Annotated in this window: 61 protein-coding genes (2 of these 61 running past the window's edge); 7 read left to right on the top strand and 54 right to left on the bottom strand. The window is 61.3% G+C overall.

All coding sequences use genetic code 11. The features are described from left to right. The 3 genes from ACMGF8_RS13805 to ACMGF8_RS13795 form a co-directional block, all read left to right on the top strand. A protein-coding gene (locus ACMGF8_RS13805) for an urea transporter (RefSeq protein ID WP_207167267.1) crosses the window boundary here: on the top strand, nt 1–761 show its 3' portion. 160 nt of this gene lie to the left of the window's left edge; the window shows 761 of its 921 coding nt (coding positions 161–921); the start codon falls outside the window, past its left edge; the stop codon is at nt 759–761. 21 nt (nt 762–782) lie between these two features. Continuing rightward, a complete protein-coding gene (locus ACMGF8_RS13800) occupies nt 783–1,607 on the top strand; it encodes an ion transporter (RefSeq protein WP_102863987.1) in 825 nt (274 codons plus the stop codon). Nucleotides 1,608–1,697: 90 nt separating this feature from the next. Then, entirely contained in the window at nt 1,698–2,699 is a 1,002-nt protein-coding gene (locus ACMGF8_RS13795) for a sulfate ABC transporter substrate-binding protein (protein ID WP_058433729.1), read from the top strand. A gap of 64 nt (nt 2,700–2,763) precedes the next feature. Here ACMGF8_RS13795 and ACMGF8_RS13790 read toward each other — a convergent pair whose 3' ends face one another. Continuing rightward, complete coding sequence (locus ACMGF8_RS13790) at nt 2,764–3,213, bottom strand: RidA family protein (protein WP_102863988.1); 450 nt, start codon at nt 3,211–3,213, stop codon at nt 2,764–2,766. Nucleotides 3,214–3,559: 346 nt separating this feature from the next. On the opposite strand from ACMGF8_RS13790, the gene ACMGF8_RS13785 reads away from it, so the two are divergent. Continuing rightward, nucleotides 3,560–4,768 carry an MFS transporter gene (locus tag ACMGF8_RS13785; RefSeq protein ID WP_102863989.1) on the top strand — a complete coding sequence of 403 codons (1,209 nt, stop codon included), beginning with the start codon at nt 3,560–3,562 and terminating at the stop codon, nt 4,766–4,768. A gap of 78 nt (nt 4,769–4,846) precedes the next feature. After that, nucleotides 4,847–5,731 carry a LysR family transcriptional regulator gene (locus tag ACMGF8_RS13780; RefSeq protein ID WP_102863990.1) on the top strand — a complete coding sequence of 295 codons (885 nt, stop codon included), beginning with the start codon at nt 4,847–4,849 and terminating at the stop codon, nt 5,729–5,731. A gap of 10 nt (nt 5,732–5,741) precedes the next feature. On the opposite strand, the gene ACMGF8_RS13775 is transcribed toward ACMGF8_RS13780, so the two are convergent. From ACMGF8_RS13775 to ccmA, 11 genes are all read right to left on the bottom strand, one after another. Then, nucleotides 5,742–6,884: a hypothetical protein gene (locus ACMGF8_RS13775; RefSeq protein WP_115581870.1), complete on the bottom strand. Its 1,143-nt coding sequence runs from the start codon at nt 6,882–6,884 to the stop codon at nt 5,742–5,744. A gap of 138 nt (nt 6,885–7,022) precedes the next feature. Continuing rightward, nucleotides 7,023–7,430, bottom strand: coding sequence for a hypothetical protein (locus ACMGF8_RS13770; RefSeq protein ID WP_115581869.1), 408 nt, complete (start codon nt 7,428–7,430; stop codon nt 7,023–7,025). A gap of 14 nt (nt 7,431–7,444) precedes the next feature. Beyond that, on the bottom strand, nt 7,445–8,650 hold the full coding sequence (gene ccmI, locus ACMGF8_RS13765; RefSeq protein ID WP_102863993.1) for a c-type cytochrome biogenesis protein CcmI: 1,206 nt from the start codon (nt 8,648–8,650) through the stop codon (nt 7,445–7,447). Next, entirely contained in the window at nt 8,643–9,116 is a 474-nt protein-coding gene (locus tag ACMGF8_RS13760; protein WP_102863994.1) for a cytochrome c-type biogenesis protein, read from the bottom strand. The genes ccmI and ACMGF8_RS13760 overlap by 8 nt, the downstream gene beginning before the upstream one ends. After that, a complete protein-coding gene (locus ACMGF8_RS13755) occupies nt 9,113–9,649 on the bottom strand; it encodes a DsbE family thiol:disulfide interchange protein (protein WP_416759932.1) in 537 nt (178 codons plus the stop codon). The genes ACMGF8_RS13760 and ACMGF8_RS13755 overlap by 4 nt, the downstream gene beginning before the upstream one ends. After that, the gene (locus ACMGF8_RS13750) at nt 9,646–11,634 is read right to left on the bottom strand and encodes a heme lyase CcmF/NrfE family subunit (RefSeq protein ID WP_110595165.1); all 1,989 of its coding nucleotides are present in this window, start codon (nt 11,632–11,634) and stop codon (nt 9,646–9,648) included. Before ACMGF8_RS13750 ends, ACMGF8_RS13755 begins: the two co-directional genes overlap by 4 nt. 3 nt (nt 11,635–11,637) lie before the next feature. After that, complete coding sequence (ccmE, locus tag ACMGF8_RS13745; RefSeq protein WP_115581868.1) at nt 11,638–12,093, bottom strand: cytochrome c maturation protein CcmE; 456 nt, start codon at nt 12,091–12,093, stop codon at nt 11,638–11,640. Then, nucleotides 12,090–12,266 (bottom strand): heme exporter protein CcmD, encoded by a 177-nt coding sequence (gene ccmD / locus ACMGF8_RS13740; protein ID WP_011060018.1) that lies wholly within the window; start codon nt 12,264–12,266, stop codon nt 12,090–12,092. Before ccmD ends, ccmE begins: the two co-directional genes overlap by 4 nt. After that, nucleotides 12,263–13,018 carry a heme ABC transporter permease gene (locus tag ACMGF8_RS13735; protein WP_102863997.1) on the bottom strand — a complete coding sequence of 252 codons (756 nt, stop codon included), beginning with the start codon at nt 13,016–13,018 and terminating at the stop codon, nt 12,263–12,265. Before ACMGF8_RS13735 ends, ccmD begins: the two co-directional genes overlap by 4 nt. Before the next feature lie 78 nt (nt 13,019–13,096). Further along, the gene (ccmB, locus tag ACMGF8_RS13730) at nt 13,097–13,765 is read right to left on the bottom strand and encodes a heme exporter protein CcmB (RefSeq protein ID WP_102864110.1); all 669 of its coding nucleotides are present in this window, start codon (nt 13,763–13,765) and stop codon (nt 13,097–13,099) included. Then, on the bottom strand, nt 13,762–14,397 hold the full coding sequence (gene ccmA, locus ACMGF8_RS13725; protein WP_115581867.1) for a cytochrome c biogenesis heme-transporting ATPase CcmA: 636 nt from the start codon (nt 14,395–14,397) through the stop codon (nt 13,762–13,764). The genes ccmB and ccmA overlap by 4 nt, the downstream gene beginning before the upstream one ends. Nucleotides 14,398–14,593: 196 nt before the next feature. On the opposite strand from ccmA, the gene ACMGF8_RS13720 reads away from it, so the two are divergent. Together ACMGF8_RS13720 and ACMGF8_RS13715 are read left to right on the top strand one after the other, a co-directional pair. Further along, nucleotides 14,594–16,177 (top strand): flagellar hook-length control protein FliK, encoded by a 1,584-nt coding sequence (locus ACMGF8_RS13720; protein ID WP_416759928.1) that lies wholly within the window; start codon nt 14,594–14,596, stop codon nt 16,175–16,177. After that, on the top strand, nt 16,174–16,503 hold the full coding sequence (locus ACMGF8_RS13715; RefSeq protein WP_102878869.1) for an EscU/YscU/HrcU family type III secretion system export apparatus switch protein: 330 nt from the start codon (nt 16,174–16,176) through the stop codon (nt 16,501–16,503). The genes ACMGF8_RS13720 and ACMGF8_RS13715 overlap by 4 nt, the downstream gene beginning before the upstream one ends. 59 nt (nt 16,504–16,562) lie before the next feature. Here ACMGF8_RS13715 and ACMGF8_RS13710 read toward each other — a convergent pair whose 3' ends face one another. From ACMGF8_RS13710 to ACMGF8_RS13505, 42 genes are all read right to left on the bottom strand, one after another. Then, nucleotides 16,563–16,955 carry a DUF2802 domain-containing protein gene (locus tag ACMGF8_RS13710; RefSeq protein WP_102864001.1) on the bottom strand — a complete coding sequence of 131 codons (393 nt, stop codon included), beginning with the start codon at nt 16,953–16,955 and terminating at the stop codon, nt 16,563–16,565. Then, entirely contained in the window at nt 16,956–17,438 is a 483-nt protein-coding gene (locus ACMGF8_RS13705) for a chemotaxis protein CheW (RefSeq protein ID WP_011060011.1), read from the bottom strand. A gap of 79 nt (nt 17,439–17,517) precedes the next feature. Further along, nucleotides 17,518–18,402 carry a CheW domain-containing protein gene (locus tag ACMGF8_RS13700; protein ID WP_102864002.1) on the bottom strand — a complete coding sequence of 295 codons (885 nt, stop codon included), beginning with the start codon at nt 18,400–18,402 and terminating at the stop codon, nt 17,518–17,520. 84 nt (nt 18,403–18,486) lie between these two features. Next, the gene (locus ACMGF8_RS13695) at nt 18,487–19,275 is read right to left on the bottom strand and encodes a ParA family protein (RefSeq protein WP_102864003.1); all 789 of its coding nucleotides are present in this window, start codon (nt 19,273–19,275) and stop codon (nt 18,487–18,489) included. A gap of 50 nt (nt 19,276–19,325) precedes the next feature. After that, entirely contained in the window at nt 19,326–20,213 is an 888-nt protein-coding gene (motD, locus tag ACMGF8_RS13690; protein WP_371826159.1) for a flagellar motor protein MotD, read from the bottom strand. Continuing rightward, complete coding sequence (locus tag ACMGF8_RS13685; protein ID WP_102864005.1) at nt 20,213–20,953, bottom strand: flagellar motor protein; 741 nt, start codon at nt 20,951–20,953, stop codon at nt 20,213–20,215. The genes motD and ACMGF8_RS13685 overlap by 1 nt, the downstream gene beginning before the upstream one ends. Next, nucleotides 20,953–22,068, bottom strand: a complete 1,116-nt coding sequence (locus tag ACMGF8_RS13680) for a protein-glutamate methylesterase/protein-glutamine glutaminase (protein WP_102864006.1) — start codon at nt 22,066–22,068, stop codon at nt 20,953–20,955. The genes ACMGF8_RS13685 and ACMGF8_RS13680 overlap by 1 nt, the downstream gene beginning before the upstream one ends. A 47-nt stretch (nt 22,069–22,115) precedes the next feature. Further along, nucleotides 22,116–24,389, bottom strand: a complete 2,274-nt coding sequence (locus ACMGF8_RS13675; protein ID WP_250329308.1) for a chemotaxis protein CheA — start codon at nt 24,387–24,389, stop codon at nt 22,116–22,118. Between the two features lie 12 nt (nt 24,390–24,401). Beyond that, nucleotides 24,402–25,190, bottom strand: coding sequence for a protein phosphatase CheZ (locus ACMGF8_RS13670; protein WP_102864008.1), 789 nt, complete (start codon nt 25,188–25,190; stop codon nt 24,402–24,404). Nucleotides 25,191–25,220: 30 nt separating this feature from the next. Next, a complete protein-coding gene (locus ACMGF8_RS13665) occupies nt 25,221–25,592 on the bottom strand; it encodes a chemotaxis response regulator CheY (RefSeq protein ID WP_003183998.1) in 372 nt (123 codons plus the stop codon). Between the two features lie 165 nt (nt 25,593–25,757). Beyond that, a complete protein-coding gene (gene fliA, locus ACMGF8_RS13660) occupies nt 25,758–26,498 on the bottom strand; it encodes an RNA polymerase sigma factor FliA (RefSeq protein WP_011060003.1) in 741 nt (246 codons plus the stop codon). Continuing rightward, nucleotides 26,495–27,325 (bottom strand): flagellar synthesis regulator FleN, encoded by an 831-nt coding sequence (gene fleN / locus ACMGF8_RS13655; protein ID WP_016963180.1) that lies wholly within the window; start codon nt 27,323–27,325, stop codon nt 26,495–26,497. The genes fliA and fleN overlap by 4 nt, the downstream gene beginning before the upstream one ends. A gap of 118 nt (nt 27,326–27,443) precedes the next feature. Then, the gene (gene flhF, locus ACMGF8_RS13650; RefSeq protein ID WP_102864009.1) at nt 27,444–28,766 is read right to left on the bottom strand and encodes a flagellar biosynthesis protein FlhF; all 1,323 of its coding nucleotides are present in this window, start codon (nt 28,764–28,766) and stop codon (nt 27,444–27,446) included. An 11-nt stretch (nt 28,767–28,777) separates the two neighbouring features. Continuing rightward, the gene (gene flhA, locus ACMGF8_RS13645) at nt 28,778–30,907 is read right to left on the bottom strand and encodes a flagellar biosynthesis protein FlhA (RefSeq protein WP_102864010.1); all 2,130 of its coding nucleotides are present in this window, start codon (nt 30,905–30,907) and stop codon (nt 28,778–28,780) included. 282 nt (nt 30,908–31,189) lie between these two features. Next, on the bottom strand, nt 31,190–32,365 hold the full coding sequence (gene flhB, locus ACMGF8_RS13640) for a flagellar biosynthesis protein FlhB (RefSeq protein WP_102864011.1): 1,176 nt from the start codon (nt 32,363–32,365) through the stop codon (nt 31,190–31,192). Nucleotides 32,366–32,368: 3 nt separating this feature from the next. Beyond that, entirely contained in the window at nt 32,369–33,151 is a 783-nt protein-coding gene (gene fliR, locus ACMGF8_RS13635; protein WP_102878865.1) for a flagellar biosynthetic protein FliR, read from the bottom strand. 4 nt (nt 33,152–33,155) lie between these two features. Further along, nucleotides 33,156–33,425 (bottom strand): flagellar biosynthesis protein FliQ, encoded by a 270-nt coding sequence (gene fliQ / locus ACMGF8_RS13630; protein ID WP_102864013.1) that lies wholly within the window; start codon nt 33,423–33,425, stop codon nt 33,156–33,158. 24 nt (nt 33,426–33,449) lie between these two features. Continuing rightward, nucleotides 33,450–34,199 (bottom strand): flagellar type III secretion system pore protein FliP, encoded by a 750-nt coding sequence (fliP, locus tag ACMGF8_RS13625; protein ID WP_102864014.1) that lies wholly within the window; start codon nt 34,197–34,199, stop codon nt 33,450–33,452. Further along, a complete protein-coding gene (gene fliO / locus ACMGF8_RS13620; RefSeq protein WP_102878864.1) occupies nt 34,199–34,639 on the bottom strand; it encodes a flagellar biosynthetic protein FliO in 441 nt (146 codons plus the stop codon). The genes fliP and fliO overlap by 1 nt, the downstream gene beginning before the upstream one ends. Beyond that, entirely contained in the window at nt 34,640–35,101 is a 462-nt protein-coding gene (gene fliN, locus ACMGF8_RS13615; RefSeq protein ID WP_102864016.1) for a flagellar motor switch protein FliN, read from the bottom strand. It abuts the gene before it with no gap. 55 nt (nt 35,102–35,156) lie between these two features. Continuing rightward, a complete protein-coding gene (gene fliM / locus ACMGF8_RS13610; protein ID WP_011059984.1) occupies nt 35,157–36,125 on the bottom strand; it encodes a flagellar motor switch protein FliM in 969 nt (322 codons plus the stop codon). Between the two features lie 9 nt (nt 36,126–36,134). Further along, nucleotides 36,135–36,635, bottom strand: a complete 501-nt coding sequence (gene fliL, locus ACMGF8_RS13605) for a flagellar basal body-associated protein FliL (protein WP_102864017.1) — start codon at nt 36,633–36,635, stop codon at nt 36,135–36,137. Nucleotides 36,636–36,790: 155 nt separating this feature from the next. Further along, on the bottom strand, nt 36,791–38,194 hold the full coding sequence (locus ACMGF8_RS13600) for a flagellar hook-length control protein FliK (RefSeq protein ID WP_416759918.1): 1,404 nt from the start codon (nt 38,192–38,194) through the stop codon (nt 36,791–36,793). 98 nt (nt 38,195–38,292) lie between these two features. Further along, nucleotides 38,293–38,637 carry an Hpt domain-containing protein gene (locus tag ACMGF8_RS13595; RefSeq protein ID WP_102864019.1) on the bottom strand — a complete coding sequence of 115 codons (345 nt, stop codon included), beginning with the start codon at nt 38,635–38,637 and terminating at the stop codon, nt 38,293–38,295. Nucleotides 38,638–38,667: 30 nt separating this feature from the next. After that, nucleotides 38,668–40,374, bottom strand: a complete 1,707-nt coding sequence (locus ACMGF8_RS13590) for an ATP-binding SpoIIE family protein phosphatase (protein ID WP_207815745.1) — start codon at nt 40,372–40,374, stop codon at nt 38,668–38,670. Nucleotides 40,375–40,379: 5 nt separating this feature from the next. After that, on the bottom strand, nt 40,380–40,685 hold the full coding sequence (locus ACMGF8_RS13585; protein WP_011059979.1) for an STAS domain-containing protein: 306 nt from the start codon (nt 40,683–40,685) through the stop codon (nt 40,380–40,382). Nucleotides 40,686–40,772: 87 nt separating this feature from the next. After that, entirely contained in the window at nt 40,773–41,222 is a 450-nt protein-coding gene (fliJ, locus tag ACMGF8_RS13580) for a flagellar export protein FliJ (protein WP_102864021.1), read from the bottom strand. Nucleotides 41,223–41,228: 6 nt separating this feature from the next. Beyond that, complete coding sequence (fliI, locus tag ACMGF8_RS13575) at nt 41,229–42,587, bottom strand: flagellar protein export ATPase FliI (protein WP_102864022.1); 1,359 nt, start codon at nt 42,585–42,587, stop codon at nt 41,229–41,231. Next, nucleotides 42,577–43,413: a flagellar assembly protein FliH gene (gene fliH, locus ACMGF8_RS13570; protein ID WP_102864023.1), complete on the bottom strand. Its 837-nt coding sequence runs from the start codon at nt 43,411–43,413 to the stop codon at nt 42,577–42,579. Before fliH ends, fliI begins: the two co-directional genes overlap by 11 nt. A gap of 9 nt (nt 43,414–43,422) precedes the next feature. Beyond that, on the bottom strand, nt 43,423–44,442 hold the full coding sequence (gene fliG, locus ACMGF8_RS13565) for a flagellar motor switch protein FliG (protein ID WP_011059975.1): 1,020 nt from the start codon (nt 44,440–44,442) through the stop codon (nt 43,423–43,425). Further along, the gene (gene fliF / locus ACMGF8_RS13560; RefSeq protein ID WP_102864024.1) at nt 44,435–46,222 is read right to left on the bottom strand and encodes a flagellar basal-body MS-ring/collar protein FliF; all 1,788 of its coding nucleotides are present in this window, start codon (nt 46,220–46,222) and stop codon (nt 44,435–44,437) included. Before fliF ends, fliG begins: the two co-directional genes overlap by 8 nt. Nucleotides 46,223–46,237: 15 nt before the next feature. Further along, nucleotides 46,238–46,564 carry a flagellar hook-basal body complex protein FliE gene (gene fliE / locus ACMGF8_RS13555; protein ID WP_102864025.1) on the bottom strand — a complete coding sequence of 109 codons (327 nt, stop codon included), beginning with the start codon at nt 46,562–46,564 and terminating at the stop codon, nt 46,238–46,240. Nucleotides 46,565–46,693: 129 nt separating this feature from the next. After that, a complete protein-coding gene (locus ACMGF8_RS13550; protein ID WP_102864026.1) occupies nt 46,694–48,100 on the bottom strand; it encodes a sigma-54-dependent transcriptional regulator in 1,407 nt (468 codons plus the stop codon). A 5-nt stretch (nt 48,101–48,105) separates the two neighbouring features. Continuing rightward, nucleotides 48,106–49,299, bottom strand: a complete 1,194-nt coding sequence (locus tag ACMGF8_RS13545) for a sensor histidine kinase (protein WP_170001274.1) — start codon at nt 49,297–49,299, stop codon at nt 48,106–48,108. Between the two features lie 129 nt (nt 49,300–49,428). After that, nucleotides 49,429–50,904, bottom strand: a complete 1,476-nt coding sequence (locus ACMGF8_RS13540) for a sigma-54 dependent transcriptional regulator (RefSeq protein WP_011059970.1) — start codon at nt 50,902–50,904, stop codon at nt 49,429–49,431. 170 nt (nt 50,905–51,074) lie between these two features. After that, nucleotides 51,075–51,371, bottom strand: a complete 297-nt coding sequence (locus ACMGF8_RS13535; protein WP_102864028.1) for a flagellar protein FliT — start codon at nt 51,369–51,371, stop codon at nt 51,075–51,077. An 11-nt stretch (nt 51,372–51,382) separates the two neighbouring features. Continuing rightward, entirely contained in the window at nt 51,383–51,778 is a 396-nt protein-coding gene (fliS, locus tag ACMGF8_RS13530) for a flagellar export chaperone FliS (protein ID WP_102864029.1), read from the bottom strand. A gap of 129 nt (nt 51,779–51,907) precedes the next feature. Then, nucleotides 51,908–53,353: a flagellar filament capping protein FliD gene (gene fliD / locus ACMGF8_RS13525; RefSeq protein WP_102864030.1), complete on the bottom strand. Its 1,446-nt coding sequence runs from the start codon at nt 53,351–53,353 to the stop codon at nt 51,908–51,910. Nucleotides 53,354–53,435: 82 nt separating this feature from the next. After that, on the bottom strand, nt 53,436–53,807 hold the full coding sequence (locus ACMGF8_RS13520) for a flagellar protein FlaG (RefSeq protein WP_102864031.1): 372 nt from the start codon (nt 53,805–53,807) through the stop codon (nt 53,436–53,438). 73 nt (nt 53,808–53,880) lie between these two features. Next, nucleotides 53,881–54,732, bottom strand: coding sequence for a flagellin domain-containing protein (locus ACMGF8_RS13515; protein WP_102864032.1), 852 nt, complete (start codon nt 54,730–54,732; stop codon nt 53,881–53,883). A gap of 243 nt (nt 54,733–54,975) precedes the next feature. Continuing rightward, complete coding sequence (locus tag ACMGF8_RS13510) at nt 54,976–55,245, bottom strand: hypothetical protein (RefSeq protein WP_102864033.1); 270 nt, start codon at nt 55,243–55,245, stop codon at nt 54,976–54,978. Next, a protein-coding gene (locus ACMGF8_RS13505; protein ID WP_102864034.1) for a motility associated factor glycosyltransferase family protein crosses the window boundary here: on the bottom strand, nt 55,242–55,724 show its 3' end. It continues 807 nt past the right edge of the window; the window shows 483 of its 1,290 coding nt (coding positions 808–1,290); the start codon falls outside the window, past its right edge; its stop codon occupies nt 55,242–55,244. Before ACMGF8_RS13505 ends, ACMGF8_RS13510 begins: the two co-directional genes overlap by 4 nt.

The raw sequence follows: 55,724 nt of genomic DNA, 5'->3' as shown, positions 1-55,724 counted from the left end.
GTGCCCTGGCCGGCCTGCTCACCGCCCAGCAACGGGGCTATGCCAAGGCCGACCGGCAAGCCGGACTCTTCAGCTATAACGGCGTGCTCCTGGGCCTGCTGCTGAGCCTGTACCTGCCCTGGTCGGTGCTGCTGCCGCCGCTGATCATCGCCGCCGCCGGCCTCAGCGCGATCATCACCCAGCAATGGCTGAAACGGGCCGGCAGCCCCGCCAGCCTGCCGGCCTACACCGCGCCCTTCGTGGGCCTGGGCTGGCTGTTGCTGAGCCTGATGGAACCCATGCAATCCATGCCCCAGGCGGTGCCCGGCCTGTCCCTGTGGAGCCTGCTGAGCGGACTGTTCCAGGGCCTGGGCCAGATCATGTTCCTCAGTCAGCCACTGGCCGGGCTACTGATTCTCCTCGGCCTGCTGCTGGCCAACCGCCGCGCAGCGACCTGGGCCCTGATCGGTTCCGCCAGCGGCCTGGCCTTGACACTGCTGCTGCATGAGCCCGGCCGTGCCCTACTGGGCCTGGGCGGCTACAACTGCGCACTGGTGGCCCTGGCCCTGGGCCAAGGGGCCCGACGTCCGTGGCGGCCACTGGCAGGGATGAGCCTGGCGCTGCTGATCACCCCGGGCATCGTCGCCCTGGGGCTAGCGCCCCTCACCGCCCCCTTCGTCCTGGCCTGCTGGCTGATGCATGTCGCCACCCGGGTCCTGGGGCCAGCGCCTGGGGACCACGCACCTTGCGCTCCCCCGGCAACTCCCCCTAGGCTTCGCTGATCTTTGATTCAGGCGACTCCCATGGTTAACCGCGACAACTGGCGCCAGCGCCTCTACGTGATGATCTTCCAGACCGATACGGTGGCCGGAAGACGCTTCGATACGACCCTGCTGCTGATCATCCTCGCCAGCCTGGTGATCGTGATCCTCGACAGCATTGACGAGGTGCACAGCAACTACGCCGACGTCCTGGCGTACATCGAATGGGGCTTCACCCTGATCTTCCTCATCGAGTACGGACTGCGCCTGTATTGCTCCCCCAAACCCCTGCGCTATGCCTTTAGCTTCTATGGCCTGGTGGACCTGCTGGCGATCGTCCCCGGCATCCTCGCCCTGTACTACAGCGATGCCCAGTACCTGTTGATCATTCGTATCATCCGCATGCTGCGGATCTTCCGCGTGCTCAAGCTGTCGCCCTACCTGAAACAGGCCCATTACCTGCTCGATGCCCTGCGCGGCAGCAAGCAGAAGATCCTGGTGTTCCTGCTCAGCGTCTGCACCCTGGTCACGGTGTTCGGCACCCTGATGTACGTGGTGGAAGGCCCGGAACATGGCTTTACCAGTATCCCCAAGGGCATCTACTGGGCCATCGTCACCCTGACCACCGTGGGCTATGGCGATATCGTGCCCAAGACCGTGATCGGCCAGATGATTTCGTCGATGGTGATGATCACCGGTTACTCGATCATTGCCGTGCCTACCGGGATCTTCACTGCGGAACTGGCCAGCGCCATGCGCGGCGAACAGCTCAAGCACGACTGCCCAGTGTGCCGCAAGAACAGTCACGAACCGGCCGCGGCCTTCTGCTCGCGCTGTGGCAACGCGCTGTTCAAGAAAATGGAATAAGCAAAGTACTTTTTAATCTTTAAAGAGATATAGCGCCCCGGCTATAGTCGGCGGCAAATTGCCTTCACTCTCGAACAAAAGGAATGCGCAGTGAAAAAACTCTTCAGCGCCTCGCTTCTGGCCGCCGGCCTGGCCCTGGGCAGCGTCGCCCAGGCCGCACCGACCCTGCTCAACGTGTCCTACGACGTGATGCGCGACTTCTACAAGGACTACAACACTGCCTTCCAGAAACACTGGAAAGCCGAGCACAACGAAAACATCACCCTGCAGATGTCCTTCGGCGGCTCCAGCAAGCAGGCGCGCTCGGTGATCGACGGCCTGCCGGCGGATGTCATCACCATGAACATGGCCACCGACATCAACGCCCTGGCGGACAACGGCAAACTGGTGCCGGACAACTGGGTAACGCGTCTGCCGAACAACAGTGCGCCCTTCACTTCGGCCACCGTGTTCATCGTGCGCAAAGGCAACCCCAAGGCCCTGAAAGACTGGCCAGACCTGCTCAAGGATGGCGTGCAAGTGATAGTGCCCAACCCCAAGACCTCGGGTAACGGCCGCTACACCTACCTCTCGGCCTGGGGCTACGTGCTGAAGAACGGCGGCGACGAGAACAAGGCCAAGGACTTCGTCGGCAAGCTGTTCAAGCAGGCCCCGGTACTGGACACAGGTGGCCGCGCCGCCACCACCACCTTCATGACCAACCAGATCGGCGACGTGCTGGTGACCTTCGAGAACGAAGCGGAAATGATCGCCCGCGAATTCGGTCGCGATCAGTTCGAAGTGATCTACCCAAGCGTCTCCGCTGAAGCCGAGCCGCCGGTGTCGGTGGTGGACAAGGTGGTGGAGAAGAAAGGCACCCGCGCTGCGGCCGAGGAATACCTGAAGTACCTGTGGTCGCCGGAAGGCCAGGAAATCGCCGCCAACAACTACCTGCGCCCACGGGACCCGAAAGTCCTGGCCAAGTACACCGACCGTTTCCCGAAAGTCGACTTCCTCTCGGTGGAGAAGACCTTCGGCGACTGGCGCAGCGTGCAGAAGACCCACTTCAACGACGGCGGGGTCTTCGACCAGATCTATACCAACGCCAAGTGACGCTGGTAGCCCGATAAAAAAAGCGACCGTGAAGGTCGCTTTTTTTATGCCGCCGATCAGGGAGTCACAGAGCCCGCGCCGAACTGAACTGCGCGGCTTCGGCCGCCTGATAACGCTCATCCAGCACCGCCTCCGCCTCGACTTCGATCAACCACTCCGGCAACGACAGCCCGCTGACGATGATCCATGAGGACGCCGGTGGCTGGCTGGCAAAACGCTCGAGCAATACCGCGCTGATGTGCTCCTGCTGATCCCGCGCCGCTTCGGCGATGTAGATCCGCAACATCACCACATCCGCCAGTTGACCTCCCGCCTCGGCCAGAACCTTCTCGATATTGTCGAAGGCCTGCTCGGTCTGCTGCCGCAGGCCCGGTCCTACGGTGCGCTCCTGCTCATCCACCCCGACCTGACCGGACAGCAGCAGGCGTCGACCGCCGCGCACCTCCACCGCCTGGCTGAAACCGTATTGCAGGGAATTGAACACACTGGCTGGGTTGAACGTTGACTTTTCCATAAGGGACTCCCACCGCACTGAACGACCGGAAACCCTAAACCAAGGCCTCAGCGACTTCCACTGCTAGCGCCGCGCAGCAACATTTGGCAACGCAAGCTTCAGCGCGGGGTTGCCAGCCTTGAGCAGGCTGCCCCCAGGGCCCTGAAGACCATGAGCATGCTATCGAACAAGATGTAAGTAAATGTATCATCAGCCCTCGGCAGCGGCACGCCCCGGCCATCTCCAGAGCCTCATGACTCAGAGATTTATTCCCAACAGGAATGAATGCTATCGCCCCGCCCTCTCTACTGAGTGACCGCGCGGTCTCTTAACCTTGTTCCATCCTTTCGCCGCCAAGAGAAACCTGATGACTTCCACGACCCAGGTGCTGCCCGCCAGCAACGTGACAATGACCCGAGGCATGGTGCTGCTGTTCGCCTTCTGCTGCGGCGCCATCGTCGCCAACATCTATTACGCACAACCGATCATCGAGCTGATCGCACCGGACCTGGGCCTGTCCAGCTCCATCGCCAGCCTGATCGTTTCTCTGACCCAGATCGGCTATGCCCTGGGCCTGTTCTTCCTGGTGCCCCTGGGAGACCTGCTGGAAAACCGTCGGTTGATGATCATCACCACCCTGGTGGCCATCGCCAGCCTGCTGGGGGCTGCCTATACCCAGCAGCCCAACGTCTTCCTCCTGGTATCGCTGCTGATCGGCTTCAGCTCGGTGTCGGTCCAGATCCTCATTCCCCTGGCTGCGCACCTGGCCCCCGAGGAGTCCCGAGGACGAGTGGTGGGCGGCATCATGGGCGGCCTGCTGCTGGGCATTCTCCTGGCCCGCCCGGTGTCCAGCGTGGTGGCCGATCTCTTCGGCTGGCGCGCAATGTTCATCGCCGCCGCCGTGCTGATGGCCGGCATCAGCCTGGTATTGATGCTGACCATACCCAAGCGTCAGCCGGCCCACAGCGCCACCTACGGCCAACTGCTGCGCTCCCTGGGCGGCCTGCTGCGCCAGCAGCCGGTCCTGCGCCAGCGAGCCTTCTACCAGGGCTGCATGTTCGCCACCTTCAGCCTGTTCTGGACCGCCGCGCCCCTGGAACTGGCACGGCATCACGGCCTGTCACAAAGCCAGATTGCGATCTTCGCCCTGGTGGGCGCCATCGGCGCCATCGCCGCCCCCATCAGCGGACGCCTCGCGGATGCCGGCCATACCCGCATCGCCTCGCTGCTGGCCATGCTCCTGGCAGCCCTGAGCTTTATCCCGACACTGATCCATCCCGCCTACAGCGTCATCGGCCTGGCAGTGACCGGGGTGGTCCTGGATTTCTGTGTGCAGATGAACATGGTGCTCGGCCAACGGGCGGTGTATGCCCTGGACGCCCACAGTCGCAGTCGCCTCAACGCGCTGTACATGACCAGCATCTTCATCGGTGGCGCCTTCGGCTCGTCGATTGCCAGTGCGGTGTACGAACATGGCGGCTGGCTGGGAGTGGTGCTGGTGGGCAGTGGGTTTCCACTGCTGGCCCTGCTGCGCTTCCTGCTGGTGGCGGACAACCGCCGCGCGGCCCGCGCCTAGGCCGTGCGCCCAGGACCCGGTGAACGTTTTGGCGCACACTGCTCAAGTGCCCCCTTCTCAACCCAGCAAGGACAACCGATGGACCGCCTGGCCGCGATGGAAACCTTTGTACATGTGGTGGAAAGCGGCTCCTTCTCCGCTGCCGCCCGGCGTCTGAACCTGGGTCAGCCCGCCGTATCGAAAAGCATCGCCCAACTGGAGGCCTATCTGCAGGTGCGGCTGTTGCTGCGCTCCACCCGCGGCCTGAGCCCCACCGAAGCCGGCCTGGCCTTCTTCGAACGGGCCAAACGCACCCTGGAGGAAGCCAGCGAAGCGGAAAATGCCGCCCGGGGCTCGGCCTCCCAGTTGCGTGGCACCTTGCGCATCTGTGCGGCGGTGACCTTCGCCCGCCTGCATATCATTCCTCACCTGGGGCCCTTTCTGGAGCAGCACCCCGAGTTGCAGATCGACGTGGTGATGGATGATCACACCATCAATCTGGTGGAGGCGGGAGTCGATGTCGCCTTGCGCATGGGCAGCCTCGCCGACTCGACCCTCATCGCCCGCCAGATCGCCGAGTGCCCGCGCCTGCTGCTGGCCACTCCCGAGTACTTCGCCGAGCACGGCGAGCCGCAGCATCCCGGTGAACTGACCGGGCATCAAGCGGTGATCTACAGCCGGGGGCCCGGTAATCTCTGGCACTTTTCCCAGGGCGACGACGAGCAACGGGTAAGTGTCAGTGGCAGGGTTCGAGTGAATGCCGCAGAAGGCTTGCGCGAATCGGTACTGGCCCACCAGGGGCTGGCAATGGCCTCGCAATGGATGTTTGCCCCGGAGCTGGCCAAGGGTGCGGTCAAGGCCGTGCTCACGGATTGGCAACTGCCCCGGCAACAGCTGTGGGCTGTGTTTCCCGGCGGGCGCCTGGTGAGTGCCAAGGCCCGGGCGTTCGTGGACTATGTGGAGCAGTTGCTGGAGCGTCTGTGAAACCCCGGCCTCAGATCCGCTCGCGCACCAGCACTTCGATATTCGCCGCCTCACCCCAGCGCCGCAGCCGGTCGATCAGGCTCAGGTCGGTTTCACCCACCAGATACAGGACGTCGATGGTCTGGATCGCGGCCCACTGGACGAACTCACTGCTGTCGAACTCGCCAAGACTGGCGAGCTGGAACTCGTTCTCGTAGAAACCCGGGATCACCGGGACCGGGGTGTCCTGGGGGCTGGCTCCGGCAATGAACGGGCAGGATAGGTGCACCACGCCCCATTGCGCCACACGCCAGTTCCTCAGGGCTTCGTCCAGGCGCGCGCGGGCACCGCGGACAAAGCCCAGGCCGTCGATCACTACCCGCCGGTTGACGATCAGCCACAGCTTGCGCCGGCGCGGCGCCTTGAGCAGTACCTCGCCGGTCACCTTGGACGCCCGCAGCGCCAGGGCGATCACCAGCAGCAAAGGTGCGCAGTAGCCATAGAGCCTCTCGGTATGACTGGCCTCGGTCAGGCCATGCAGACGATGTACCTCGGCCCGCTGGTGCTCCAGCTCACTGAAGGTGTCCCCCAGACGCTGCAGCCATTGCTGCACCAGCGGCGCTGAATACTCACCACGAAGGTCGCCCAGGGCCTGCTGCACCTTGATCACGGCCAAAGCCGAAAGACGCCCATCGGCAGAACGCTCCAATGTGCCAAAGCGTTCGCACAGGTTGCTGACCTGGGCGGCATCCTGGGGCTCATGCAGCTCCTGCGCCGCCTTGCAGTGAGCGCTGCCGAGCATGTCGTCGATCTCGGCCAGCACTCTGCGCTGCGCTGCGTCCCGGGCGCTTTGTGCCAGCTGGTAGTCACTCTGGAACCAGTCCACCCGCACCGCCTGGGTGGCGCTGATCAGGGCCAGGGCAGCCAGCAGCAACCAGCCGTAGTCGACTTTCTTCCAGCCGACCTCCCCCAAGCGAAAAACCGAGATCAGGCTCCAGCAGAAGAAGTAGTACATGAAGGCGAAGGCCACCAGCAGGTACACCGGTGCCAGGGACAGATAGATCAGCTCCGGCACGTCCGCCGGCCCCAGGCCGTACAACAGCAACAGGACGCAGACCACGGCCAGCCAGAACAGCATCGGCGCGACATAGGGTTTGTTCAGGTCTTTCTTCATCGGGCGCTCAACGGCTGATACTCAGGAACACCCCGCTGTATCGGCCAGCCTGGGCAGGGCTTAAATAATCCGCTGACCATGGCAAGGCCGGCGCCGGCTCTGGCCCGCGCCTTTGCTGTCAGTCGATGGCGTTGAAAATTACTGGAACTGACGCCCCAGCCCTGCGGGTACACCATGGATGTCGGTGTCTTCCCAGGGACCGTCGGGGCTGATGGAGCGGCTCCAGCCGTTGTTCCAACGGTAATAGGTGCGTTGGCGATAGAAGGTGTTGCTCTGGTTATCCAGCACATAGACCCCCAGCCGCGCATCCCAGTGACTGTGCCCGCCGGGTGGCGGAGCAAAGCTCGCGGAGGTGCGTGGCAGGGGCTTGGCGGCGGGAATCGGCGCCCCGGGCTTGACTGGCGCGGGAGCCGTGGACGGGGCCGGGCGCGTACTCGGCCCCGCAGGCGGGATGGGTTCAGAGGAGGTCGGCGCCGGCCGGTGGACCGTACAAGCACTCAACCCCAGGACCAGTGACAACAGGGTGATACGAGCGATGGCGGTCATGGCGGCTTCTCTGATTATTGATCCGGACTGTCGATGGTCAGCTGTTGCGCGGCCGTGGTGCTGCTGGGCAGGGGCTGGCTCTGCCCGATCCACTCACCGGCCGTTGGCTGGCCGGCACGGGAAATGCGCGCAACCAGTTGGACTTCAGGGAAGTTCGACAGTTTCAACTGCGGCATCATCGCGTCGCTATCCCCCAGCTCCACAGTGGCCGGCAGGTCGGCGACGGTCAGGCGCTTGGCCGCCAACGGCGCGGGCGGGCCCTGGGTGGCACGAGCGAAGATGAACACGCTGTCACCCGGCTGGACCTTGGCCTTGAGCTCCGCCGCCAGATCGACCCGGACCTTGAGCAAGGCGCCCTTGGCCTTGACCGCAGGCTCGGCCGCGACCTTGCCACCGGCCGCCAGCAGTTTTTCGCTGGCGCGATCAATGCCTCCCTGCAGCGCGGCACGGGAATTGTCCTGCGGCGGCAGTTGCGCCTGCAGGCGCTTCCAGTAATCGATGGCCTCCTGGAAACGCCCGCCTTCGAAAGCGGCGATACCCAGCAACCCGAGACTGGTGACTTCGTTGGGATCGGCCTTCAACGCTTCATCGGTCAAGCCCTGGACCTTGTCCGACCATTGCTTGTTATCGGCGAAGTATTGAGCCTGGGCCCACTGCCCCAACAGCTCGGGCTGGCGTCCGGCCAGGGCCACGGTACGCTCGAAGATCTTCGCCGCGTCCGCTGGACGGTCCTGGGCCATGTAGGTACGCCCAAGGAAATACAGGCCCTCGGCAGAATCCGGCTGGGCCGCCACTGCGCGCTCCAGGCGCCGGGTCATTTCTTCCATGGACTGCGGCGCCTGGGCGAACTCCCGGGTCAGCTCGACCTTGTCGCTGGCACCAAAATGCAGATACAGACCCAAGCCCAGCACCGGTACCAGCAGCGCCGCCAACAGCGGCAGAGGTTTGCCCAGACGCGAGGTCCGCACTGGGCCGCTGCCTTCGGTGTCCGCCAGCAGTTCCCGGGCCGCTTCCGCGCGCCCCGCGTCCATCTGCTCGGCACTGAGTACGCCTTGCGCTTGCTGGCCATGCAGCTCGGCCACGCGCTCTTCATAAAGCGCCACGTTCAGCGCGGTACGATCCTCCTCACGTTGGGCACGACGCTCACGCAATACCGGGATCAACAGGAAACTCAGGGCGATCAGGAGCAGCAGACCTGCTGCAAGCCAGAAATCAATCATGGGGGGTTTTATCCAGCAGTTGGTCGAGGCGCTGACGCTCTTCGACGGAAAGCGTGTTCGGGCTGTCGCTGCGTTCGACGCGACGACGCCGGACTATCACGGCAATGATCACCAGCCCGCCCAGCAACAGGCCGGCAGGACCGAACCAGAGCAAGGCGGTCTTGCCGGTCAGGGCCGGCTTGTAACGCACGAAGTCACCGTAGCGATCCACCATGAAGTCGATGATCTGCTGATTGTCCTTGCCCTCGCCGAGCATGCGGAAAATCTCCTTGCGCAGGTCGGCGGCAATCGGTGCATTGGAATCGGCGATGTCCTGGTTCTGGCACTTGGGGCAGCGCAGTTCCTTGGTCAGCTCGCGAAACCTTTCGCGGTCGGTGTCATTGGCGAACTGGTAGGTATCGATGGCAGCGTGGGCCACGCCAGCGATGCTCAGGCCCAGGATGGCGGCGGCTAACCAGCGCTTCATGGTTTGGCCTCGTCTACCAGGGCCTGGTACTTGGCCGCCAGCTGTTCGCGCCACACCACTTCGTCGATCACCCCGACGAACTTGTCACGGATGATGCCCTTGGCATCGATGAAGAAGGTTTCCGGGGCGCCATAGACACCCAGATTGAGCCCCAGGGAGCCCTCCTCGTCACGCACATCCAGCAGGTAGGGATTGTGGAACTCGGCCAGCCACTTCAGGGCGTCGGCATTGACGTCCTTGTAGTTGATGCCGTAGATCACCACGCCCTTCTCGGCCAGCTTGTTCAGCACCGGATGCTCGACCCGGCAGGAAATGCACCAGGTGCCCCAGACGTTGACCAAAGCCGGCTTGCCCAGCAGGTCAACGCGGGTCAGGGTCTTATCGCCCTGCACCGACGGCAGGGAGAACTCCGGGAACGGCTTGCCAATCATCGCCGACGGCAGCTCGGCCGGGTCCAGATACAACCCGCGATAGAGGAACACCGCCACCACCAGGAACACTGCCAGGGGCAACATCATCATCCAGCGTCTCATGCGGCGGCTCCTGTCATGCCCAGCGCTTCGCGCACGCGGCTTTTAACCTTGACCCGATAACGCCGATCCATCGCCGCCAGCAAGCCACCGAACCCGGTGAGCAGGCCGCCGAACCAGATCCAGCGCACGAACGGCTTGACGTGCACCCGCACCGCCCAGGCGCCATCACCCAGGGATTCGCCCAGGGCGACATACAGGTCACGGGTGAAACCGGCATCGATGCCAGCTTCGGTCATCATCGAACTCTGCACGGTGTACAGGCGTTTTTCCGGGTGCAGCACCGCCACTTCCTTGCCGTTGCGCACCACACGCACAGTGCCCTTGTCGGAAGTGAAGTTCGGCCCTTCGAAATGCTTGGCGCCTTCGAAGATGAACTGATAACCGGCCAGTTCCATGGACTCGCCTGGCTCCAGGCGCAGGTCGCGCTCGGCGCTGTTCTGGCTCGACAGCACCACGCCCAGGGCGCAGATCGCAATGCCCAGGTGCGCCAGCTGCATGCCCCAATAACTGCGAGTCAGGCTTGGCAGGCCCTTGATCAGGCCCTTGTGGCGGGTCTTGTCGAAGATGTCACGCACCCCGGCCAGCAGCACCCAGGCCGCCAGCAAGAAGGTCGCCAACACCGCCCAGTTGAAGTCGCCGTAGGCAATGCCGGCCACCACGGCCAGGGCCACGCTGCCCAGCAGCACCGGACCGAGCATGCCCAGCAGCCATTTCACCGGGGTGTCTTTCCAGCGCACCAGCACGCCCACCGCCATCACCACCATCAGCAGGGCCATCAGCGGAATGAACAGCGCATTGAAATACGGCGGGCCCACCGACAGCTTGGCCCCGGTCAGGGCATCCAGCACCAGCGGATACAGGGTGCCCAGCAGGATCATCGAGGACGCCACCACCAGCACCAGGTTGTTGCCCAGCAGCAGGGTTTCCCGGGACCACAGGTTGAAGCCCACATGGCTCTTGACCACCGGCGCCCGCAGGGCAAACAGGGTCAGGGAGCCCCCCACTACGAACAGCAGGAAGATCAGGATGAACACGCCACGCTCAGGGTCCGAAGCGAAGGCGTGCACTGAAGTCAGGACCCCGGAGCGCACCAGGAAGGTCCCCAGCAGGCTCAGGGAAAACGCGGCAATGGCCAGCAGCACGGTCCAGCTCTTGAATACACCGCGCTTTTCCGTCACTGCCAGGGAGTGGATCAAGGCCGTGCCCACCAGCCAGGGCATGAAGGAAGCGTTTTCCACCGGGTCCCAGAACCACCAGCCGCCCCAACCCAGTTCGTAGTAGGCCCACCAGGAGCCCAGGGTGATACCGATGCCAAGGAAGGCCCAGGCGACGATGGTCCAGGGCCGCGACCAGCGAGCCCAGGCAGCGTCCAGGCGACCGCCCAGCAGCGCGGCAATGGCAAAGGCAAAGGCCACCGAGAAACCGACGTAACCCATGTACAGCATGGGTGGGTGGACGATCAGGCCGATGTCCTGCAACAGCGGGTTGAGGTCACGACCGTCCGCCGGTACCTGGGGCAGGATTCGCGAAAACGGGTTGGAGGTCATGATCAGGAACAGCAGGAAGCCGGTGCTGATCATGCCCATCACCGCCAGCACCCGGGCCAGCATCACTTGTGGCAACTGGCGCGAGAACACCGACACAGCGAAGGTCCAGCCCCCGAGGATCAGCGCCCAGAGCAGCAGCGAACCTTCGTGGGCGCCCCACACGGCGCTGAACTTGTAGTACCAGGGCAAGGCGCTGTTGGAGTTGCTGGCGACATAGGCCACCGAGAAATCGTCACTCATGAAGGCGTAGGTCAGGCAGCCGAAGGCGAATACCAGGAACGCGAACTGGCCCCAGGCTGCTGGCTGGGCCAGGCTCATCCACAGGCGGTCGCCGCGCCAGGCACCCAGCAATGGCACCACCGCCTGGACCAGGGCAAAGCACAGGGCGAGGATCATCGCCAGATGACCGAGTTCGGGAACGAACAGTGCGGAACTCATGGCTTAACCCTCTTTCGCTGGTGTCGGTGCCGACTGGCCGCTGTCTTGCAACGCCTTGGTGACTTCCGGCGGCATGTATTTCTCGTCGTGCTTGGCCAGCACTTCATCGGCCACCACCACGCCATCGGCGTTGAGCTTGCCCAGGGCGACAATGCCCTGCCCTTCGCGGAACAGGTCCGGAAGGATGCCGCGGTAGGTGATGGCCACTGACTTGTTGAAGTCGGTGACCACGAATTTGACGTCCAGGGAGTCGGCGGAACGTTGCAGGGAGCCGGCCTCGACCATGCCGCCAGCGCGAATCCGCGTGTCCAGCGGTGCTTCGCCATTGGCAATTTGGGTCGGGGTGTAGAACAGGTTGATGTTTTCCTTCAGCGCACTGAGGGCCAGACCGACGGCAATGCCGACGCCCACCAGGATCGCCAGGATGATCAAAAGACGCTTTTTACGCAGCGGATTCACTTACCGTTCTCCCGGCGCAGACGACGCGCCTCTTGTTGCAGATAACGCTTGCGCGCCAGGATCGGCGCCACCAGCTCACGAGCCAGGACGACCAGGCAAATGCCATAGGCCGACCAGACGTAGAGGCCGTGATGGCCCATGGCGAGAAAATCGCTGAAGGATGCAAAGCTCATTGTGCGGTCTCCAGGCTGCGTTGGACTTCGGCCTTGACCCAACTGGTGCGGGCTTCGCGCTTGAGCACCTCAAGGCGCATGCGCAGCAACAGCAGCACGCCAAAGAAACAATAGAAACCCAAGGACGTCAGCAGCAGCGGCAGCCACATTTCCACCGGCATGGCGGGCTTTTCGGTGAGGGTAAAAGTCGCCCCCTGGTGCAGGGTGTTCCACCACTCCACCGAGTATTTGATGATCGGGATATTCACCACGCCGACAATCGCCAGCACCGCGCAGGCCTTGGCGGCGCTGTCACGATTGCTGATGGCGGCATTGAGCGCAATCAGACCTGCGTACAGAAACAGCAGGATCAGCATCGACGTTAGTCGCGCATCCCAGACCCACCAGGAACCCCAGGTCGGCTTGCCCCAGATCGCCCCGGTTACCAGGGCCAGGAAGGTGATCGAATGCCCGATGGGCGCCGCGCATTGCAGGGCGACATCGGCCAGTTTCATTTTCCACACCAGCCCGACCACACCGCACACGGCCAGCATGACGTAGCAGGACTGGGCCAGCATCGCCATTGGCACATGGATATAGATGATGCGAAAGCTGTTGCCCTGCTGGTAATCCGGTGGCGCAAAGGCCAAGCCCCAGACGACGCCGATACCGATCAGCAACACGGCGGCGACGCTCAGCCAGGGCAGCAGCTTGCCGCTGATGCCGTAAAACCATTTAGGCGAGCCGAGCTTATGAAACCAAGTCCAGTTCATTCATTGCTTCCATCACGGTTGCTCTTCGCGTTCACGAACAGCCAGGGTCTTTACTGGTTAAAAAACAACCAGACCTCATTATTCGCCGACGCTGATCTTCAGGCCAGCAGCTATTGCAAAGGGTGTAAGGGTCACTGCCAGGGCGGTCAGGCTCCCAAGCCACAGCAGATAACCTGTCGCCGGCATGCCCTGCAGTGCCGCCTGCAGGGCGCCACTGCCGAGAATCAATACCGGGATGTACAGAGGCAGGATCAGTAACGCCAGCAGCAAGCCTCCACGCTTCAACCCCACCGTCAATGCTGCGCCCACTGCGCCCAACAGGCTCAGCACCGGAGTGCCCAGCATCAATGAAGCCAGCAACACCGGCAGGCAGGCGGCAGGCAAGCCGAGCATCAAGGCCAGCAAGGGTGCAAGCAATACCAGTGCCAGGCCGGAAAAGGCCCAGTGTGCCAGTACCTTGGCCAAAACCAGAAGAGGCAGGGGGTGCGACGAAAGGACCCACTGTTCAAGGGATCCGTCCTCGAAATCACTGCGAAAAAGCCCGTCCAGCGAGAGCAGGACGGACAATAAGGCCGCTACCCAGACCAACCCGGGAGACAAGGTTTGCAACAGATTTGTCTCAGGTCCCACGGCCAATGGGAACAGTGCAACGACGATGGCGAAGAACACCAGGGGATTGGCCAACTCCGCCGGGCGTCGGAACAGCAAGCGCGCTTCACGGGCCAGCAATTGGGCAAAGACGCTCATGCCGCCCACCGCCCCAGATCCAGATCGCGGTAGCCGGACGGCATACGGGTCAGCGTGTGGTGAGTGGTCAGGACCACCATGCCGCCACGTTCACAATGATTGGCCAGGTGCTCTTCGAGCTGGGCCACCCCCTGTTTGTCCAGGGCGGTAAAGGGCTCGTCAAGGATCCACAGCGGCGGGCCGTCCAGATACAGCCGGGCCAGGGCCACACGACGCTGCTGGCCGGCAGACAGGGTGTGACAGGCGACGTCCTCGAAGCCGCGCAGGCCGACGGCCGCCAGGGCCTGCCAGATAGCGTCGCGCGTTGCCGACTGGTGCAAGGCACAGAGCCAGTTGAGGTTTTCCTCGGGGGTCAGGACATCCTTGATTCCGGCGGCATGGCCAATCCACAACAGGTTGCGCGCCAGTTCGGCGCGCTGGGCATGCAAGGGCTGGCCATTGAGCAGCACCTGACCGCTGGTGGGTTGCATCAGGCCGGCGAGCAAACGCAGCAGGCTGGTCTTGCCACTGCCGTTGGGGCCACTGATCTGTACCATGTCTCCGCCGGTCAGACGCAACTCCAGGTGTTCAAACAGCATCCGCCAGTCGCGCTCACAGGCGAGTGCTACGGCTTCGAGAAGAGGGCTGGTCAAGGGATGGTGGGCCTTTACGGGTTCAAGTCGGCAGTGGAGCGGCCGTTAAAGGGATGCAGGATAAATGCATTGGCGGCCTGTTCTAGAGAGCTGCGTCAAACATTTGCAATGTTTTCCCCACTCCCCCAAAGACGGGCGGCATTATACATGCGAAGCCCTACTCTCAAGAGGGCTAATTTCCACAGGTTGTGTCCGAATGACTGGCGAAATAAACATCCTGCCACTGCCCCAGGCGCCCGCTCCCGGCCCCTCGCGCCCTCAGCCGATCAGCGGCGAATTGCTCAAGCTGGTGCCGCCACTGGAAGGCCTGATTGCCGCCGGTCAGAGCGCCAAGGCTGAAGTGCTGTCGCTCAAGCAGACCGACCAGACCTTCCAGCTGCTGCTCAAGGTGACCCTGGACAACGGCCGGCAAACCACCGTGCAAGCCACCAGCAGCCAGCCCTTGCCCCAGGGCACCAGCCTGGCGGTGATCCAGCCTTCGGCCGGCAACCTGGCGATCACCGTGCAGCAGGCCATCGCCTCCAGCGTCGCCGCCCTGACGCGCCTGGATACCAGCCAACTGCCCGCCGGCACCCTGCTCCAGGGCAAGGTGCTGACTACCCAGCTCCTGCCCCAGGGCAGCAATCAGCCGGCGATCTACCGTTCCCTGGTGAGCCTGCTCAACACCGCGCAAAGTGGCGCCACCTTGAGCATCGACAGCCCGCAGCCGCTGCGTATCGGCAGCCTGCTCAGCGCCCAGGTCTCGGATGCACAGACCCTGAACTTCGTCCCTCTGGGCAACCGCCAGGAACAACTGGCCATCGCCGCACAACTGGCCAGCCAGCAAAGCCGCCAGGGCTCCCTGAACGGATTGATCAACCTCCTGCAGAACCTGCCCGCCGACAGCGAACTGGCCACTTCCTCCGCCGACCTGCGGGCCGCCGTGGAGCGCTTGCTGGCCGGCCTGCCGGACCATCAGCAGTTGAGCACCTCGCGCGGCGTGGCCCAGGCTCTGCTGGGCAGCGGCCTGTTTCTGGAAGCCAAGCTGCTGGCCGGCACCAATCCCGGTCAGACGCCAGACCTGAAGGGCGACCTGCTGCGCCTGATCGCCCAGTTGACCCCGGGGCTGCCCTCCTCCAGCAGCTTCAATGCGATCATCGCCGCCAACACCCTGGCGCAATCGCTGCCGAGCTTCGTGCGCAGCGCCCTGGGCACCCTCGGCCAGGTCAGCGCCAAGACCTCACCCAGCGGCTTCCCGCTGCCGGAGCGTCTGCTGCAAAGCCTGGAAGGTGAAGGCGATCTGCAACAGTTGCTGCGCCTGGCCGCCGCCGCGGTATCACGCCTGCAGAGCCATCAACTGGCGAGCCTGGAACAGAGCGGCCAGACCGACGATGGCCGGCAACTGACCACCTGGCAGCTGGAAATCCCCATGCGCAACCTGCAGGACATCGTGCCCTTGCAGGTCAAAATGCAGCGCGAAGAAGCGCCGGAGCCTGAGCCGCAACAAAAACGTGAAGAGCGAGAACCCAAGCAGGCCTTGTGGCGGCTCGATCTGGCCTTCGACCTGGAGCCCCTGGGCCCTTTGCAGGTCCAGGCACAACTGATTCAAGGTCGGCTGTCCAGCCAGCTGTGGGCCGAACGCCCCTACACCGCGAGCCTGATCGAAAGCCACCTGGGCAACCTGCGCGAACGCCTGCTGGCTTCAGGGCTGGATGTCGGTGACCTGGACTGCCACCTGGGCATCCCGCCCCAGGGCCCGCAAACTCGATTGGAACAACGCTGGGTCGACGAAACTGCATGAAACACACACCTCCTCCACGCCAGGCCATTGCCCTCAAGTACGACGGCCAGCAAGCCCCGACCCTGACCGCCAAGGGCGACGATGAACTGGCCGAAGCCATCCTGAAGATCGCCCGGGACTATGAAGTGCCGATCTATGAGAATGCCGAGCTGGTGAAGCTGTTGGCGCGCCTGGAGTTGGGCGAGAGCATTCCACCGGAGCTGTACCGGACCATCGCCGAAATCATCGCCTTCGCCTGGAACCTCAAGGGCAAGTTTCCGGCCGGGCATGATCCGCATCAGGTGGAACTGGAGAAAGACATCACCGAGCGCGGTGACGATTATTGAAGAGAAGCCGCGGCAAGCGCTAAGTCGCAAGCTTCCCTCGGGAAGCTTGCGACTTGTGGCTAGCCTTTGTGCAGCTTGCTGACCAGCTCCGCCTCGGCCTGGGTCAGGCCGCAGGACTGGGTCAGCTCGTCGACACTGGCGCCCATGCCCACCAGGCGCGCGGCCTGGGCGAAGGACAGGCTGGAGGGGTCACGCTGCTCCAGTTGGGCCAGTTTGTCCGGCAACGGCGCCACCACCGCTCGCAGCTCATGCAGATCCTCGCCCATGCGCACCGTACCGCTCTGGTAATGATCGACGCGCTTGGCCAGCTCCTTGATCCGCTGGTCGCGCACGGCATCGCCTTCGGCCTGCTGGGCGGCGATCTGCCGCTGATTGCGGGTATACGACAGGAATAGCGCCACAGTGGCGACCCAAAGGATCGCCAGGACAATCACCGCTACCTCGAGGATCAATCAGATACTCTCCAGTTCCGACCATTCCTCTTCGCTCATCATCTTGTCCAGTTCAACCAGAATCAGCAGTTCGCCGTTCTTGTTGCAGACACCCTGAATGAACTTGGCCGACTCTTCGTTACCGACATTCGGCGCGGTCTCGACTTCCGACTGACGCAGGTAAACCACTTCCGCCACGCTGTCGACCATGATCCCGACCACTTGCTTGTCGGCTTCGATGATGACGATCCGGGTGTTGTCGTTGACTTCGGTCGGCACCAGGCCGAAACGCTGACGGGTGTCGATCACGGTGACCACATTGCCCCGCAGGTTGATGATCCCCAGCACATAGCTGGGAGCACCCGGTACCGGAGCGATCTCGGTGTAGCGCAGGACTTCCTGGACGCGCATCACGTTGATGCCGTAGGACTCGTTATCCAGCTTGAAGGTGACCCATTGCAGGATCGGATCTTCGGAACCCTGTGCAGACGACGACTTATTCATACCCTGACCCCTCAAAAAACCGTTGAAAACGGCGTGTGTTCTGTGTGGCCACGTCCGACGGACATAGCCTGTTGTTGGTTTACTTCGGCTTGTGGGCCGCTTGACTGATAGCCATCTGCTTGGCGCCGCCGGTGGCAATCAACTCGGCCAGTTCAGCAACGTCAAGCAAGGCGCACATATGCTCAATCACCGTGCCGGCCAGCCACGGACGCTGGCCACGATGACTGCGCCACTTGATTTCGTTGGGGTCCAGGCGCAGGGAGCGACTGACCTGATGCACTGCCAGCCCCCACTCGTAGCCCTGGACCGAGATCACATACTGCAAGCCCTGGCGAAAATCATCACGGTAGCGATCCGGCATGACCCAGCGAGCGGTATCCAGGACTTTCAGATTACCGGCCTGGCTCGGCAGGATGCCGAGGAACCATTCCGGCTGGCCGAACAGCGGTGTCAGCTCCTGCCCTGCCAGGGAATAGATCGACCCCAGGCACACCAACGGCACTGCCAGGGTCAGGCCGGCGACATCGAACAATAGGCACTCGAAAGGTTCGGCCGCCCAGCTGGGACGGTCGCTACCGGAAACCGGAGGCGGTGTATTGTTCGGCGGCAGATGAACTTCCACCAGTGGCGGCACCAGGGCCTGGAGCATCGGCACCACCGGCGAGATCGAGCTCGGCAAGGGTTCCGGCGCCTCCATTACCGCAGGTGCAGGTGCAGCATCCCGGACAGCAGGTGCCGCCTGGTGCTGGGCCTGTGCGTCCCGCGCCTGCTCTTCCAACACTGCAGCCTGGAACTCATCCAGCACTTCGCTGGAAGCCTGGGACATTACCGGCGGGACCGGCGGAGCAACCTGGACCGGAGGCTCCGGTAGCTGTTCCTCTTCGGTAGCATCCTGCAGCAAAGCGTCCAGGTACGATTGCAGCGCCAGCTGAGGCCGGCTCTTGATATCCAGAGGACGGTTCATGAGGATGCCCACGCAAAAACCCCGATACAGTGATCTGTAGGGGTTATCGGCCGAGCAGTCGAGTGACTTGAATAGCGCTTCACGTCAAGCCACCTGCGCCACGAGTTGTTGGGCCAGCAGATGCTTGAGCAAGGCCTTGTAGGCCAGTACACCGCGGCTCTTGCCATCGAACTGAGATGGGGTGACCCCTGCCCGGCTGGCATCCCGCAAGCGGGTATCCACCGGGATATAGCCCTGCCAGATTTCGTCGGGAAACTTGTCCCGCAGGATCCGCAGAGTGCCCAGGGAAGCCTGGGTCCGGCGGTCGAACAGGGTCGGCACAATGGTGAACGGCAGCGGTTGCTTGCGCGAGCGATTGACCATCGCCAGGGTGTTGACCATGCGCTCCAACCCCTTGACCGCCAAGTGCTCGGTCTGCACCGGGATCACCAACTGCTGGCTAGCCGCCAGGGCATTGACCATCAACACACCGAGCAGCGGTGGGCTGTCGATCACCGCGTAATCGAAGTCCTGCCACAGCTGTGCCAGGCTCTTGGCGATCACCAGGCCCAAACCACTCTGCCCCGGTGACTGACGCTCAAGGGTGGCCAGGGCGGTGCTCGACGGCAACAGTGAAATGCGCTCATGGCTGGTGCCCAGCAACAACTGGCCCGGCAGGTCCTGGGGCACATTGCCCTTGTGCAGGAACAGGTCGTAGCTGCTGTGCTCCAGGCTGTCCGGGTCATAGCCGAAGTAGCTGGTCATGGAACCGTGGGGGTCGAGATCGACCACGACCACGCGCTTGCCCGCCTCGGCCAGCAAACCGGCTAAAGCGATGGAACTGGTGGTTTTACCGACACCACCCTTTTGATTGGCAACTGCCCAGACTCTCATTCGGTTTGTTCCTCCCGCCCGGCCACAGCGGGGCGAGACATAGCGCTAAGTTATAAAGCAGGTGACGGAGAATTGACGGCGCTTCCCTGTACCGGCGTTTTCACTGGGGTTGGTGCAGTTTGTGTGCCAGCACGCTTGAGTGCCGCATCCGGTGTCGCGTTGGCGGTTCCGGTACCGGTCAGGCTGCGACGCACATCCAGGTTGCGCGATACCACCAGCACCACCCGGCGATTGCGTGCCCGGCCTTCGGCGGTGGCATTGTTGGCCACCGGCTGGAACTCGCCATACCCCACCGAAGCCATTCGCGCGGGGTTCACCCCCTGCATCGCCAGCATCCGCACGATGCTCGCCGAGCGGGCCGAAGACAACTCCCAGTTGGTCGGGTACTGCGCGGTCTGGATCGGCAGGTTGTCGGTGAAGCCTTCGACATGAATCGGGTTGTCGAAGGGTTTGAGGATCTTCGCCACCTTGTCGATGATGGTGAACGCCTGATCGCTGGGCATGGCATCGCCGCTGCCGAACAACAGGCTGGAGTTGAGTTCGATCTCCACCCACAACTCATTGCCACGCACGGTCATCTGGTTAGAGCTGATCAGGTCGCCAAAAGCGGCGCTGATGTCATCGGCGATGCTTTTCAGCGGGTCACTGCCACCGGAAATCCCGGCATCGGTCTGTTCGCTGTCCTTGACCAGCGGCTTGGCCGGGGTCACGGTCTTGGGCCGCTCGTCACCGATGGGAATCGGCTTGAGACTGCGATCGGAGTCGGTGAAGACCCCGATCAAGGCTTCGGAAATCACCTTGTACTTGCCCTCGTTGATCGAGGAGATGGAGTACATGACCACGAAAAACGCGAACAGCAAGGTGATGAAGTCGGCGTAGGAAACCAACCAGCGTTCGTGGTTGACGTGTTCTTCTTGCTGGCGACGACGAGCCATAATCAGTCCATGAAGCCTTGCAGCTTCAACTCGATGGAGCGAGGGTTTTCGCCTTCGGCAATCGACAGAATGCCTTCGAGCAACATTTCCCGGTAACGGGACTGGCGCAAGGCAATGGCCTTGAGCTTGGCCGCGATCGGCAACAGCACCAGGTTGGCACTGGCCACACCGTAGATGGTGGCGACGAAGGCCACGGCAATACCACTGCCCAACTGCGATGGATCAGCCAGGTTGCCCATCACGTGGATCAGGCCCATCACCGCACCGATGATGCCGATGGTCGGCGCATAGCCGCCCATGCTTTCGAAGACCTTGGCAGCCTCGATATCCCGGCTTTCCTGGGTGTAGAAGTCCACTTCAAGGATGCTGCGGATGGCTTCCGGCTCGGCACCATCGACCAACAGCTGCAAGCCTTTGCGCGAATAGGTGTCAGGCTCGGCGTCCGCCACGCCTTCCAGGCCCAGCAGGCCCTCCTTGCGTGCGGTCAGGCTCCAGTTGACCACCCGATCGATGCCCCCGGGCAGGTCCACCCGAGGCGGAAACAGAATCCACACCAGGATCTGCATGGCTCGCTTGAAGGCACTCAACGGCGACTGCAGCAAGGCCGCGCCGATGGTGCCGCCGAGCACGATCAGTGCCGCCGGGCCATTGGCCAGGGCCGACAGGTGACCCCCTTCCAGGTAGTTGCCACCAATGATGGCGACAAACGCCATGATGATCCCGATAAGGCTGAGCACATCCATCAGAGACAGGCCTCGACCAGATGCCGGCCGATGTCGTCCAGGCTGTACACCGCGTCCGCCAGATTGGCTTTGACGATGGCCATGGGCATGCCATAGATCACGCAGCTGGCTTCATCCTGGGCCCAGACCGCGCTGCCGCCCTGCTTGAGCAGGCGGGCGCCTTCGCGACCGTCGGCGCCCATACCGGTCAGCACCACCGCCAGAACTTTGTCGCTGTAGGACTTGGCCGCAGAACCGAAGGTGATATCCACGCACGGCTTGTAGTTCAGGCGCTCGTCGCCAGGAAGAATCTTCACCGCGCCACGACCGTCGATCATCATCTGCTTGCCGCCCGGCGCCAGCAGCGCCAGGCCTGGACGCAGGATGTCGCCATCCTCCGCTTCCTTGACACTGATCCGGCACAGCTTGTCCAAACGCTCGGCAAAGGCTTTGGTGAAAGCCGCAGGCATATGCTGAATCAGCACGATAGGTGCCGGGAAGTTGGCCGGCAGTTGGGTCAGGACCCGCTGCAGCGCCACCGGGCCACCGGTGGAAGTACCGATCGCCACCAGCTTGTAGGCCTTGCGCTTGGGCGCTGGCGATGCCGGGCCGGCAGCCGGTGCCGGAGCACGGACAGGAGCAGGCGCAGGCGCCGGACGACTGCCGCCAAAGCTCGACGGCGCCGGAGCCGGTGCAGCCGGTTGCGGCGCCGGGGCGCTGTAGCTGCTGAAACGGCGATTACTGCGCGAAATGCTGTGGACTTTCTCGCACAGCAGTTGCTTGACCTTCTCGGGATTGCGCGAGATGTCTTCGAAATTCTTCGGCAGGAAATCCACAGCCCCGGCATCCAGCGCATCGAGGGTCACTCGAGCGCCTTCGTGGGTCAGGGAAGAGAACATCAGGACCGGCGTCGGGCAGCGCTGCATGATATGCCGCACTGCGGTGATGCCATCCATCATCGGCATCTCGTAGTCCATGGTGATCACGTCCGGCTTGAGGGCCAGGGCCTGATCGATCGCCTCTTTACCATTGGTCGCCGTACCGACGACCTGGATATTCGAATCCGCTGAAAGAATTTCCGAGACGCGGCGGCGGAAAAAACCCGAATCGTCCACCACCAGGACTTTGACTGCCATAAACACTCCGTTAGGTGGGGCGAGGCCAACCGCCCCTCCCCGCCGAATCAAATACGCCGTGCGGCGTAACGCTTGAGCATGCTCGGAACATCGAGAATCAGAGCGATGCGGCCGTCACCGGTAATGGTGGCGCCGGACATGCCCGGGGTTCCCTGAAGCATTTTGCCCAAGGGCTTGATGACCACTTCTTCCTGGCCTACCAGTTGATCGACGACAAAACCGATCCGCTGGGTGCCCACCGAAAGGATCACTACGTGGCCTTCACGCTGCTCTTCATGAGCCGCGGAACTGACCAGCCAGCGCTTGAGGTAGAACAGGGGCAATGCCTTGTCACGCACGATCACCACTTCCTGGCCATCCACCACATTGGTGCGGGACAGGTCGAGGTGGAAGATTTCGTTGACGTTGACCAGCGGGAAGGCGAACGCCTGGTTGCCCAGCATCACCATCAGGGTCGGCATGATCGCCAGGGTCAACGGCACCTTGATGACGATCTTCGAACCCTGGCCCTTGGTCGAGTAGATGTTGATCGAGCCATTGAGCTGGGAAATCTTGGTCTTCACCACGTCCATGCCCACGCCACGGCCGGAGACGTCGGAGATCTCGGTCTTGGTGGAGAAGCCCGGGGCGAAGATCAGGTTGTAGCACTCGGTGTCGCTCAGGCGGTCGGCGGCGTCCTTGTCCATCACGCCGCGCTTGACGGCAATGGCTCGCAGAACGTTGGGGTCCATGCCCTTGCCGTCGTCGGAAATCGACAGGAGGATGTGGTCACCTTCCTGCTCCGCCGCCAGCACCACTTTGCCGCCACGGGCCTTGCCCGAGGCTTCGCGCTCTTCCGGCGACTCAATGCCATGGTCCACCGCGTTGCGCACCAAGTGCACCAGCGGATCGGCCAGGGCCTCGACCAGGTTCTTGTCGAGGTCGGTTTCTTCCCCCACCAGCTCCAGGTTGATCTCTTTCTTGAGCTGTCGGGCCAAGTCGCGAACCAGACGCGGGAAGCGCCCGAACACCTTCTTGATCGGCTGCATGCGGGTCTTCATCACCGCGGTCTGCAGGTCGGCGGTCACCACGTCCAGGTTCGACACGGCCTTGGACATGGCTTCGTCGCCGCTGTTGAGCCCCAGGCGCACCAGACGGTTACGCACCAGCACCAGCTCGCCCACCATGTTCATGATTTCGTCCAGGCGCGCAGTATCAACCCGCACCGTGGTTTCTGCTTCGCTGGCAGGCTTTTCCGCTGGTGGCGCCGCTGCGGCACGAGCCGGTGCCGGCGCTGCAGCCGCTGCCGGTTTTGCCGCCTCGGCCTTGGCTTCGGGCTTCTTCGCCACGGGCTTGGCGACGGCGGTGCTGGTTGCAGCAGCCGGTGCCGCAGCAACAGCCGCTGCCGGTTTGGCCGCACCCGGAGCCTCAGAGAACTTGCCCTTGCCGTGCAGCTCATCGAGCAGGGATTCGAATTCGTGATCGGTGATCAGGTCGCTACCGGCTGCGGCGGCGCTTGGCGCCGGCGCGGCAGGCACCGCGGCCACTGCTGACTCCAGTGCGTCCACGGCAAAGTTGCCCTTGCCATGCAACTGGTCCAGCAGGGCTTCGAATTCGTCATCGGTGATTTCGTCGCCAGCTGCGGCAGCACCAGCGGCAGCAGGAGGCGCTGCGGGAGCTACAGCATCGGGTGCGAACTGCCCCTTGCCATGCAGTTGGTCCAGCAGGGACTCGAACTCGGCATCGGTGATCTCGTCGCTGGCAGGCGCAGCCTCGGCCACCGGTGCGGCAGCAGGCGCAGCCTCGGCGTCGGCCTTGGCGGCATTCAGCGAGTCGAGCAAGAGTTCGAATTCGTTATCGGTGATATCCCCTGATGGGGCCTCAGCCTCGGGCTCAGGCTCGACAGCGACTTCGGCCACTTCTTCGACCGCCGGCGCTGCAGGTTCGGCACCGGCAGGCTCAGCGAGGCGCGCCAAGGCGGCCAGCAGCTCAGGTGTCGCGGCAGTGATTTCGGTGCGCTCACGGACCTGGCTGAACATGCCGTTCACCGCGTCCAGCGCCTCGAGCACCACGTCCATCAGCTCCGAATCGACCCGTCGCTCACCCTTGCGCAGGATGTCGAAGACGTTCTCGGCGATGTGGCAGCACTCCACCAGCTCATTGAGCTGGAGGAAGCCGGCGCCCCCTTTAACAGTGTGAAAACCGCGAAAAATTGCATTGAGCAAGTCCGCATCATCTGGCCGGCTTTCCAGCTCGACCAGTTGTTCGGACAGTTGCTCTAGAATCTCGCCGGCCTCAACCAGGAAATCCTGAAGGATCTCTTCATCGGCGCCGAAGCTCATTAATGGGTGCTCCTAGAATCCAAGGCTGGAAAGCAAATCGTCTACATCGTCCTGACCGGACATAACGTCTTCCCGTTTATCGGCATGAATCTGCGGACCTTCACCCTTGGCGAGATGTTTTTGCGGATCTTTTTCAGCGAGGATCGATTCACGGTCATGTTCGATGCCAGCGAAACGATCAACCTGACTGGCCATCAAGACGAGTTTGAGCAGATTGCTCTCGACTTCCGTGACCAACTGGGTCACACGCTTGATCACCTGACCGGTCAGGTCCTGGTAATCCTGCGCCAGCAGAATGTCGTTGAGGTGGCCCGAGACGGTGCGGGTTTCCTGCTCGCTACGCGTCAGGAAACTGTCGACCCGGCGTGCCAGTTCGCGAAACTCTTCAGCGCCGACCTCGCGCCGCATAAAGCGCCCCCAGTCTGCGCTCAAGGCCTGGGCTTCAGTGCTCAGGCCATTGACCAACGGAGTGCTGATCTCCACCAGATCCATGGTGCGGTTGGCGGCGGCTTCCGTGAGCCGGACCACATAGGACAGGCGCTCAGTGGCATCCGTGATCTGTGAAACTTCCTCGGCTTGCGGCATGTGCGGGTCAATCTGGAAATTGACGATCGCGCTATGCAGCTCGCGGGTGAGCTTGCCCACTTCCTGATACAGGCCGCGGTCACGGGTCTGATTGAGCTCATGGATCAATTGCACCGCTTCGCCAAACCTGCCCTTTTCAAGGCTTTCGACCAGTTCCAGCGCATGTTTTTTCAGGGTCGACTCAAAGTCGCCCAGTGAAGATTCGTTATGCTCCATAGCTCCCCCGTGGCGGAATGGCTACGTACATCAACCGATGCGTTCGAAGATCTTTTCGATCTTCTCTTTCAACGCCTGAGCCGTGAATGGTTTGACGACATAGCCGTTTACGCCGGCCTGGGCCGCTTCGATGATCTGCTCGCGCTTGGCTTCAGCAGTCACCATCAATACCGGCAGGTGCTTGAGTTTTTCATCGGCCCGCACGTGGCGCAGCAGGTCGATACCGGTCATGCCCGGCATGTTCCAGTCCGTTACCAGAAAGTCGATGCTCCCGCTGTTGAGTACCGGAATGGCGGTAGTGCCATCGTCGGCCTCGACCGTGTTGGTGAAACCCAGATCACGCAACAGGTTTTTTATGATCCGCCGCATCGTTGAAAAGTCATCAACGATGAGGATTTTCATGTTCTTGTCCAATTCGACCTCCAAGCAGTCTTAAACGCATCCAGCACCTGAACGCGCCATTCAATCAATTCGGCATAACACACAACGACTGCATGGAGCACATACTGCAAGACCGGTGCAGCGCTTGCTTCACCGGTCCTGATCGCAGTGTCCCCACACTGCCTGTCAGCGCGCTCGCCACTCCCCCAAACGCCCCCGCAAGCGGGCTGCGCACTGGCTGTGTAACTGGCTGACCCGCGACTCGCTGACCCCCAGGACCTCACCGATTTCCTTGAGGTTCAGCTCTTCGTCGTAGTACAGCGCCAACACCAGTCGCTCGCGCTCCGGCAAATTGGCAATCGCATCCGCCAACGCAGCCTGGAAGCGTTCATCCTCCAGGTCCCGTGACGGCTCGAGATGAGCACTGGCGCCATCCTCATGCAGCCCTTCATGTTCGCCGTCCTGCAACAGATCGTCGAAACTGAACAGGCGGCTGCCCAAGGTGTCGTTCAAAATCCCGTAATAATCGTCGAGACTCAATTGAAGTTCGGCCGCAACTTCGTGATCTTTAGCATCGCGACCGGTTTTAGCTTCAATTGCGCGAATGGCATCACTGACCATGCGCGTATTACGGTGCACCGAACGCGGTGCCCAATCGCCTTTGCGAACCTCGTCAAGCATCGCCCCTCGGATACGGATACCCGCGTAGGTTTCGAAACTCGCCCCCTTGCTCGCGTCGTACTTGGTCGACACTTCGAGCAAACCGATCATTCCGGCCTGAATCAGGTCTTCCACCTGAACACTGGCCGGCAACCGCGCCAGCAGGTGATAGGCAATACGCTTGACCAGTGGCGCATAGCGCTCGATCAATTCGTATTGGCTGTCACGTGCCGACTTCTTGTAGAGGTTGTAGCCGCTGGCAGTCATAGCACCGGTCCCGCTGTTTGATGCACTAGGCGCTCGACAAAAAACTCCAGATGCCCGCGTGGGTTCGCCGGCAACGGCCAGGTATCGACTTTTTGCGCGATGGCCTTGAACGCCAATGCACACTTCGAACGAGGAAAGGCTTCATAGACCGCACGCTGCTTTTGCACGGCCTTGCGTACGCTTTCGTCGTAGGGAACTGCGCCGACGTATTGTAAGGCCACGTCCAGGAAACGATCCGTGACCTTGGTCAATTTTGCAAACAGGTTGCGCCCTTCCTGAGGACTCTGGGCCATGTTGGCCAAGACCCGGAAACGGTTCATGCCGTAATCGCGGTTGAGCAACTTGATCAGCGCGTAGGCGTCGGTGATGGAGGTCGGTTCGTCGCAGACCACCAGCAACACTTCCTGGGCTGCGCGGACGAAACTGACTACCGAGTCACCAATGCCCGCAGCGGTGTCGATCACCAGCACATCGAGATTGTCGCCGATGTCGCTGAAGGCCTGGATCAGGCCCGCATGCTGGGCAGGACTCAGGTGCACCATGCTTTGGGTGCCCGAGGCGGCCGGAACGATGCGAATGCCGCCAGGCCCCTGGAGCAGCACGTCGCGCAGCTCACAGCGCCCTTCGATGACATCCGCCAGGGTGCGTTTGGGGGTCAGACCCAGTAGGACATCGACGTTGGCCAGTCCCAGATCGGCGTCCAGCAGCAAGACCCGCCGACCGAGCTCAGCCAGAGCCAGGGACAAGTTCACTGACACATTAGTCTTGCCGACGCCACCTTTGCCGCCGGTCACCGCAATCACCTGTACGGGATGCATGCTGCCCATGTTCTTTCTTTACCTTGTCTTACTTAGACGGGGCCACATAACTGGCTGCGCGTTCACCATTGGAACAATGCATGGCAGACCATCGATGTAGATACACTGCAATCTATTCATGTCTACCTCAGCCGACCCGCTTGGTCGGGCTGTGATAGAGGTCAGCGAACATGTCGGCCATGGCTTCTTCGCTGGGTTCTTCCTGCATCTGCACACTGACAGCACGACTCACCAACTGGTGGCGGCGAGGCAGATGCAAATCGTCGGGAATCCGTGGGCCATCGGTGAGATAGGCCACTGGCAATTCGTGACTGATGGCCAGGCTCAAGACCTCGCCAAGACTAGCTGTTTCATCCAGTTTCGTGAGGATGCAACCGGCCAGACCGCAGCGCTTGTAGCTGTGGTAGGCAGCCGTCAGCACCTGCTTCTGGCTGGTAGTGGCCAGCACCAGGTAATTCTTCGCCCGAATCCCACGACCGGCCAGGCTTTCCAGTTGCATGCGCAACGCCGGGTCGCTGGCTTGCAGGCCGGCGGTGTCGATCAACACCACGCGCTTGCGCAGCAGCGGGTCCAGGGCTTGAGCCAGGGACTGACCAGGATCGACATGGGTCACCGACACATTAAGGATGCGCCCCAGGGTCTTGAGCTGCTCCTGGGCGCCAATACGGAAGCTGTCCATGCTCACCAGAGCAATGTTCTGTGCGCCGTACTTGAGTACATAGCGCGCTGCCAGCTTGGCCAGGGTAGTGGTCTTGCCCATGCCGGCAGGGCCGACCATGGCAATCACGCCCCCCTCTTCGAGTGGCTCGACTTCCGGGGTCTGGATCATCCGCGCCAGGTGCGCCAGCAACATGCGCCAGGCCTGGCGGGGCTCGTCGATTTCGCTGATCAGTGCCAGCAGGTCGCGCGCCAGCGGGCCGGACAGGCCGATGCGCTGCAGGCGACGCCAGAGGTTGGCCTGCTCCGGGCGACTGCCCTGCAACTGGCTCCAGGCCAGGGAGCCCAACTGCACTTCCAGCAGCTCACGCAGACCGTTGAGTTCGAAACGCATGGAGTCCAAGGCCCGGTTATCGGGCGCCGGAGCAACAGGAGCCGGGGCCGGACGCGGACGCTCGGTCAGGGTCGGCTCGATCAGCGGCTCGGCGGCAGTCAACGGCAGACCGGCGAACAACTGGCGATTGGTGATCGAGGCACTGTCGCCCTCGCCCCGCAGGCTCAGTTCGGCCTGGGCGGTGACGATACGCGACTGGGTCTTGCGCAACTCGTCTTCAAGTTCCATGTTCGGAACCCGCGGCGACAAGGCTGACAACTTGTAATCCAGGGCAGCCGTCAACTCGACGCCCCCGGCAATCCGCCGGTTGCCGATGATGGCGGCTTCAGCGCCCAACTCATCACGAACCAGTTTCATGGCCTGACGCATATCGGCGGCGAAAAAACGCTTAACTTGCATAACCCACTACCTCAGCCGTTGGGCCCTACTGTCGCAACGATGGTCACTTGCTTGTTGTCGGGAATTTCCTGGTACGCCAGCACATGCAACCCGGGAACGGCGAGACGCCCGAACCGCGAGAGCATGGCGCGGACCGGACCCGCTACCAACAGAATCACCGGTTGACCTTGCATCTCTTGACGCTGCGCCGCTTCGATCAGCGAACGTTGCAGCTTTTCAGCCATGCTTGGCTCCAGCAGAACGCCTTCTTCCTGGCCTTGTCCTGCCTTCTGCAAACTGCTGAGCAAAATTTGTTCCAACCTTGGCTCCAAGGTAATCACAGGCAGCTCAGACTCAGTACCTACAATGCTTTGGACGATGGCGCGAGACAAGCCGACCCGAACCGCGGCAACCAAAGCGGCAGTATCTTGACTCTTGGCGGCATTGTTGGCGATCGCCTCGGCAATGCTGCGGATGTCCCGTACCGGCACCTGTTCGGCCAGCAGCGCCTGCAACACCTTGAGCAACTGCGACAACGACAGCACACCCGGCACCAACTCCTCCGCCAGCTTCGGCGAACTCTTGGCCAGCACTTGCAGCAGCTGCTGCACCTCCTCGTGACCAATCAGCTCGCTGGAGTGCTTGTACAGAATCTGGTTCAAGTGGGTGGCGACCACGGTACTGGCGTCCACCACGGTGTAGCCCAGGGACTGCGCCTGAGGCCGCTGGCTGATTTCGATCCACACCGCCTCCAGGCCAAAGGCCGGGTCACGGGCCGAGATACCGTTGAGGGTGCCGTAGACCTGCCCGGGGTTGATCGCCAGTTCGCGATCCGGATAGATCTCGGCCTCCGCCAGGATCACCCCCATCAGGGTCAGGCGATAGGCACTGGGGGCCAGGTCCAGGTTGTCACGGATATGCACAGTAGGCATAAGGAAGCCCAGGTCCTGGGACAGCTTCTTGCGCACACCCTTGATCCGCGCCAGCAGTTGCCCGCCCTGGTTGCGATCCACCAAAGGAATCAGGCGGTAGCCAACTTCCAGGCCGATCATGTCGATCGGAGTCACATCGTCCCAACCCAGCTCCTTGGTCTCCATGGCCCGAGCCGGAGAAGGCAGCAAGTCTTGCTGACGCTGGACTTCTTCCTGAGCCTTGACCTTGACCAGGTTCTGCTTTCTCCAGAGCAGATAAGCCGCACCACCGGCCACTGCCGCCAGACTGAGGAAGGAGAAGTGCGGCATGCCCGGCACCAGCCCCATCACCGCCATCAGGCCCGCAGCCACTGCCAGCGCCTTGGGCGAAGCGAACATCTGCCGGTTGATCTGCTTGCCCATATCTTCGGAGCCCGAAGCACGAGTCACCATGATGGCGGCCGCGGTGGACAGCAGCAGCGATGGCAACTGCGCCACCAAACCGTCACCGATGGTCAGCAAGGCATAGACCTTGCCGGCGTCGGCAAAGGTCATGTTGTGCTGGAAGATACCGACCGCCATGCCGCCGATCAGGTTGATGAAGAGGATCAGCAGGCCGGCGATGGCGTCGCCGCGAACGAACTTGCTGGCACCGTCCATGGAGCCGTAGAACTCGGCCTCCTGGGCCACTTCCAGACGGCGCAGCTTGGCCTGATTCTGATCGATCAGGCCGGCGTTGAGGTCGGCGTCGATGGCCATCTGTTTGCCGGGCATGGCATCCAGGGTGAAGCGCGCGCTCACCTCGGAAATCCGTCCGGCACCCTTGGTCACCACCACGAAGTTGATGATCATGAGGATCGCGAAGACCACGATACCCACGACATAGTTACCGCCGATCACCACCTCACCGAAGGCCTGGATCACCTTACCGGCGGCGGCATGGCCTTCCTGACCGTGGAGCATCACCACCCGGGTCGAGGCCACGTTGAGTGCCAACCGCAACAAGGTGGCTACCAGCAGAATGGTGGGGAACACCGCGAAATCCAGTGGTCGCAGGGCGTACACACAGACCAGCAGGACTACGATCGACAGGGCGATGTTGAAGGTGAAGAACACATCCAGCAGGAACGCCGGTACTGGCAGCATCATCATGGCCAGCATGACCAACAGCAGCACAGGTACACCCAGGTTGCCTCGACCGAGGTCAACCAGGTTACTGCGAGCCGTGTTGATTAACTGAGAGCGATCCACCGATTTACCCCGTTCCGTAAAGCAAACTTTTGACGCCTGAAGCGGCTCGGGGCTGCTACTGCAAGAAGCCTTCCAACTTTGCCAAAGCGGCGCAATCCCACCCTTGACCAGGAAGAACCGGGCTACCGGCGAACAAGATCGCGGGACCACCATTGCCGACTAGCGAAGCGCCCTGGGTCAGCTGCAAGAAACAAGGTTACAAGGCGAAATAATGGCAATTAGCCATTTTTCTGACGAAAGCAGGACGCACTCGCTGGCAAGCCAGGCCCTGCATACCTACAGCTACAGGGGCTCGATGGGGCCGCCCGAGGATTGCTTGCCGCCAGTGTCGCGCCGCAGATCTGCCGGAATCGGCAAGTCCTTGAGCGGGTCCGGACGCTTGCCCTTGCCCGCGCGGTGCTGGCGGATCTGATAGACGTAGGCCAGGACCTGGGCCACCGCCAGGTACAGGCCCGCAGGGATTTCTTCTTCAAGCTCAGTGGAGTAATAGATGGAACGCGCCAAAGCCGGCGACTCCAGCAGCATCACTTCATGGGCCACGGCAATCTCGCGGATTTTCAGGGCCAAGAAATCGCTGCCCTTGGCCAGCAACACCGGAGCCCCACCCTTCTCGGCGTCATACTTGAGGGCAACGGCGTAGTGAGTCGGGTTGGTGATCACCACGTCAGCCTCGGGGATTGCCGCCATCATCCGCCGCTGAGACATCTCGCGCTGGGTCTGGCGAATCCGCTGCTTGACCTCAGGACGACCTTCCTGGTCCTTGTGCTCGTCACGCACCTCCTGCTTGGTCATCAACAACTTCTTATGGGCCTGGTAAATCTGCACCGGCACATCCACCGCCGCGATCAGGATCAGCCCGCACGCCATCCACAACGTGCTCCAGCCCACCACCTGGACGCTGTGGATGATCGCCAGCTCAAGCGGTTCGTGGGCAATGCGCAGCAGATCATCAATGTCCGCCGACAGCACCGAAAGCGCCACGAACAGCACCAGGCCGAATTTGGCCAGGGCCTTGAGCAGCTCGATCAACGCATTGGTGGAAAACATCCGCTTAAGACCACTCGCCGGATTCATTCGACTGAACTTGGGCGCCAGACTCTTGCCCGCGAACAACCAGCCCCCGAGGGAAATCGGCCCGATGATGGCCGCCAGCAGCAAGGTCAGCAGCACCGGCTGCACCGCCAGGATGGCGATCTTGCCCGAGTGCAGCAGGTACTGCCCCATGGCTCCCGGGCTGAGCAGCACCTCCCGGGGCAAGGAGAAATTCAGACGCATGATTTCCAGCAGGTCCTGGGCCAGACCACCGCCATACACCAGCAGACCGCCCGCCCCTGCCAACATGACGGCCAGGGTATTGAGCTCCTTGGAACGGGCAATCTCACCCTTTTCCCGGGAGTCCTTCTTGCGTTTCTCCGTGGGGTCTTCTGTCTTGTCCTGACCGCTCTCGCTTTCTGCCATGGCTCAACGCGCCTTTGCCAGTTCGCGTAAAAACTGCAGGGCCTCGGAGGCCAGCGGTTGATACTGATTGAGAATGTCAGCCAGGCTGACCCAGACAATGCCCATGCCGAGCACCAGCGTCAGGGGAAAGCCGATGGAGAAGATATTCAATTGCGGGGCGGCTCGGGTCATCACGCCAAAGGCGATGTTGACCACCAGCAGCGCGGTGATCGCCGGCAGTACCAGCAACAGCGCAGCCCCCATGACCCAACCGAGCTTGCCCGCCAGCTCCCAGTAGTGGTTGACCATCAGGCCACCGCCCACTGGCAGGGTGGTGAAGCTTTCGGTAAGGACTTCAAAGACCACCAGATGGCCGTTCATGGCCAGGAACAGCAGGGTCACCAGCATGGTGAAAAACTGCCCGATCACCGCCACCGAGACGCCGTTGGTAGGGTCGACCATGGAAGCGAAGCCCATGCCCATCTGGATCGCCACGATCTGCCCGGCGATCACAAAGGACTGGAAGAACAGCTGCAGGGAAAACCCCAGCACCGCACCGATCAGAATCTGCTCGGCAATCAGCAGCAGGCCGCTGAGATCCAAGGCACGCACTTCGGGCATGGGCGGCAGGCCGGGGACTATGACCACGGTAATCGCCAGGGCGAAATACAAACGCACGCGACGCGGTACCAGAGTGGTACCGAATATCGGCATCACCATCAGCAGCGAAGTGACCCGGAACAGCGGCAGCATGAAGCTCGCCACCCAGGTACTGATCTGAGTGTCGGTCAGCGCCAACAGGGACATCGGCTCAGCCGATCAGCTGAGGAATACTGCCGTACAACTGACGGATGTATTCCATGAAGGTTTGCACCAGCCAGGGACCGGCGACAATCAGGGTCACCAGCATCACCAGCAAGCGCGGCAGAAAGCTCAGGGTCTGTTCGTTGATCTGGGTGGCCGCCTGGAACATGGCCACCATCAAGCCCACCAACAGGCTGGGCACCACCAGCACTGCCACCATCAGGGTGGTCAGCCAGAGGGCTTCGCGAAACAGGTCTACCGCGACTTCAGGAGTCATTGTCGAGCACCCGCAAACAAGGTTTTAAACACCGCCGAAACTGCCCGCCAAGGTGCCGATGATCAGGGCCCAGCCATCCACCAGGACAAACAGCATGATCTTGAACGGCAAGGAAATGATCAGCGGCGACAGCATCATCATGCCCATGGCCATCAGCACACTGGCCACCACCAGGTCGATGATCAGGAACGGGATAAAGATCATGAAGCCGATCTGGAAGGCTGTCTTGAGCTCCGAGGTGACGAACGCCGGCACCAGGATGGTCAGCGGTGCCTGGTCGGGGCTGGCAATGTCGGTGCGCTTGGACAGGCGCATGAACAACTCCAGGTCACTGCTGCGAGTCTGCGCCAGCATAAAGTCCTTGATCGGCACCTGGGCCTTGGCCACCGCCTCCTGGGACGTGAGTTTTTCCGCCAGGTAAGGCTGCAAGGCATCCTGGTTCACCCGGTCGAACACCGGAGCCATGATGAACATGGTGAGGAACAGCGCCATGCCGGTGAGGATCTGGTTGGACGGCGTCTGCTGCAGACCCAGGGCCTGACGCAGGATCGAGAAAACGATGATGATCCGGGTGAAGCTGGTCATCAGCATGACGAACGCCGGGATGAAACTCAGCGCGGTCATGATCAGCAGGATCTGCAGGCTGACCGAGTATTCCTGCTGACCGTCGGCATTGGTGCCCAGGGTAATCGCCGGGATCGACAACGGGTCGGCCGCCAGCGCCAGCGGCGCCACCAGCATCAGTGCCAACGTCAAGATGATGCGCAACGGCATTACTTCTTATCCTTATGATCCTTGCCCAACAGCTCCATCAGGCGCTGGGCAAACTCGGGCGTCGCCTGCTCGGCACTGGGCACCTGCACCGGTTCTTTGAGTACATGCAGCGGGGTGATGGTGCCCGGGGTCAGGCCCAGCAGAATCTGCTCGCTGCCCACTTGCACCAGCACCAGGCGATCGCGCGGCCCCAGGGCCCGGGAGCCGATCAACTCGATCACCTGCCCCTTCCCGGCGGGACCGGCCTGCTGCACCCGGCGCAGCAGCCAGGCGAGGAAGAAAATCAGCCCGATCACCAGCAGCAGGCCCAGCACCAGCTGGGTCAACTGCCCACTGACACTGCCCACTGCCGGGGCTGCAGCCGCAGCTGTCGCCGCCGACTCTGCAGCCAGGGCGCCCAGGGGCAAACCGAGCACGACCACGCCAAGCAGCTTGTTCACTTAGCGCAGCTTCTTGATGCGTTCGCTGGGGCTGATCACGTCAGTCAGGCGAATACCGAACTTCTCGTTGACCACCACCACCTCGCCATGGGCGATCAGGGTGCCGTTGACCAGCACATCCAGCGGCTCGCCGGCCAGGCGGTCAAGCTCGATCACCGACCCCTGGTTGAGCTGCAGCAGGTTGCGGATGTTGATGTCGGTGCTGCCCACTTCCATGGAGATCGATACCGGGATATCGAGAATCACGTCCAGGTTGGGACCGTCTAGCGTGACCGGCTCATGGCTCTTGGGCATGCTGCCGAACTCTTCCATCTGCAAACGCCCGGAGCCGGATGCGGCGCCTGCATCGGCGGCCAGCAAGGCGTCGATATCGGCCTGGCCGGCATCACCGGTTTCTTCCAGTGCAGCAGCCCATTCATCGGCCAGTGCCTGGTCGTCCTGGGAGTTAATTTCGTCAGCCATCTTGGGTCCTCGACGGGCAAAAATTCATTGAACAGCAAACAGGTTGGAGCGCCGCTCAACGGCGCTCGATCGGCTCGATCACTTGCAGCGCCAGGTTGCCCTTGTGGGAACCCAGCTTGACCTTGAACGACGGTACGCCGTTGGCACGCATGATCATGTCTTCCGGCAGTTCCACCGGGATCACATCGCCCGGCTGCATGTGCAGGATGTCCCGCAGGCGCAACTGACGACGGGCCACGGTGGCGCTCAGCGGCACTGCCACATCCAGCACGTCCTCGCGCAGGGCCTTGCTCCAGCGCTCGTCCTGGTCATCCAGGTCAGACTGGAAGCCGGCGTCGAGCATTTCGCGGATCGGCTCGATCATCGAGTACGGCATGGTCACGTGCAGGTCGCCGCCACCGCCATCGAGTTCGATGTGGAAGGTCGACACCACGATGGCTTCGCTGGGGCCGACGATGTTGGCCATGGCCGGGTTCACTTCCGAGTTTATGTACTCGAAGTTGACCGGCATGATCGCCTGCCAGGCTTCCTTCAGATCGACGAAGGCCTGCTCCAGCACCATGCGCACCACCCGCAGCTCGGTAGGCGTGAATTCACGCCCTTCGATCTTCGCGTGGCGGCCGTCGCCGCCGAAGAAGTTGTCCACCAGCTTGAACACCAGCTTGGCGTCGAGAATGAACAGCGCCGTGCCACGCAGCGGCTTGATCTTCACCAGGTTGAGGCTGGTGGGCACATACAGCGAGTGCACGTACTCACCAAACTTCATGACCTGCACGCCACCTACCGCCACATCGGCGGAACGACGCAGCATGTTGAACATGCTGATCCTTGTATAGCGGGCGAAACGCTCGTTGATCATTTCCAGGGTCGGCATGCGTCCGCGGACGATGCGATCCTGACTGGTCAGGTCGTAGCTTTTGACACTGCCGGGTTCGGCAGCGTGTTCGGTCTGTACCAGACCGTCATCGACGCCATGGAGCAGCGCATCGATCTCATCCTGGGACAGCAGGTCCTGCACGGCCATGTCGTGTTCCTACTGCAGTACGAAGTTAGTAAAGAGCAACTGCTCGACCACTACTTTGCCCACCTCTTTCTGCGCCACTTCCTGGACGCTGGCAGTGGCCTTCTGGCGGAGCATTTCCTGGCCAACCGGAGTCGCCAGGGTGTCGAAACTCTGTCCAGAGAACAGCATCACCAGGTTGTTGCGGATCACCGGCATGTGCACTTTCAGCGCATCCAGGTCGGCCTGGTTGCGCGCCAGCAGGGTAATGCTCACCTGCATGTAGCGCTGACGACCGTTCTGCGTGAAGTTGACGACGAAGGCCGGGGCCATGGGCTCGTAGATCGCTGCCGGCTTGACGTTGCTGGCGGTTTCCGCAACCGGCGCAGGCTTGCTCTGAGCACTGTGCATGAAGTACCAGGTGGCGCCGACCGACAAGCCGATGGCCAGCAACAACGCCAGAACAATCAAGAGGATAAGCTTGAGTTTGCTTTTCCCTGCGGTGGGTTTTTCTGCTGCTTCGCTCTTCGCCATGCCAATAATCCGTCACTATTCGGGGGTTCACAGTCGCACGGCAAGGCAAGAGCAAGTGTTATGCCAGATTTGTCCGAAATGGGGGGATAAGCAGCGGGGAAGGAGAAGCAAGGGGCATGGCGAGCTCTCTCGGCCACGCCCCCTCTGTCACTCAATCAGGCGTAATAGTCCACAGCGCTGGTGCCAATCACGGTCTGCACCGGGGCAGCCACTTCAGCCACGCCATGGGGCAACTCTTCGTCGCCACCGTCCAGGCGCGTGCCACTGGTGCTGGAACCACTCCTGCGGTTCTGCTCCTGTTGCGCCTGTTCCTGACCTTGCCAGCCGCGAGACTGGTCGGAAACGTTGACGTCCACCTGCCCCAACCCCTGCTGGTTGAACATGTCTCGCATACGGTGCATCTGCCCTTCCAGGGCTTCACGGACACCGGCATGAGCACTCATGAAGGTCACCTGGGTCTGCTGATCAGGAATCATGTGTACGCGAATATCAAGGCGTCCCAGCTCCGCAGGTTGCAACTGAATGTCCGCCGACCTGAGGTTGGCGCTGGACAGGTACATCACCCGATTGACCACTTCATCGGTCCAACCGCTCTGGTGCATGGCCAGCGGCTGGTTGACCGGCACCGCATTGGCGGTCTTCGGCGTCGCGGCCTGAGTCAGGGCCGCCAGACGATTGGCGAAATCATCCACCCGGGTATCGCTGGAAGCCCCCTTGAGGTCTTTCAGGCCGTCGGCAATCAGGCCAGTGAAGGCCTTTTCGCCGCCCTGCTCGGTACTGTTCTTGCTGGTGTGCTGCTCAAGCATGCCGGCCATGCCATTGGCGAAGTTCTGCACCGACGTCAACTGACCGTCGGCATCGGCATTCGCGGGTGCAGCCTTGGGCTGAGACTGACTGGAAGCCGATACATGCCCGCCTTGCTCCATGGCCAGACGCAGCGCTGGCAAGGCATCCAGCGGATCAGCCTCAGGATCGAAGGCCTCCTTGGGCGGCTCCGCCACAGGCGCCACCGCCGGCACTACCGCTGCCACCACTCCAGCGGGCGGCGCCACGGGCACTTCCACCTGAGGTTGCGCAGCCACTACCGGCGGCGGCACTTCGGCGACCTGAGGTTGCGGCTGGATCGTCGGCAACAGACTCGGGTCCACCGGCGCCGGATCCACCGAGGCGTCGGCCTGCGTGGTATCGGCCGGCTTGTTGTCATCACTGGCGGCAGTGGCGGGCTTGCTGTCGCTGCTCACCGGCTTATCGGCAGGCAAGGTTTTGCCGCTATCGGCAACCGCTGGCTGCGGCGCGGCAGACTGATCGCTGGCAACATCCTTCTTCGGACTGTTGTCGACGCTCTTGTCCCGTACGGGCTTGGGCGAGTTGTCGGCGAGGGCCGGCGACTTGTTCTGCGGCTTGCTCTGAGACTCCTTGGCATAGAGCTGCGCGAAGCTGGACGCCTTGTCCCCAGGCTCGGCAACGCTTGCCAGAGGGCTGGCAGGGGCCGCTTGAGTCTTGGACTTAGCGTTGGCCTGAGCTGTGGCCTGAAGAAGCGAATTAGGGGTAACAGCCATGGGACAGTCTCCGCTGCACGGGGATCAAAGGTACAGTTCAGAGACTTGACTGCAAAGGTCGAGCCAGCTTTATCAACCCGCTGACAAAAGGTCGTTTCTCAGCAGTGGAAGCGCTGCAATTCCTGCTCGCACAAGCGCCGGACAATGGCGAACTCGCCATCGATCTCCCCCACCAGCTGGCGAATGCCATCAACGGCCGACTGTCCGGCCCGCACCTCAAGCTCATGACAGAGCTCAGCCAGGCGGATCGCCCCCATATTGCTGCTACTGCCCTTGAGACTATGGGCGGTCGCCACTAGCTGCAGAGCATCCTCGGACTTGCGCAACAGCCGCACTCGTTCCTCGGAGTCGCAGACGAAAGTGTCCAGCAGGACGGGGTATTCATCCTCCATGACCTCCTGCAATGCGTTGAGCACCGTGTGGTCCAGATGTATCTCAGCCACTTGTTCACTCCTTGATCAAGAACCCCAGGATTATGCCAGAGCCTCCCAGGAAAACTCCACGCAGACACTGCGCCCATCGTCCGCCCACTCCGCCTGGCGACTCATCTGTCGGATCAGGCTGACACCGCGCCCCGACAAGCGCCCGGTATCGTTGGGCCGAGCCAGGATCGCCGCGACATCGAAGCCCTCGCCACTGTCTTCGACCCGCACTATCAGGCGCCCTCCCGCCTCCAGAGGCTGCACCTGCAAATGCACCCGCACAAAGCCATCCTCTAGCTCCGCCAGCCTCACGGATCGCTCGCGGTAATAGCGACTGAAGCCCTCGGCATCCCGTTTAAGCCGGGAGTCGAGCTTGAGCACACCGTGCTCCAAGGCATTGGAATAGAGTTCGGCCAGCACGCTGTACAGAGCCCCGCTCTGGGAGCGCAGGCCGTGCACCTCCAGCAACAACTGCAACAGATACGGCAAAGGATTGAAGCGCTTGAGGGTAGCGGCGCGGAACTCGAAGCTCACCGACCAATCCAGCGGACAGGACTGGCCGCTGTCGGAGTACACCGGGGCCGGCGGCGCCAGCCTGGGAAATTCTGGCAAGCCGACTTCGACCATGCTCACATCGTCCCGGGCACTGCCACCAAAGTCCTCCAGGGCCTGCTGAATCTCCTCGAACAGTCGCTCCTGCTCGCGGTTGGCGGCAAACACCCGGTGCAACCGCTCCACACCAAACAACTCATCGGCGGTGTTGCAGGTGTCGATCACCCCATCGGACAGCAGGAATACCCGATCCCCCGGCGCCATGGGGAACACTTCAGTACGATCTTCGAAAGCCTCGGCACTCAGCACCCCGAGGGGCAGATGTCGCGCCACCAGGGGCGTACGCGCACTGCCGGCATGACGATACAGATACCCCTCGGGCATGCCGCCATTCCACACCTCCACTGACCGTCGCTGGGTACTCAGGCACAGCAGGGTCGCACAACAGAACATATCCACCGGCAGGATGCGCTTGAGCTTGGCATTCATCTCCCGCAGGGTTTCCGGCAGCCCGTAACCCTTGGCGGTCATGCCATAAAACACCTCGGCCAGAGGCATGGCCCCCACCGCCGCTGGCAAGCCATGACCGGTGAAGTCCCCCAACAGCACATGCATGTCACCCGCCGGGGTGTAGGCCGCCAGCAGCAAATCGCCATTGAACAGCGCGTAAGGCGACTGCAGGTAGCGGATGTTCGGCGCATCCAGGCAACCGGAGTGGGCGACCTTGTCGAACACCGCCTTGGCCACCCGTTGCTCGTTGAGCAAGTAATCGTGGTGACGAGTGATCTGGTCCCGCTGCGCCAGCACGGTTTCCTGCAGGCGCCGCAAACGGTCCATGGCGTTGATCTTGGCCCCCAGAATCACCGGGTTATAGGGCTTGGCCAGAAAGTCGTCGCCACCTGCCTCCAGACAGCGAGCCAGCGCCTCCCCTTCACTCAGGGAGGTGAGGAAGATGATCGGCACCAGGGTCTCGCCTGCCAGGGCCTTGATCCGTCGCGCCGCCTCAAAGCCGTCCATCACCGGCATCATCGCGTCCATCAGCACTATGTGCGGACGCTGCTGCTCGAACAACGCCAGGGCCTCGGCCCCATTACTGGCCGCCAGCACCTGGTGCCCCTGGCGCCGGATGATGCCAGACAGCAGCAAGCGGTCCGCCGCGCCATCTTCGGCGATCAGCACACACAGGGGCTCGGTCATCGAGCGCATACCGCTCAACTGATGTCGAAAAGCTTGTCGAAATTGGAGATGGCAAGGATCTTGCGCACATCCGAGTTGCTGTTGATCACCCGGACATCGGCATTGTCGCCACCGGCGTGATCACGCAACAGCAACAGCATGCCCAGGGCCGAGCTGTCGAGGTAGGTGGCTTCCTTGAGGTCCACCACAATGGACTCCGGCGTCCGGTTCAGGCGCTCATAGGATTCACGAAACTCCTGGTGGCGCCCGAAATCGAAGCGCCCCCTGATGGAAATCGTGAGTTTTTGTCCGTCCGGGGATATTTCTGTAACGACCGACATGTGACTGCTTCCTTGTCATTGACGACGTTTAAAAGGTTTAGCACCCACTGACCCGGCGAACAACCTGCGGACGAAAAATGAGCGCTCTCAATAAGGGTTCTGACGGGGCAGACGCTGGGAAAGTTCATCCAGCAGCTTCTGTTCGCGCTTGTCCTCAAGCGCTCGAGCCTCATCAATGTAACGCTGCACCAGTTTGCGCAGCCCTTCCACCCGGGCATAAGCCTGCTGCCAGGCCTCGCGCGCGCGATCGAGGTTGTTTTGATGCCAGGCAAGGCTTTGCCGCTGCTGGGCCACGGCGGTATCCAGCTGACTGAGAAAATACTGGTAGTTCATCAACCAGTGACCACTGACGCCGAGCTTGCCGCGCTCGACCCACTGCTCCTGGTAGTCGCCACGAAAACGCTCCAGGTCCCCGAGCTTGCTCTGGGCCACACGCACCTGGCCGTGAAAGTACTCCAGACGCTGGGCAGCGGTACGCTCGGCGTTTTCCGCCATGTCCACCACCGGCGCCAGACGCGCCGCACGGCTGTCGGCCATGGCCGGTTAGCCCCCCGTCGCTGGAGCGAAAAGCATTTCCAGGTGGGTCTGGCTATGACCCAGGCTGACGTTGTCGTTAAGGCCCTGGCGCAGGTAGGCAACCATCGCCGGCTGCAGGGAGATTGCGGTGTCGGTATCGCGATCGCCACCGGCGACGTAAGCGCCAACGCTGATCAAGTCCCGAGCCTGCTGATAACGCGACCACAACTGCTTGAAGTATTGCGCCCGAGCCATGTTGTCGGGGCTGATCACCGCCGGCATGACCCGGCTGATGGAGGCCTCGATATCGATGGCGGGATAATGCCCTTCTTCGGCCAGGCGCCGGGACAGCACGATATGCCCGTCGAGCACGCCCCGAGCCGAGTCGGCGATCGGGTCCTGCTGATCGTCACCCTCGGACAGCACGGTATAGAACGCGGTAATCGAGCCACCACCGGCCTCGGCATTACCGGCCCGCTCCACCAGCTTGGGCAGCTTGGCGAACACCGAAGGCGGGTAACCCTTGGTGGCCGGCGGCTCGCCAATGGCCAGAGCGATCTCCCGCTGGGCTTGGGCGAAACGGGTCAGGGAATCCATCAGCAACAGGACGTTCTTGCCCTTGTCGCGAAAATACTCGGCGATCCGCGTGCAGTACATCGCCGCCCGCAAACGCATCAACGGCGCATCGTCCGCTGGCGAAGCCACCACCACTGAACGCTTGAGCCCCTCTTCACCGAGAATGTGCTCGATGAACTCCTTGACCTCACGCCCCCGCTCGCCGATCAGCCCGACCACGATGATGTCGGCCTCGGTGAAGCGAGTCATCATGCCCAGCAGCACACTCTTGCCCACGCCGGTACCGGCGAACAGACCGAGGCGCTGGCCGCGACCTACCGTCAATAAACCGTTGATGCTGCGAATGCCCACATCCAGCGGCTGGCTGATGGGGTCGCGCTTGAGGGGGTTGATGGTAGGACCGTCCATCGGCACCCAGTCCTCGGCACGCATGCCGCCCTTGCCATCCAGAGCGCGTCCGGCGCCATCCAGCACACGCCCGAGCATGGCCATGCCCATGGGCAGGCGCCCGGTATCAGCCAGAGGGACAACCCGAGCACCAGGAGCGATCCCGGCCACGCTGCCCACCGGCATCAGGAACACCTTGCTCCCGGAAAAGCCCATGACTTCCGCCTCGACCTGAACCGGGTGATAGCTGTCATCGTTGATCACCAGGCAACGGGTGCCCATGGCGGCGCGCAGGCCCTCGGCTTCAAGAGTAAGGCCGACCATGCGCAGCAGGCGGCCTTCAAGAATCGGCTGACCTGGTAGCTTGACGGCCTCAGCGTAACCTTCCAGGCGCTTGCCGAAACTGGTGCGTTCAAGGCGCATCGGGGTGTTCCGCAGGCTCGGCCTGCTCTGGAACGCTGGACTCTGCAGCGTCGACATCCGGCGCCGACGGAGTCCTTGGGCCGAGGTCCAGGCTCAGGTCCGCAGCCGCCGGGTGCAGCGACTGCTCATGCAACTGATCGGACAGTTGATCCAAGGCCTGGGTGATCCGGGTTTCGATGCTGGCGTCGATGCGGCTGTGCTCGGTCTCGACTCGGCAACCTCCGGGCAGCAGCGCCTCGTCCTCGACGATGCGCCAGCTTTCCTCGTGCCGCTCGCGCAGGCTCTTGACCTGCTCGAAGTCCTGCGGATTGACATAAAGACGTACATTGCCAACCCCCAGCGGCAATAGCTTGAGGGCCTCGCGCATGACGTGTTCGATCTGACTGGAATCCATTACCAGCTCACGCTGGATCACCTGCCGGGTGACGTGCTTGACCAGATCCACCAGGGTTTGTTCGATCTGCGTATCTTGCTCGGCGATGGGCTCGAACAAATTGACCATCAACTGTTCGAGCGCCTGCAACTTGGCGACCAGAGCGACTTCAGCCTCCTGGCGAACCTTGAGCGTGGTGCTGTGGAAGCCTTCCTTCTCGCCGGTGGCGAAACCTTCGTTATAGGCTTCCTGGCGAATGCTCTCGAGCTCTTCCAGGGTCAGTGGCTGGACTTCTTCCAGCGGCACTTCCTCGATTTCTTCCGGCACCTCTTCAGGCTCCGGCTCAGGCTCGGGCGGCTCGGGATCGAAACTGGGCAGTGCCCAGACGTCAAAACCCTCGACGTCCCGGGCACGAATCAGTTCGCTTTGGGACTCATCACTGCTGGACGACATAAAGCGACCTTAGATCATTTCTTCGCCGCCCTTCCCACCGAGAACAATCTCTCCGGCTTCGGCCATACGGCGGGCAATAGTGAGGATTTCCTTCTGCGCAGTTTCCACGTCGCTGACGCGAACCGGGCCCTTGGCTTCCAGGTCGTCGCGCAGCAGCTCCGCCGCACGCTTGGACATGTTCTTGAAGATCTTTTCCTTGACCCCTTCGTCCGACCCCTTGAGGGCCAGAACCAGGACATCGGAAGACACTTCGCGCAACAGGGCCTGGATACCGCGGTCATCGACATCGGCCAGGTTGTTGAACACGAACATCAGGTCTTCGATCTGGCCAGACAGGTCTTCGTCGACTTCGCGGATCGAGTCCATGAGCTGGCCTTCAATCGAGCTGTCGAGGAAGTTCATGATGTCGGCTGCGCGCTTGATACCACCCAAGGTGGTACGGGACGCATTGGAGTTGCCGGAGAATTGCTTCTCGAGAATCTGGTTCAGCTCTTTCAGGGCCGCTGGCTGCACAGTATTGAGCGAGGAAACCCGCAGAATGATGTCCAGGCGCGCCTTGTGGTCGAAGTTGCCCAGCACTTCACCGGCCTGATCCGGATCGAGGTAAGCCACCACGATGGCCTGGATCTGCGGGTGCTCGTAACGGATCACGTCGGCCACGGCCCGTGGCTCCATCCACTTCAGGCTGTCCAGGCCACTGGTGTTGCCACCCAGGAGGATACGGTCGATCAGGCCGTTGGCCTTGTCTTCGCCCAGGGCCTGGGTGAGCATTTTGCGCACGTAGTCATCGGAACCGACGCCGAGACTGGTTTGATCGCCGACAATGTCGACGAACTCGCTCATCACCTGCTCGACCTGCTCACGGTGCACGTTGCCCATTTGCGCCATGGCCACACCCACACGCTGAACCTCTTTGGGCCCCATGTGGCGCAGCACTTGCGCGGCATCGGTGGAACCCAGGGACAGCAGCAGAATCGCGGCTTTGTCGACCCGGGTCAGTTTGGCGGTAGCGGCTCGGTTATCACTCATCTGCGTTAATCCACTCTTTCACGACCTGAGCCACACGACCCGGGTCTTCAGCCACCAGACTCTTGATTGCGTTCAACTGAGCGTCATAACCCTCGCTCGGGCTCGGCAGCAGAATGCTTTGCGGACCGCCCAGGCTGACGCGGTCGTTGGCCAGCTCGCCGTCCAGGCCGCCCATGCCGCCCAGCTCGACGTCACTGCCCAGCCCTGCCAGTTCCTTGTTCTTGCCGCCGCCAGTGATGTTGTTGAGCACCGGGCGCAGCACGCCGAACACCAGCACCAGGATGAACAACACGCCCAGCACTTGCTTGACGATGTCCCAGAACCACGGCTGCGAGTAGAACGGAATGTCGGCGATCACTTCCCCGCGCTCGGCGGAGAACGGCACGTTGATTACGCTGACACTGTCGCCACGGCTGGCATCGAAGCCCACTGCGTCCTGCACCAGACGAGTGAAGCGCGCCAATTCATCGGCGCTCCAGGGAGCGCGACTGGTTTCGCCGTTGGCCGGGTTGACCTTGACCTGATCATCCACCACCACCGCTACCGACAGGCGATTGAGACGCCCCTGCTGCTGCTTGGTGTGGCTGATGGAACGATCGAGCTCGAAGTTCTTGGTGGATTGTTGACGCTTGTCCGACGGGTACGGTGCCAGCATCGGCTGGCCGGTAGCCGGATCCATGATCTGCTGACCGTTGGCGTCCAACAGCGGCTGACCTGGCTGCACCATGCCTGCGGCGGCGGTAGCACCACCGGTGGTTTGCGGCGCCGAAGCCGGCGAAGGCGGCTGGTTGCTCAGAGCACCCGGAACGCCTTGCGGACCATTGCTGCTGGAGCGCTGCTCGTTGACCGACTGCTCGCTGCGCAAGGCCGGCTGGTCCGGGTTGAACTGTTCAGAAGTGGATTCAACGGCGCTGAAGTCGACATCCGCCGAGACCTCAGCCTTGTAACGATCGTTGCCCAGCACTGGCTGCAGGATGTTGTGCACCCGCTGGGTCAGCATGCCCTCCAGGCGACGACTGTAGTCGAACTGCTTGCCGGCCATGGTCAGCGCGGAGTTTTCCGCTTGATCGGAGAGCAGATTGCCCTTTTGGTCGACCACTGTGACTTGGGACTTGCTCAATTCGGGGACGCTGGTAGCCACCAGGTTAACGATGGCCATGACCTGGCCTGGCTCCAGGGAGCGGCCGGAATACAGTTCTACCAGCACCGAAGCACTGGGCTTGCGCTCGTCGCGCACGAACACCGAGCTTTTGGGAATCGCCAGGTGCACCCGGGCGCCCTTGACATTGTTCAGACTGGAGATTGTGCGGGCCAGCTCACCTTCCAGGCCGCGACGATAACGGGTCGCTTCCATAAACTGGCTGGTGCCCAGGCCTTGCTCTTTATCAAGGATCTCGAAGCCGACGTTGCCGTCACCCGGTGCCACACCGGCGGCAGCCAGTTTAAGGCGGGCACGAGACAGGTCATCGGCCTTGACCAGCAAGGCACCGGAGTTGGGCTCGACGGTGTAAGGAATGTCGGCAGAAGCCAGGGTGTCCATGACTTGCTTGGCGTCCATCCCGGCCAGGCTGCCGTACAGCGGCCGGTAATCGGGCTGCTGAGACCACAGCACCACGGCAAAGCCGATCGCCACGCTGGCGGCCAGGCCTACCAACAGGCCAACCTGACGCAGCATGGTCATCTGGGACAGGTTTTCCAGGAAGGACAAACCGAACAGCGGCGGTTTACCGTCTATCGGGGTGGCCTTGGCCGGTACGTTATCGGCGACTGCTTCTGCCATGACTCAATCTCGTCCTTAAACCGGCATCTGCATGATGTCTTGATACGCTTGAACCAGCTTGTTACGAACCTGGGTCAAGGCTTGAAAAGACACGCTGGCCTTTTGCGAGGAAATCATCACATCCGTCAGGTCCACACCGCTTTTGCCGATCTCGAAGGCACTGGCCAACTGATTGGACGCCTTCTGGGTATCGTTGACCTTGTTCACGGCCTGGCCAAGCATGTCAGCGAAACTGCTGCCGCTGACCTCTGCCACTGCGGCGGATTTAGGCTGCGACATCGCGTCCATTTGCATGGCCCGCATATCCAGCATCAACCGATTAAATTCAACACCTTGGCTCATGGTCTACTCTCTCTGACGACCCGCAATTTTTTGACGCTCACCGTGCGGTTAGTGAGGTGTTAGCAACAAGGGTGCCAGCTCCATGGCCCAACTCAACAAAAGCCCATCCAGGACTTTGCATATCAGTCATCAGGTCGCAAACAGATAGGCCTCGACGTCCATTCCGGCGTCACGCATCTGCGCCAATTTGTAACGCAGGGTGCGCGGACTGATCCCCAGACGCTCCGCCGCCTCCTTGCGCCGCCCACGCTCGGAACGCAGGGTATCGATGATCATCTGAAATTCCCGGCGCCGCAGATCATCCCCCAGGCCACCCGACTCCTGAGGCACGCCCTCATCCTCGCCGACCACGCCGCGCAACGCCGACTGACCGGCAGGAGCCAGAGCCGGCAGGGGTGCACAGGCCACCGGCCCGGCCAGGCAGAAATCTTCCGGCTGGATCAGGCCGCCCTGCTGCAGGATCAATGCCCGCTGCAAAGCGTTGTCCAACTCCCGGACGTTGCCCGGCCATGGATAGGCCAGCAGACATGCTTGCGCCTCAGCCGAGAGCCTGGCGGCGGCATGTTTCATTTTATTGACGTGTTTGGCCAGCAGACGCTCGGCCAGCGGCAAGATATCGGCGGTACGCTCGCGCAATGGTCTCCAGGCCAGAGGAAACACCGAAAGACGGTAATACAGATCCTCGCGGAAGCGTCCGGCCGCCACCTCTCCTGCCAAGTCGCGGTTCGTGGTGGCCACTACCCGGATATCCAGAGCGATAGGTTTACGCGCCCCCACCCGTTCCACTTCACGCTCCTGCAACACCCGCAGCAACTTCGCCTGCAGCCCCAGGGGCATTTCGGAAATTTCGTCCAGGAGAATAGTGCCACCGTCGGCCTGCTCGAACTTGCCGGGCTGCGCGGCGATAGCCCCCGTGAAAGAACCCTTCTCATGCCCGAACAGGGTGGCTTCGAGCATGTTGTCGGGAATCGCCGCACAGTTGATGGCGATAAAGGGCTGGGCACTTCGATGGGAATGCTGGTGGATGTAACGTGCCAGCACTTCCTTGCCCGTGCCGGACTCGCCGGAAATCAGCACAGTGGAATCACTACGGGCCACGCGCGCGGCCAGTTCCAGCAATTGCGCACTGGCCGGCTCAAAGGCTACAGGCCCCTCATCCTCGCCCGCCCCCAGGCAACCCAGGGCATGGCGCGCCACCAATTCCAGCAGGGCACGAGGCTCAAAGGGTTTGACCAGATAATCGGCAGCGCCTTGACGCATGGCCTCCACGGCTCGTTCGACGGCGCCATGGGCAGTCATCAGCAATACCGGCAACTGCGGTTGGCGGGCACGCAACAGACCCAACAACTGATGACCATCCATGCCAGGCATGTTCACATCGCTGACCACCAGGCTGAAGGACTCCACGGCGACCGCTTCCAGCGCCTCTTCCGCACTGCCGACCGCCTTGTAGTCATGACCGGCCAGCAGCAGAGTGTCCGCCAGGGCCTCGCGCAACGCGCGATCGTCTTCAACCAGTAGAACCTTGATTGCCATTACCTTCACTCCACTCCATGAGCACTGGAGAACAGAGGCAATGTCACCAGCGCACAAGTACCGCGCCCAGGACGGGAACGCAGCGACAATTCTCCCTGATGCGCACGAGCCACCGCCTTGACCACCGTCAGGCCAAGCCCGGTCCCATTGGCCTTGGTGGTGAAAAACGGCTCTCCCAGACGCTCCAGGACCGCCGCATCGATACCACTACCACTGTCACTGATGCACAGCCGCAAGGTGTCACCACGACTGTACAGGTGCACCTTGAGCCGCGCCGCGCCGGCACTGGCCTGCACGGCATTCTCGATCAGATTGAGCAACGCACCCACCAGGGTGTCGCGATTGCACAGCAACTCTCCCTGATGACTGTCGCACTGCCAGCGCACGGCAACATCCTGGACATGGGTCAGGGCCGCGGCCTGCAGTGATTGCAGCAGCGACTTGGGAGTCAGGCGATCAGTGAGAGGCAGCTCACCACGAGCGAACACCAGCATGTCGCGTACCTGGTGCTCCAGCTCGTGCAGCCGCTCCTTGAGGCGCCCAGCGAAACGCTGATGAGTGGCCACTGGCAGTTCATGCTCGGTGAGGTGACTGGCATACAACAGGGCCGCCGAGAGCGGCGTGCGAATCTGATGCGCCAGAGAAGCGACCATCTTGCCCAGCGAGGACAGGCGCTCGTGACGGGCCAGTTGATCCTGCAGATGACGGGTTTCAGTCAAATCGTTAAGCAGCACCAGTTGCCCGGGTTCGGCATCCAGTGAGCGGGTAGCGATCGATAGGCGCCGGCCATCGCGCAGGGATATTTCATGACCGTCATCCTCGCGGGGAGCAAAACTGCGGGCGATGATGTTGCGCCACAACTGCCCTTCCAGCGGCAGCCCCAGCAAATCACACGCCGCCGGGTTGGCCTCGCTGACGATACCCTGGCCATCAATGACGATGACGCCACCGGGCAACAGGTCGAGAAGGTTTTGCAGACGGTTGGCCAGACGCTCTTTTTCCGCCAGCTCCTGCATCCGCTGGGCACTGACCACAGCCAACTCGCCCTTGAGCTCAGTCACCCGAGCCTCAAGCATGCTGTAAGAGTCAGTAAGTTGGCTCGACATCTGGTTGAACAAGGCAAAGGCCTGCTCAAGACCCAGCCGGCTTGCCTGCTCTACGGACGACGATTGCCCCGAAGTATCAGGGGCAGGAGACATCTGGGCGGCTTGGGGCATCGTGCTTTCTCGCGTGGCTGACCGTCAGTTAAACGGAACGTTGCAAGAGACTTAGCAATACCCGTGCCTAAAAAAAACCGCCCTTTTTTTCAACAACTTGAAAAACAGGCGTCAATCATCCGCCTGTTCATCACCTTCACGACGACTCATGCCGTACTTGCGCATCTTCTCCACCAGGGTGGTGCGACGAATGCGCAGGCGCTCTGCGGCTCGAGCCACAATGCCATTGGCATCGTCCAGCGCTTGCTGGATCAGACCCTGCTCCAGGCTACCGAGGTAATCCTTCAGATCCAGGCCTTCCGGCGGCAGCATGGCGGTGGCAGCAAAGTCCGGCGCATGGCCATTGATGGCCACGCGCTCTTCCAGGTCACTGCGCAGACTGTCCACCAACTGCTCGTCTTCATCATCGACGTAGCGAAACTTCTTGGGCAGCTCGACCACACCGATCACGCCGTACGGATGCATGATCGCCATGCGTTCCACCAGGTTCGCCAGTTCGCGGACGTTACCCGGCCAGCCATGCCGGCACAGGGACATAATGGCCGCGGAGTTGAAGCGGATCGAACCGCGTTTCTCATGCTCCATGCGCGAGATCAACTCGTTCATCAGCAGCGGAATGTCTTCCACTCGCTCACGCAACGGCGCCATCTCGATGGGGAACACGTTGAGGCGGTAGTACAGATCCTCACGGAAACTGCCCACTTCAATCATGCTTTCAAGGTTTTTATGGGTGGCTGCGATGATTCGCACATCGACACCCTGAGTCTTGTTGCTACCTACGCGCTCGAAGGTACGCTCCTGCAGCACCCGCAGCAGCTTGACCTGCATTGGCAGCGGCATATCACCGATTTCGTCGAGGAACAGGGTGCCACCGTTGGCCAGTTCAAAGCGCCCTGCACGACTGGTAATGGCCCCGGTAAATGCGCCCTTCTCATGGCCGAACAGCTCGCTTTCCAGCAACTCTGCAGGAATGGCTCCGCAATTGACCGGAACGAATGGCGCGTCACGACGCTTGGAGTGGTAGTGCAGGTTACGAGCTACCACTTCCTTGCCGGTCCCGGACTCACCAAGAATCAGCACGCTGGCATCGGTATCCGCCACTTGCTGCATCATCTGCCGCACGTGCTGGATCGCACGACTGGTGCCTACCAGACTGCGAAACAGGTTGGGTTCGCGGTGACGACCGCGCTCGCGGGCCTGATCGTACATTTCACGATAGACCTGGGCACGGTGCAGGGAGTCAAGCAACTTGCTGTAGCTAGGAGGCATTTCCAGAGTGGAAAGCACTCGACGACGCTGGTCTTCTGGCAAGTCGATGGAAGAATTTTCGCCCATTAACAAAACCGGAAGGAACTCATCCCAGGTTGAGAGTGTCTTTAACAGGCCCAAAAGCGCACCAGGAGCATTTACAGTCCCGATGAGGACGCAAATCACTTCACGACTTGACGACAAAGAGCCGACAGCCTGCTGCCAGTCATGGCTACCGCAGGGTAAATTTTCTTCACCGAGAAAATTTAAAATCACCGCCAAGTCGCGGCGGCGCACGCTATCGTCATCGATCAGCAGAATTTTGGTTTCACGCCACATGCAATAGCAACTTCCCTAGTCAACTCAATGCCCAGAATGAGGGACAAGCTAGACGCGCTTTAGGCATTTTCTGCCTTATAGACGCCTGAAATCTGAAAACAGCCACTAGTTAAGTCAAAAATGCGTGCACAGTCAAATTTATGGCGCGCAACGTTCGGATTAACTCAACATTAACCGAACAAATGGTAAACCTTTGCTGCGTTCTGTGCTTGGGTGATCTGCGACATCTCGTCGACTATTGCCTGACGCTCACCGGTTGCCACCTCAAGCAGCTGCCGGTAAACACCCAGCAACTCCTCCAGATTGTCCCGCAAGGCGACCTCGTCAACCTGAGCCTCACCAAGCACATCTTCCATGCACGAACGGCAGGCAAGATCCAACTCGCCAATGGCTTGCCAGTTGCGCTCAGCCAAGGCACCAACCAGGGCTTCGCGGGTTTCTTCGATGCGTTGCAGGACAGCACTCATGGTGTTCCTCCTTAGAACTGCGGACCCGGTGCAGCGATGGCATCCCAGCCTTCCTTGACCGTACGCAGCAGATCAGCGACCTCATCGAGAATCTTCGGATCGGTCTTGATATTGGCTTCAGTCAGACGCTTCATCATGTAGGTGTAGAGACCATCCAGATCCCCCAGGGTATCCATGGAGTTTTCCAGGTCCAGCCCCTCACGCAAGCCACCGATGATGCCAATGGCCTTGCCGATGAACACGCCCTTGTTGGCGATATCCTTGCGCTCCATCGCGCCCTTGGCCTGCGCAATACGATCCAGACCGCCTTCCATCAACATCTGTACCAGACGATGCGGACTGGCTTCTGAGGTCTGTGCCTGTGCACCCACCTTCTGGTACTGCCGAAGGGCTAACATCGGATTCATGTGATACCTCTTCAAAAATCAAGGGTTCGTATAAGCAATGTATCGACGCAACGTCAAAAAACTTTAGATCAAATGCAAAAGCCCGGAGCGCTGAAAAAACGCTGCCGGGCTTTTGGCGCAGGCTGGATATTAGCCTTTTTTCTGTGCGTTCAACGCTTCGAACATCGACGTGATGTTACTGGCGGTGGCCTTCAACTTGCCCACCAAAGTATCCATGTCGTTGTACTTCTTGGTCAGTACCGCGGTCAGCGTCGCCACACGGCGATCCAGAGCTTCCTGCTGATCGCTGAGCTTTTTCTTGGTGATATCCAGGGTCTTGGTCCGAGTGGTGAGAATCCCCTCGGTCATACTGCCTACGCCCTGAGTGAACGGCTTGATAGCGGAAGTCATACGATCAAGCAGGCCCGGATTGGTGCCATCGCCGGAAAACAGCTTCTGCACCTCGCCACCGAGCTTTTTATCAGTCATGGCGGCAGTGAACTTCTTATCGTCGAAGTCCAGGGCGCCAGTCTTCTGGTTGGTGGTAATCCCCAACTGCGCCAGCACCGTCAACTTGTCACCCGCCCCCACTTCCGACAACGGCGCACGGATCGCCGCCAGAATCGAACGAGGCAGAGCGTCACCGGTCAACTGAGCTGGGACCGTCAGCTTGCCGTCGTCGTCCAGCGAGGGCTTGGTCAGGGTCGAAATACCATTGGCCACGGCGTTATAGGCATCGACAAACTTCTGAATCGAAGTTTTCAGACCTTCTGTATTGGTCGCAACAGTGATAGTGATCGGCTTATCGGTCTGTGTCGGGGCCAACAAGTTGAGCTTGAGACCGGAAACAGCCTGAGTGACGGTATTGGTCTTGCTGGTCAGTTGCATACCATCGATTTTGAAAACCGCATCCTTGGCCAGCCCACCAATGTTGCCCGATGCCGCGGCGCCCGCCCCCATGGATTGGGTGCCGTCAATTTCCAACCCGGCGATACCGCTGACAGAAATATCAGAGCCCGCACCGGTCTTGTCAGAGCCAATCACCAGACGCGAGCCGAACGAGTCAGTCACAATGTTGGCACTGATTCCGGACATGGCCATCTTGGAGTCGGCGTTGATCGAGTCACGCACCGACTGCAATGTCGCATTTGCGCCGATCGTCAGCGGATAGTTAATGCCATTTTGAGTGATGTTCAACGTACCACTCGGAATGGCACTGGTATTTCCTCCGGCAAAAGCCTTACTGGCCACTTTTGACGAAGTTGCAAGGTTGGACACCTCAACAGTGTACTTGCCAGCTACCGCATAGTTGTCGGCTGTGGCATCCACAATTTTATTGTCGCTGGAGGTCGCCGCAAAGCCGGCAAAGGAGGGATTGACCGAACTTCCAAGCCCTGTGACCGACAGGGTGCTCTGAAAAGTCGACAACAGCGATTGCAAGGTGCCGATACCGGAAATGCTCGCACTGTTGCTGGCAGTTGCACGGTCGATCTGACCCTGCTTGGCCGCTTTATCAGCCGCAACCAACGCCTTGACGATAGCACCGGTGTCGAGGCCGGAACCCAGACCGGTACCCGGTAGAATTGGACTTGCCATGTGTTTCTCCCTTCAGTGTGCCGCCGGACTTTTGACCACTACAACGTCCAAAAGAACACAGCAACAAGTTTCATGCCAGCTATCAGACTTTCGCGCTGAACAGCAGACTGCTGGCGTCATTCAAGCTATTGGCCAATCTCAGCACTTCTTCGTTGGGGATCTGACGAACCACCTCACCCGAATCACTGGCAATCACCTTGACCACAACCTGGCCGGAGGGCTCGTCGATCGAGAACTCCAGGTTACGCTTGACCGACTGGACGAATTTCTCGATTTCCTGAACGGCCATCTTCAACTTATCCTGCTCGGTCTGAGCGTCTTTCTTGCTGTCCTGACTGGCAACTTCAACCACAGCAGGCACCACCTCTCGAGGCTTCTCCACGGGCTTGTCAGCAACGGGCGTCACTGGCTTGGCCGCTGGATAAGACAAGTTCAGCTTCACGCTCATATCCATGTCCATCACCTCTTAAAGTAAAAAAGCGAGAGAGCACGACCAGCGCACTCCCCCGCCAAAGCTTAGCCAGCTATTACTGAAGCAGTTTCAGTACAGCGGACGGCAGTTGGTTGGCCTGGGCCAGAACTGCGGTCGAAGCTTGTTGCAGAGTCTGCTGCTTGGTCAGCTGGGCAGTTTCAGCAGCGAAGTCGGTATCTTGTACACGACCCAGTGCAGCACTGGCGTTTTCGTTGATGTTCTGCAGGTTGGAGATGGTGCTGGTCAGACGGTTCTGGGCAGCACCGAGGTCGGCACGGCTGGAGTTGATGGTCTGCAGCGCCTTGTCGATGGCGTCCATGGCAGCTTTGGTGCTGGCTTCAGCAGTGGTGCTGTCAGTACCAGTAATGGCGATGGTTGCGGAACCCACGCTCAGGGTTGCAGCGTCGAAGCCGCTGGCCAGAGTGATGGTGATCTGGTTGGTAGCGCCAGTGTTGGAACCAACCTGGAAGGTCATGGTGCCAGCAGTACCGTCGATCAGGTTCTTGCCGTTCAGGTTGGTCGACTTGGCGATACGGGTCAGTTCGTCCGACATCTGAGCAAATTCTTTGTTCAGAGCAACACGGTCTTGAGTACCGTTGGAGTCGTTTCGTGCCTGAACAGCCAGTTCACGCATACGCTGCAGGATGTTGGTGGATTCTTGCATCGCGCCTTCAGCGGTCTGGGCGATGGAGATACCGTCGTTGGCGTTCTTGATAGCCATGGTCTGACCACGGATCTGCGAAGTCATACGGGTAGCGATCTGCAGGCCGGCGGCGTCGTCTTTTGCACTGTTGATTTTCAGGCCGGAAGACAGGCGAGTCATCGAAGTCGACAGAGCGTCGGAAGCGCGGTTCAGGTTCTTCTGAACGTTCAACGACGTGACGTTAGTGTTTACTGTTAAAGCCATGACGAATTCCTCGTTGGTTGGGTACTGCGGCTTCCGGCCCTGGCAACCGCCGGGTAATGGCCTAGAGAACCTTCGTAATAGTTATCGTCGCCAATGCAAGTTGCTTTAGGGCTTTTTCAAAAATATTTGCCATCACCCTGCCACCCCTTGGAAAACAAGGGGTTAAGCCCATCAACAAGCGAAAAAATGACGCCAGAAAACCCACGCAAAAACCAACTTTGGGCCCTCAGATGGGATACCCCGTCAACCATCGAGCCCAACCTGCAGCCAATCCAACATTTCATATTCAAGATAATCAGCCAGAGCCAACCAGTTCTGCATTTCCTGGCAGGCCAGCATCAGGCCCAGCAGCCGAGCCCAGTCCTGCTGAACCGAAACCGGCGCACTGTCCACCCACAACTGTATGGGCTCGAACAACTCCACCATGCCCCCTACAGCTTCTACATCCCGGCCCAGCCGGAACAGATCGGCAACTTCCCGCGCACGATCAAACACAGGCTCAAGTCGCGTCATTGAACAAAGTCCCCATGGAAGGTGGTGCCCAGGATCATCGCGCCACTGCGACTGGTATTGAAGAACGCCACTTCAGGCCGACTCGCGATGTAACGCTCCAGCTCGCACAGATAGCTGCGAAAGTTGAGCTGAGTCTTGACCCGCTGCCCGTAACCGTCCATCACCCAATGCCGGGCCACGTCGGCCTGAGGCCCGAGATCACCGTCCTGCCAACCGGCGTGAGTACGATTCTGAGGAAAAGCGAAATCAGCACCAAACAGAGTGATCCGCCTGCCTCCCATCTTCACCGCGAGATCCACGGCCGGATGAATCACGCTGCCTCCGGCATGCAACTGCGCCCGCGGCAGCCGCTGGCGCAACGCCTGGAATACCGGACTGGAGGAATAGCCCACATACCGCGGCCCTTGCCACCCTTCAAGAACCAGCGGATCCGCCAGGGGCATGTAGACCAGGACGACGCCCTCACTGCCCTGGCCCGG

The sequence above is a fragment of the Pseudomonas sp. BNK-7 genome, assembly GCF_048072025.1.
GTDB classification, from domain to species: domain Bacteria; phylum Pseudomonadota; class Gammaproteobacteria; order Pseudomonadales; family Pseudomonadaceae; genus Aquipseudomonas; species Aquipseudomonas danubii.
The sequence above is the reverse complement of the archived record's forward strand: the minus strand, read 5'-3'. Positions and strand labels throughout refer to the sequence as shown.

Coding starts and splice junctions, on each gene's coding strand:
- fliP (WP_102864014.1), bottom strand. CDS start 34,199: ATGCCGTTGCGCATCATCTTGACGTTGGCACTGATGCTGGTGGCGCCG.
- fliQ (WP_102864013.1), bottom strand. CDS start 33,425: ATGACTCCTGAAGTCGCGGTAGACCTGTTTCGCGAAGCCCTCTGGCTG.
- ACMGF8_RS13785 (WP_102863989.1), top strand. CDS start 3,560: ATGACTTCCACGACCCAGGTGCTGCCCGCCAGCAACGTGACAATGACC.
- ACMGF8_RS13590 (WP_207815745.1), bottom strand. CDS start 40,374: ATGCGCTCGATGACCGAGCCCCTGTGTGTGCTGATCGCCGAAGATGGC.
- ACMGF8_RS13535 (WP_102864028.1), bottom strand. CDS start 51,371: ATGAGTGCTGTCCTGCAACGCATCGAAGAAACCCGCGAAGCCCTGGTT.
- ACMGF8_RS13585 (WP_011059979.1), bottom strand. CDS start 40,685: ATGTCGGTCGTTACAGAAATATCCCCGGACGGACAAAAACTCACGATT.
- ACMGF8_RS13520 (WP_102864031.1), bottom strand. CDS start 53,807: ATGGATATGAGCGTGAAGCTGAACTTGTCTTATCCAGCGGCCAAGCCA.
- ACMGF8_RS13775 (WP_115581870.1), bottom strand. CDS start 6,884: ATGAAGAAAGACCTGAACAAACCCTATGTCGCGCCGATGCTGTTCTGG.
- fliE (WP_102864025.1), bottom strand. CDS start 46,564: ATGAGCCAAGGTGTTGAATTTAATCGGTTGATGCTGGATATGCGGGCC.
- ACMGF8_RS13705 (WP_011060011.1), bottom strand. CDS start 17,438: ATGAATAAGTCGTCGTCTGCACAGGGTTCCGAAGATCCGATCCTGCAA.
- fliH (WP_102864023.1), bottom strand. CDS start 43,413: ATGTCGTCCAGCAGTGATGAGTCCCAAAGCGAACTGATTCGTGCCCGG.
- ACMGF8_RS13515 (WP_102864032.1), bottom strand. CDS start 54,732: ATGGCTTTAACAGTAAACACTAACGTCACGTCGTTGAACGTTCAGAAG.
- fleN (WP_016963180.1), bottom strand. CDS start 27,325: ATGGGCAGCATGCATCCCGTACAGGTGATTGCGGTGACCGGCGGCAAA.
- ACMGF8_RS13760 (WP_102863994.1), bottom strand. CDS start 9,116: ATGAAGCGCTGGTTAGCCGCCGCCATCCTGGGCCTGAGCATCGCTGGC.
- ACMGF8_RS13770 (WP_115581869.1), bottom strand. CDS start 7,430: ATGACCGCCATCGCTCGTATCACCCTGTTGTCACTGGTCCTGGGGTTG.
- ACMGF8_RS13735 (WP_102863997.1), bottom strand. CDS start 13,018: ATGAACTGGACTTGGTTTCATAAGCTCGGCTCGCCTAAATGGTTTTAC.
- fliN (WP_102864016.1), bottom strand. CDS start 35,101: ATGGCTGACGAAATTAACTCCCAGGACGACCAGGCACTGGCCGATGAA.
- fliI (WP_102864022.1), bottom strand. CDS start 42,587: ATGCGCCTTGAACGCACCAGTTTCGGCAAGCGCCTGGAAGGTTACGCT.
- fliD (WP_102864030.1), bottom strand. CDS start 53,353: ATGGCAAGTCCAATTCTACCGGGTACCGGTCTGGGTTCCGGCCTCGAC.
- ACMGF8_RS13715 (WP_102878869.1), top strand. CDS start 16,174: ATGAAACACACACCTCCTCCACGCCAGGCCATTGCCCTCAAGTACGAC.
- ACMGF8_RS13680 (WP_102864006.1), bottom strand. CDS start 22,068: ATGGCAGTCAAAGTCCTGGTGGTGGACGATTCGGGTTTTTTCCGCCGC.
- ccmI (WP_102863993.1), bottom strand. CDS start 8,650: ATGATTGATTTCTGGCTTGCAGCAGGTCTGCTGCTCCTGATCGCCCTG.
- ccmD (WP_011060018.1), bottom strand. CDS start 12,266: ATGAGCTTTGCATCCTTCAGCGATTTTCTCGCCATGGGCCATCACGGC.
- flhF (WP_102864009.1), bottom strand. CDS start 28,766: ATGCAAGTTAAGCGTTTTTTCGCCGCCGATATGCGTCAGGCCATGAAA.
- fliR (WP_102878865.1), bottom strand. CDS start 33,151: ATGTCCCTGTTGGCGCTGACCGACACTCAGATCAGTACCTGGGTGGCG.
- ACMGF8_RS13550 (WP_102864026.1), bottom strand. CDS start 48,100: ATGGCAATCAAGGTTCTACTGGTTGAAGACGATCGCGCGTTGCGCGAG.
- ACMGF8_RS13800 (WP_102863987.1), top strand. CDS start 783: ATGGTTAACCGCGACAACTGGCGCCAGCGCCTCTACGTGATGATCTTC.
- ACMGF8_RS13755 (WP_416759932.1), bottom strand. CDS start 9,649: ATGAGACGCTGGATGATGATGTTGCCCCTGGCAGTGTTCCTGGTGGTG.
- ACMGF8_RS13685 (WP_102864005.1), bottom strand. CDS start 20,953: ATGGATGTGCTCAGCCTTATCGGGATCATCATGGCGTTTGTCGCCATC.
- ACMGF8_RS13790 (WP_102863988.1), bottom strand. CDS start 3,213: ATGGAAAAGTCAACGTTCAACCCAGCCAGTGTGTTCAATTCCCTGCAA.
- fliA (WP_011060003.1), bottom strand. CDS start 26,498: ATGACTGCCAGCGGCTACAACCTCTACAAGAAGTCGGCACGTGACAGC.
- fliF (WP_102864024.1), bottom strand. CDS start 46,222: ATGGCAGAAGCAGTCGCCGATAACGTACCGGCCAAGGCCACCCCGATA.
- fliL (WP_102864017.1), bottom strand. CDS start 36,635: ATGGCGAAGAGCGAAGCAGCAGAAAAACCCACCGCAGGGAAAAGCAAA.
- fliG (WP_011059975.1), bottom strand. CDS start 44,442: ATGAGTGATAACCGAGCCGCTACCGCCAAACTGACCCGGGTCGACAAA.
- ACMGF8_RS13780 (WP_102863990.1), top strand. CDS start 4,847: ATGGACCGCCTGGCCGCGATGGAAACCTTTGTACATGTGGTGGAAAGC.
- fliJ (WP_102864021.1), bottom strand. CDS start 41,222: ATGGCCGACAGCCGTGCGGCGCGTCTGGCGCCGGTGGTGGACATGGCG.
- ACMGF8_RS13540 (WP_011059970.1), bottom strand. CDS start 50,904: ATGTGGCGTGAAACCAAAATTCTGCTGATCGATGACGATAGCGTGCGC.
- ACMGF8_RS13545 (WP_170001274.1), bottom strand. CDS start 49,299: ATGTCTCCTGCCCCTGATACTTCGGGGCAATCGTCGTCCGTAGAGCAG.
- ACMGF8_RS13665 (WP_003183998.1), bottom strand. CDS start 25,592: ATGAAAATCCTCATCGTTGATGACTTTTCAACGATGCGGCGGATCATA.
- ACMGF8_RS13720 (WP_416759928.1), top strand. CDS start 14,594: ATGACTGGCGAAATAAACATCCTGCCACTGCCCCAGGCGCCCGCTCCC.
- ACMGF8_RS13695 (WP_102864003.1), bottom strand. CDS start 19,275: ATGAGAGTCTGGGCAGTTGCCAATCAAAAGGGTGGTGTCGGTAAAACC.
- ACMGF8_RS13510 (WP_102864033.1), bottom strand. CDS start 55,245: ATGACGCGACTTGAGCCTGTGTTTGATCGTGCGCGGGAAGTTGCCGAT.
- flhB (WP_102864011.1), bottom strand. CDS start 32,365: ATGGCAGAAAGCGAGAGCGGTCAGGACAAGACAGAAGACCCCACGGAG.
- fliS (WP_102864029.1), bottom strand. CDS start 51,778: ATGAATCCGATGTTAGCCCTTCGGCAGTACCAGAAGGTGGGTGCACAG.
- ACMGF8_RS13750 (WP_110595165.1), bottom strand. CDS start 11,634: ATGAGTTCCGCACTGTTCGTTCCCGAACTCGGTCATCTGGCGATGATC.
- fliM (WP_011059984.1), bottom strand. CDS start 36,125: ATGGCCGTGCAGGACCTGCTGTCCCAGGATGAGATCGATGCGCTGCTC.
- ACMGF8_RS13700 (WP_102864002.1), bottom strand. CDS start 18,402: ATGAACCGTCCTCTGGATATCAAGAGCCGGCCTCAGCTGGCGCTGCAA.
- ccmB (WP_102864110.1), bottom strand. CDS start 13,765: ATGAGCGTCTTTGCCCAATTGCTGGCCCGTGAAGCGCGCTTGCTGTTC.
- ACMGF8_RS13670 (WP_102864008.1), bottom strand. CDS start 25,190: ATGGAGCATAACGAATCTTCACTGGGCGACTTTGAGTCGACCCTGAAA.
- ACMGF8_RS13600 (WP_416759918.1), bottom strand. CDS start 38,194: ATGGCTGTTACCCCTAATTCGCTTCTTCAGGCCACAGCTCAGGCCAAC.
- ACMGF8_RS13675 (WP_250329308.1), bottom strand. CDS start 24,389: ATGAGCTTCGGCGCCGATGAAGAGATCCTTCAGGATTTCCTGGTTGAG.